This is a genomic window from Gordonia sp. IEGM753, assembly GCF_050321825.1.
Lineage (GTDB): Bacteria > Pseudomonadota > Gammaproteobacteria > Pseudomonadales > Pseudomonadaceae > Aquipseudomonas.
The window spans coordinates 293292-347934 of record NZ_JBNQGB010000002.1 but is presented as its reverse complement, the minus strand read 5'-3'; the positions used below and the strand labels follow the sequence as shown (position 1 = coordinate 347934).

General features: G+C 57.9%; 57 protein-coding genes, 1 tRNA gene and 1 pseudogene (2 of these 59 only partly in view). 26 read left to right on the top strand and 33 right to left on the bottom strand.

All coding sequences use genetic code 11. The features are described from left to right. From ACQR3R_RS14535 to recX, 9 genes are all read left to right on the top strand, one after another. Positions 1-448 carry the end of a hypothetical protein gene (locus ACQR3R_RS14535; RefSeq protein ID WP_428272989.1) on the top strand. 1274 nt of this gene lie to the left of the window's left edge, so the window shows 448 of its 1722 coding nt (coding positions 1275-1722); its start codon lies off the left edge, out of view; its stop codon occupies positions 446-448. Beyond that, positions 448-831, top strand: a complete 384-nt coding sequence (locus tag ACQR3R_RS14530; RefSeq protein ID WP_428272988.1) for a phage tail protein — start codon at positions 448-450, stop codon at positions 829-831. Before ACQR3R_RS14535 ends, ACQR3R_RS14530 begins: the two co-directional genes overlap by 1 nt. Beyond that, positions 824-1036, top strand: coding sequence for a tail protein X (locus tag ACQR3R_RS14525; RefSeq protein WP_428272987.1), 213 nt, complete (start codon positions 824-826; stop codon positions 1034-1036). The genes ACQR3R_RS14530 and ACQR3R_RS14525 overlap by 8 nt, the downstream gene beginning before the upstream one ends. 9 nt (positions 1037-1045) lie before the next feature. Further along, positions 1046-2062 (top strand): hypothetical protein, encoded by a 1017-nt coding sequence (locus ACQR3R_RS14520; protein ID WP_428272986.1) that lies wholly within the window; start codon positions 1046-1048, stop codon positions 2060-2062. A 58-nt stretch (positions 2063-2120) separates the two neighbouring features. Next, entirely contained in the window at positions 2121-2684 is a 564-nt protein-coding gene (locus ACQR3R_RS14515) for a glycoside hydrolase family 19 protein (protein WP_428272985.1), read from the top strand. After that, positions 2666-3214: a lysis system i-spanin subunit Rz gene (locus ACQR3R_RS14510; protein ID WP_428272984.1), complete on the top strand. Its 549-nt coding sequence runs from the start codon at positions 2666-2668 to the stop codon at positions 3212-3214. Before ACQR3R_RS14515 ends, ACQR3R_RS14510 begins: the two co-directional genes overlap by 19 nt. Before the next feature lie 68 nt (positions 3215-3282). Continuing rightward, positions 3283-3783 carry a nicotinamide-nucleotide amidohydrolase family protein gene (locus ACQR3R_RS14505; RefSeq protein WP_428272983.1) on the top strand — a complete coding sequence of 167 codons (501 nt, stop codon included), beginning with the start codon at positions 3283-3285 and terminating at the stop codon, positions 3781-3783. An 83-nt stretch (positions 3784-3866) separates the two neighbouring features. Then, positions 3867-4919, top strand: coding sequence for a recombinase RecA (gene recA, locus ACQR3R_RS14500; RefSeq protein WP_162439102.1), 1053 nt, complete (start codon positions 3867-3869; stop codon positions 4917-4919). A gap of 8 nt (positions 4920-4927) precedes the next feature. Continuing rightward, positions 4928-5395 (top strand): recombination regulator RecX, encoded by a 468-nt coding sequence (recX, locus tag ACQR3R_RS14495; protein WP_428272982.1) that lies wholly within the window; start codon positions 4928-4930, stop codon positions 5393-5395. Positions 5396-5440: 45 nt separating this feature from the next. On the opposite strand, the gene ACQR3R_RS14490 is transcribed toward recX, so the two are convergent. Further along, entirely contained in the window at positions 5441-6559 is a 1119-nt protein-coding gene (locus ACQR3R_RS14490; protein WP_428272981.1) for a TIGR00730 family Rossman fold protein, read from the bottom strand. 366 nt (positions 6560-6925) lie between these two features. Here ACQR3R_RS14490 and ACQR3R_RS14485 point away from each other — a divergent pair, with 366 nt between their 5' ends. Beyond that, entirely contained in the window at positions 6926-7120 is a 195-nt protein-coding gene (locus tag ACQR3R_RS14485; RefSeq protein ID WP_428272980.1) for a hypothetical protein, read from the top strand. On the opposite strand, the gene ACQR3R_RS14480 is transcribed toward ACQR3R_RS14485, so the two are convergent. Next, the gene (locus tag ACQR3R_RS14480; protein WP_428272979.1) at positions 7121-7546 is read right to left on the bottom strand and encodes a PA3611 family quorum-sensing-regulated virulence factor; all 426 of its coding nucleotides are present in this window, start codon (positions 7544-7546) and stop codon (positions 7121-7123) included. A gap of 190 nt (positions 7547-7736) precedes the next feature. Between ACQR3R_RS14480 and ACQR3R_RS14475 the strand changes: the two genes are divergently transcribed. The 3 genes from ACQR3R_RS14475 (at position 7737) to ACQR3R_RS14465 (ending at position 9779) form a co-directional block, all read left to right on the top strand. Next, entirely contained in the window at positions 7737-8495 is a 759-nt protein-coding gene (locus ACQR3R_RS14475) for a DTW domain-containing protein (protein WP_428272978.1), read from the top strand. Between the two features lie 194 nt (positions 8496-8689). Beyond that, positions 8690-9340 (top strand): response regulator transcription factor ErdR, encoded by a 651-nt coding sequence (gene erdR, locus ACQR3R_RS14470; protein WP_428272977.1) that lies wholly within the window; start codon positions 8690-8692, stop codon positions 9338-9340. A 76-nt stretch (positions 9341-9416) separates the two neighbouring features. Next, positions 9417-9779: a diacylglycerol kinase gene (locus ACQR3R_RS14465; protein WP_007947182.1), complete on the top strand. Its 363-nt coding sequence runs from the start codon at positions 9417-9419 to the stop codon at positions 9777-9779. On the opposite strand, the gene ACQR3R_RS14460 is transcribed toward ACQR3R_RS14465, so the two are convergent. Beyond that, positions 9776-10702, bottom strand: coding sequence for a LysR family transcriptional regulator (locus tag ACQR3R_RS14460; protein ID WP_428272976.1), 927 nt, complete (start codon positions 10700-10702; stop codon positions 9776-9778). The two genes, ACQR3R_RS14465 and ACQR3R_RS14460, sit on opposite strands and share 4 nt — an antisense overlap. 138 nt (positions 10703-10840) lie before the next feature. Here ACQR3R_RS14460 and fpr point away from each other — a divergent pair, with 138 nt between their 5' ends. Next, complete coding sequence (gene fpr / locus ACQR3R_RS14455; RefSeq protein ID WP_008054100.1) at positions 10841-11620, top strand: ferredoxin-NADP reductase; 780 nt, start codon at positions 10841-10843, stop codon at positions 11618-11620. A 131-nt stretch (positions 11621-11751) separates the two neighbouring features. Here the strand turns inward: fpr and tsaA are convergent, their stop codons facing one another. From tsaA to rimO, 6 genes are all read right to left on the bottom strand, one after another. After that, complete coding sequence (gene tsaA / locus ACQR3R_RS14450) at positions 11752-12450, bottom strand: tRNA (N6-threonylcarbamoyladenosine(37)-N6)-methyltransferase TrmO (protein WP_428272975.1); 699 nt, start codon at positions 12448-12450, stop codon at positions 11752-11754. A gap of 150 nt (positions 12451-12600) precedes the next feature. Continuing rightward, positions 12601-13371 carry an SDR family oxidoreductase gene (locus ACQR3R_RS14445; protein WP_428272974.1) on the bottom strand — a complete coding sequence of 257 codons (771 nt, stop codon included), beginning with the start codon at positions 13369-13371 and terminating at the stop codon, positions 12601-12603. Positions 13372-13581: 210 nt separating this feature from the next. Continuing rightward, positions 13582-14052, bottom strand: a complete 471-nt coding sequence (locus ACQR3R_RS14440) for a DUF1456 family protein (protein ID WP_428272973.1) — start codon at positions 14050-14052, stop codon at positions 13582-13584. A 76-nt stretch (positions 14053-14128) separates the two neighbouring features. Further along, positions 14129-14839: a S4 domain-containing protein gene (locus ACQR3R_RS14435; RefSeq protein ID WP_428272972.1), complete on the bottom strand. Its 711-nt coding sequence runs from the start codon at positions 14837-14839 to the stop codon at positions 14129-14131. 190 nt (positions 14840-15029) lie between these two features. Continuing rightward, positions 15030-15503, bottom strand: a complete 474-nt coding sequence (locus ACQR3R_RS14430; RefSeq protein ID WP_428272971.1) for a GNAT family N-acetyltransferase — start codon at positions 15501-15503, stop codon at positions 15030-15032. A 113-nt stretch (positions 15504-15616) separates the two neighbouring features. Beyond that, positions 15617-16954 carry a 30S ribosomal protein S12 methylthiotransferase RimO gene (gene rimO, locus ACQR3R_RS14425; RefSeq protein WP_428272970.1) on the bottom strand — a complete coding sequence of 446 codons (1338 nt, stop codon included), beginning with the start codon at positions 16952-16954 and terminating at the stop codon, positions 15617-15619. Between the two features lie 327 nt (positions 16955-17281). Between rimO and ACQR3R_RS14420 the strand changes: the two genes are divergently transcribed. Next, entirely contained in the window at positions 17282-19183 is a 1902-nt protein-coding gene (locus ACQR3R_RS14420; RefSeq protein ID WP_428272969.1) for a KUP/HAK/KT family potassium transporter, read from the top strand. A 65-nt stretch (positions 19184-19248) separates the two neighbouring features. Here the strand turns inward: ACQR3R_RS14420 and ACQR3R_RS14415 are convergent, their stop codons facing one another. The 3 genes from ACQR3R_RS14415 to ACQR3R_RS14405 form a co-directional block, all read right to left on the bottom strand. Continuing rightward, on the bottom strand, positions 19249-20547 hold the full coding sequence (locus tag ACQR3R_RS14415) for an AcvB/VirJ family lysyl-phosphatidylglycerol hydrolase (RefSeq protein WP_428272968.1): 1299 nt from the start codon (positions 20545-20547) through the stop codon (positions 19249-19251). Beyond that, positions 20547-23189, bottom strand: a complete 2643-nt coding sequence (gene mprF, locus ACQR3R_RS14410; protein ID WP_428272967.1) for a bifunctional lysylphosphatidylglycerol flippase/synthetase MprF — start codon at positions 23187-23189, stop codon at positions 20547-20549. The genes ACQR3R_RS14415 and mprF overlap by 1 nt, the downstream gene beginning before the upstream one ends. Positions 23190-23467: 278 nt before the next feature. After that, positions 23468-23544, bottom strand: a tRNA-Met gene (locus ACQR3R_RS14405). A gap of 301 nt (positions 23545-23845) precedes the next feature. On the opposite strand from ACQR3R_RS14405, the gene dinB reads away from it, so the two are divergent. Next, complete coding sequence (gene dinB, locus ACQR3R_RS14400) at positions 23846-24907, top strand: DNA polymerase IV (RefSeq protein WP_428272966.1); 1062 nt, start codon at positions 23846-23848, stop codon at positions 24905-24907. Between the two features lie 54 nt (positions 24908-24961). On the opposite strand, the gene ACQR3R_RS14395 is transcribed toward dinB, so the two are convergent. The 4 genes and pseudogenes from ACQR3R_RS14395 to ACQR3R_RS14380 all read right to left on the bottom strand — a co-directional run bounded on the left by ACQR3R_RS14395 (position 24962) and on the right by ACQR3R_RS14380 (position 29747). Beyond that, the gene (locus ACQR3R_RS14395; protein WP_428272965.1) at positions 24962-25915 is read right to left on the bottom strand and encodes a hypothetical protein; all 954 of its coding nucleotides are present in this window, start codon (positions 25913-25915) and stop codon (positions 24962-24964) included. Positions 25916-25932: 17 nt separating this feature from the next. Further along, positions 25933-27648 carry a proline--tRNA ligase gene (locus tag ACQR3R_RS14390; RefSeq protein WP_428272964.1) on the bottom strand — a complete coding sequence of 572 codons (1716 nt, stop codon included), beginning with the start codon at positions 27646-27648 and terminating at the stop codon, positions 25933-25935. A 141-nt stretch (positions 27649-27789) separates the two neighbouring features. Then, a pseudogene (locus ACQR3R_RS14385) lies at positions 27790-29301 on the bottom strand (AmpG family muropeptide MFS transporter); the annotation flags it as partial. 92 nt (positions 29302-29393) lie between these two features. Further along, on the bottom strand, positions 29394-29747 hold the full coding sequence (locus ACQR3R_RS14380) for an MGMT family protein (protein ID WP_428272963.1): 354 nt from the start codon (positions 29745-29747) through the stop codon (positions 29394-29396). Between the two features lie 164 nt (positions 29748-29911). Between ACQR3R_RS14380 and ACQR3R_RS14375 the strand changes: the two genes are divergently transcribed. After that, positions 29912-30919, top strand: coding sequence for a DUF481 domain-containing protein (locus ACQR3R_RS14375; RefSeq protein ID WP_428272962.1), 1008 nt, complete (start codon positions 29912-29914; stop codon positions 30917-30919). Between the two features lie 120 nt (positions 30920-31039). On the opposite strand, the gene ACQR3R_RS14370 is transcribed toward ACQR3R_RS14375, so the two are convergent. Then, positions 31040-31249, bottom strand: a complete 210-nt coding sequence (locus tag ACQR3R_RS14370) for a cold-shock protein (protein ID WP_002554837.1) — start codon at positions 31247-31249, stop codon at positions 31040-31042. 354 nt (positions 31250-31603) lie between these two features. Between ACQR3R_RS14370 and dcd the strand changes: the two genes are divergently transcribed. Both dcd and ACQR3R_RS14360 read left to right on the top strand, forming a co-directional pair. Then, positions 31604-32170: a dCTP deaminase gene (gene dcd, locus ACQR3R_RS14365; protein ID WP_074874089.1), complete on the top strand. Its 567-nt coding sequence runs from the start codon at positions 31604-31606 to the stop codon at positions 32168-32170. Positions 32171-32276: 106 nt separating this feature from the next. Then, positions 32277-32486 (top strand): hypothetical protein, encoded by a 210-nt coding sequence (locus ACQR3R_RS14360; RefSeq protein WP_428272961.1) that lies wholly within the window; start codon positions 32277-32279, stop codon positions 32484-32486. 42 nt (positions 32487-32528) lie between these two features. On the opposite strand, the gene pdeM is transcribed toward ACQR3R_RS14360, so the two are convergent. The 11 genes from pdeM to ACQR3R_RS14305 form a co-directional block, all read right to left on the bottom strand. Further along, positions 32529-33185, bottom strand: coding sequence for a ligase-associated DNA damage response endonuclease PdeM (gene pdeM / locus ACQR3R_RS14355; RefSeq protein WP_428272960.1), 657 nt, complete (start codon positions 33183-33185; stop codon positions 32529-32531). Beyond that, entirely contained in the window at positions 33185-35671 is a 2487-nt protein-coding gene (locus ACQR3R_RS14350; protein WP_428272959.1) for a ligase-associated DNA damage response DEXH box helicase, read from the bottom strand. The genes pdeM and ACQR3R_RS14350 overlap by 1 nt, the downstream gene beginning before the upstream one ends. Positions 35672-35757: 86 nt before the next feature. Continuing rightward, the gene (locus tag ACQR3R_RS14345) at positions 35758-36522 is read right to left on the bottom strand and encodes an ATP-binding cassette domain-containing protein (RefSeq protein ID WP_428272958.1); all 765 of its coding nucleotides are present in this window, start codon (positions 36520-36522) and stop codon (positions 35758-35760) included. A 13-nt stretch (positions 36523-36535) separates the two neighbouring features. Further along, entirely contained in the window at positions 36536-37654 is a 1119-nt protein-coding gene (locus ACQR3R_RS14340; protein WP_428272957.1) for a succinylglutamate desuccinylase/aspartoacylase family protein, read from the bottom strand. A gap of 27 nt (positions 37655-37681) precedes the next feature. Continuing rightward, positions 37682-38392 (bottom strand): histidine ABC transporter permease HisM, encoded by a 711-nt coding sequence (locus ACQR3R_RS14335; RefSeq protein WP_428272956.1) that lies wholly within the window; start codon positions 38390-38392, stop codon positions 37682-37684. Beyond that, positions 38389-39117, bottom strand: coding sequence for an ABC transporter permease subunit (locus ACQR3R_RS14330; RefSeq protein ID WP_428272955.1), 729 nt, complete (start codon positions 39115-39117; stop codon positions 38389-38391). The genes ACQR3R_RS14335 and ACQR3R_RS14330 overlap by 4 nt, the downstream gene beginning before the upstream one ends. A 56-nt stretch (positions 39118-39173) precedes the next feature. Next, positions 39174-39956, bottom strand: coding sequence for a transporter substrate-binding domain-containing protein (locus tag ACQR3R_RS14325; RefSeq protein WP_428272954.1), 783 nt, complete (start codon positions 39954-39956; stop codon positions 39174-39176). Positions 39957-40172: 216 nt separating this feature from the next. After that, positions 40173-41861, bottom strand: coding sequence for an ATP-dependent DNA ligase (locus ACQR3R_RS14320; protein WP_428272953.1), 1689 nt, complete (start codon positions 41859-41861; stop codon positions 40173-40175). After that, positions 41858-42892 carry a ligase-associated DNA damage response exonuclease gene (locus ACQR3R_RS14315; protein ID WP_428272952.1) on the bottom strand — a complete coding sequence of 345 codons (1035 nt, stop codon included), beginning with the start codon at positions 42890-42892 and terminating at the stop codon, positions 41858-41860. The genes ACQR3R_RS14320 and ACQR3R_RS14315 overlap by 4 nt, the downstream gene beginning before the upstream one ends. 195 nt (positions 42893-43087) lie before the next feature. Further along, on the bottom strand, positions 43088-45538 hold the full coding sequence (locus ACQR3R_RS14310; protein ID WP_428272951.1) for a penicillin acylase family protein: 2451 nt from the start codon (positions 45536-45538) through the stop codon (positions 43088-43090). Between the two features lie 137 nt (positions 45539-45675). Continuing rightward, positions 45676-46320, bottom strand: a complete 645-nt coding sequence (locus ACQR3R_RS14305; protein WP_428272950.1) for a glutathione S-transferase N-terminal domain-containing protein — start codon at positions 46318-46320, stop codon at positions 45676-45678. A 146-nt stretch (positions 46321-46466) separates the two neighbouring features. Between ACQR3R_RS14305 and ACQR3R_RS14300 the strand changes: the two genes are divergently transcribed. Beyond that, positions 46467-47024 carry an isochorismatase family protein gene (locus ACQR3R_RS14300; protein ID WP_428272949.1) on the top strand — a complete coding sequence of 186 codons (558 nt, stop codon included), beginning with the start codon at positions 46467-46469 and terminating at the stop codon, positions 47022-47024. A 103-nt stretch (positions 47025-47127) separates the two neighbouring features. Here the strand turns inward: ACQR3R_RS14300 and ACQR3R_RS14295 are convergent, their stop codons facing one another. Genes ACQR3R_RS14295 through ACQR3R_RS14280 form a run of 4 tightly spaced genes read right to left on the bottom strand, consistent with a single transcriptional unit; the run spans position 47128 to position 48862 of the window. Continuing rightward, positions 47128-47343, bottom strand: a complete 216-nt coding sequence (locus tag ACQR3R_RS14295; protein ID WP_428272948.1) for an SEC-C metal-binding domain-containing protein — start codon at positions 47341-47343, stop codon at positions 47128-47130. A gap of 5 nt (positions 47344-47348) precedes the next feature. After that, positions 47349-47834: an LEA type 2 family protein gene (locus ACQR3R_RS14290; RefSeq protein ID WP_428272947.1), complete on the bottom strand. Its 486-nt coding sequence runs from the start codon at positions 47832-47834 to the stop codon at positions 47349-47351. A 49-nt stretch (positions 47835-47883) separates the two neighbouring features. After that, positions 47884-48360 carry a YchJ family protein gene (locus tag ACQR3R_RS14285; protein ID WP_428272946.1) on the bottom strand — a complete coding sequence of 159 codons (477 nt, stop codon included), beginning with the start codon at positions 48358-48360 and terminating at the stop codon, positions 47884-47886. Between the two features lie 4 nt (positions 48361-48364). Beyond that, positions 48365-48862 (bottom strand): DUF6231 family protein, encoded by a 498-nt coding sequence (locus tag ACQR3R_RS14280; RefSeq protein WP_428272945.1) that lies wholly within the window; start codon positions 48860-48862, stop codon positions 48365-48367. A gap of 189 nt (positions 48863-49051) precedes the next feature. Between ACQR3R_RS14280 and ACQR3R_RS14275 the strand changes: the two genes are divergently transcribed. The 4 genes from ACQR3R_RS14275 to ACQR3R_RS14260 all read left to right on the top strand — a co-directional run bounded on the left by ACQR3R_RS14275 (position 49052) and on the right by ACQR3R_RS14260 (position 51730). Next, positions 49052-49747: a PA1041 family peptidoglycan-binding anchor lipoprotein gene (locus tag ACQR3R_RS14275; protein WP_428272944.1), complete on the top strand. Its 696-nt coding sequence runs from the start codon at positions 49052-49054 to the stop codon at positions 49745-49747. A gap of 90 nt (positions 49748-49837) precedes the next feature. Beyond that, entirely contained in the window at positions 49838-50563 is a 726-nt protein-coding gene (locus ACQR3R_RS14270) for a PA1041 family peptidoglycan-binding anchor lipoprotein (RefSeq protein WP_428272943.1), read from the top strand. 137 nt (positions 50564-50700) lie between these two features. Next, a complete protein-coding gene (locus ACQR3R_RS14265; RefSeq protein ID WP_428272942.1) occupies positions 50701-50979 on the top strand; it encodes a DUF1145 domain-containing protein in 279 nt (92 codons plus the stop codon). After that, on the top strand, positions 50972-51730 hold the full coding sequence (locus ACQR3R_RS14260; protein ID WP_428272941.1) for a hypothetical protein: 759 nt from the start codon (positions 50972-50974) through the stop codon (positions 51728-51730). The genes ACQR3R_RS14265 and ACQR3R_RS14260 overlap by 8 nt, the downstream gene beginning before the upstream one ends. 61 nt (positions 51731-51791) lie before the next feature. Here the strand turns inward: ACQR3R_RS14260 and ACQR3R_RS14255 are convergent, their stop codons facing one another. Continuing rightward, a complete protein-coding gene (locus tag ACQR3R_RS14255; RefSeq protein ID WP_428272940.1) occupies positions 51792-52256 on the bottom strand; it encodes a CopD family protein in 465 nt (154 codons plus the stop codon). Between the two features lie 99 nt (positions 52257-52355). On the opposite strand from ACQR3R_RS14255, the gene dinG reads away from it, so the two are divergent. Together dinG and ACQR3R_RS14245 are read left to right on the top strand one after the other, a co-directional pair. Further along, the gene (dinG, locus tag ACQR3R_RS14250) at positions 52356-54500 is read left to right on the top strand and encodes an ATP-dependent DNA helicase DinG (RefSeq protein WP_428272939.1); all 2145 of its coding nucleotides are present in this window, start codon (positions 52356-52358) and stop codon (positions 54498-54500) included. A gap of 95 nt (positions 54501-54595) precedes the next feature. Further along, a protein-coding gene (locus tag ACQR3R_RS14245; protein WP_428272938.1) for a beta-galactosidase crosses the window boundary here: on the top strand, positions 54596-54643 show its 5' end (the start). The gene runs 2367 nt beyond the window's last position; only the first 48 of its 2415 coding nucleotides appear in the window; it begins with the start codon at positions 54596-54598; its stop codon lies off the right edge, out of view.

Sequence of the window (54643 nt, the reverse complement as noted above, 5' to 3'; positions counted from 1 at the left end):
CGCGGCCGGCGCTGCAGGTTCGGGCGTTGGTGGACTGGCCGGCGGTTATGCCGGCGCAGCAACCGGTGCATTGATCGGTAGTGTCATACCCATCGTGGGCACTGCGGTTGGCGGTTTGATCGGCGGCCTTGTGGGCAGCTACTTCGGTAGCAGCGTTGGAGAGGAGGCGGGCGAATCCCTCTACAACTCAGCCGATCGACTCAGTTCGCCTGAACAGGTCAGCAAAGACCTGATCAACAACCCGGCCAGCAACCTGACGAGCAATCAGGTGAACAGTCAGCAGGGTTCGCTCACGGCGAATATCTATATCAACGGCCAGGACCAAGCCAGCGCCAGTCAGTTGGCAAACCTGGTGGTGCAGCAGATCGCCGGGCAATTCGGCCTGATGAATATGTCAAATCCTCTCGCCGTGCGCAGCGACGCGGCCCTGACCGATGGAGGTTCGTAATGCGTCAGCAGATGGCGTTGGGCAGTTTTATTTTCGGTGTTTCAAGAAACTTCGCGTATCTCTCTCTGGTGCACACGTCCGACGGCGGCTGGAAAAGCATTGACATCCTCACCAGTAAACCCAAGGCCAGCCAGACCGGCCAAGGCCTGCAAGTACTGAAGATAACCGGTAAGTCGATGTACGCGACCGCGATGGATCGGCTCGATGAACTGCGAGCGTTGCAGGCCTTGCGCATCCCGTTGCCTCTGGTCGACGGCATTGGTCGTAACTGGGGCCTGTGGCAAATCACCCATGTCTCAGAAACCCAGACATCCATCATCGATGACGGCACGGCGATGGTGGTCGATTGGTTTATCGACTTGACGGAGTTCACCAATGCGTAGGGTTCGAAGTATTGCCGGTGATTCGGTGAATCTGTTGCTCTACCGCGAACTTGAGCGGTGTGGCGATGCCGCCGAAGAGGCGCTGTGGCGGCTCAATCCACTGCTCGCCGAGCATGCTCCGGTGTTGCCGGCGGGCGTGTGGGTTGTGCTGCCGGAGCTGGATTCAAAACCCATTGCATCCACACCTGTTTCTGCGTGGGATTAAGGAGGCTGCATGTCACTGGGTTTCACTCCCGTGGTGGAGATTTATGGCGCGAACGCAGCGCTGCTTAACGAACGCTTGCTCTCCTGGACGCACATTGATGCGGCAGGGATCGAGTCCGATCAACTGGCGCTTACGATCAACCTTGACGGCCTCGAAGGCTTGCCCAGCCTGGGTGGAAAAATCGGCCTGCGGGTCGGCTACCGCGAATCGGGGTTGGTGGATAAAGGTCAGTTCATCATTACCCGGCTCACGCCTACATTGTTTCCCCTGCGCCTGACGCTGGTGGCCATGGCAGCACCCTTCAGCGCGGCGGACCAGACCGGATTCAAGCAGCGTCGTTCGGTCAGCCATGGCCCGACGACGCTGGGTGCGTTGTTTCGCGAATTGACCTCCAGGCATGGCTTTTCCCCTCGTGTCGCCCCGGAACTGTCGCTGAAAAAAATCGCCCACATCGATCAGTCGAATGAAACGGACATGGGATTTCTGACCCGGCTGGCGTGGATCCATGATGCTGTCGCCAAGCCTGTCAACGAACTGTACGTGTTGGCGCGAAAGGGCCAGGCGAAATCGTTGTCGGGCAAAGTGCTGCCGACCATCAAGCTATCAGTGACGACAAACAATCGTCCCGGCGACAACGCCTTCACGTCCGCCATCCTGGATGAAACGGCGCGGGCTAAATACCAGGGTTGCAGGACCACCTGGTGGGACGCGGCGGCCGGCAAAGTACGCGAAGAGGAAAGCGGCATCGCGCCGTTCAAGACTCTGCGCCAACGCTACTCGAGCGCTGACGATGCCAAGGCTGCCACTGAAGGCGAAACGCGCCGCATGATGCGCGAAGCGCTCAAAGTGAAAATCGAATGCCCTGGCAATCCAGGATTGGTCGCGGAAGGGATCGTGCTACTGGACCCCAGCTGGCCAGACTTCATGCGTGGTCGCTGGTCGATCGACAAGGTTACCGCCAGCGGCGACCGGCTAAAAAGCTATCGCTGCCTTATCGAAGCGACTTGCCTGGACGCGCGGTCATAGCACCCAAGAATTCAATCTGAAACCCTCCGCCCTGGATAGTGCGAGAGCAAGGAATGCGATGACGATTACGCAACCACAACTGCAAAAGATCATGCCCGGCGCCCGCAACCAAGCGGGCGTTTTCATTTCTGCGCTCAATGGCGCCATGAACCGTTACAACATCGACACCCCCAAACGCATCGCCGCTTTCCTTGCGCAAGTCGGTCATGAATCAGGCCAGTTGCAGTACGTGCGTGAGCTTGGCAGCGAACAGTATTTGAGCAAGTACGATACCGGCGAGATGGCGGTCCGTTTAGGCAATACGCCCGCGCTGGACGGTGATGGCCAGCAGTATCGTGGTCGCGGCCTGATCCAGATCACCGGCCGTTTCAACTACCAGCAATGCAGCCTCGGCTTATTTGGCGACGAGCGTTTGCTGGAGTCGCCGCAACTGCTGGAGCTGCCGCAGTGGGCAGCGCAATCGGCCGCTTGGTTCTGGGCGCACAACGGCCTCAATGAACTGGCTGACCGCGACCGCTTCAACAGCATCACTCGTCGCATCAATGGCGGGCTGAATGGGCTTCAGGATCGTTTGCAGCTTTGGGCGCGGGCGAGGGCGGTGTTATGCCAGCCTTCGGTTTGATTGCGCAGTCTTACCGGGTGATTGGCGTTTTTGTGTTGCTGGCCGTGTTGGCCGGGGCCTCGGCGGCGCTGGCCTGGCGTGTTCAGGATTGGCGCTATGGGCGGCAATTGGCGGAGCAAAGCGGTTTGCAGGCGCAAGCGCTGAACCAGCTGACGCAGGCCGCCGCCAACCGGCAACAAGCCGAACTGTCCCGACGCCAGGCACTTGAACAGCGGCTTTCTGCCATTGAGCAAACCCATTACCGAGCGCTTAGCGATGCCCAACGTGATCAAGGTCGCCTGCGCGATCGTCTTGCCACTGCTGATCTGCGCCTGTCAGTCCTCCTCGATACCCGCGACACTGGCGCAGGCTGCGAAGTGCCTGCCACCACCGGCACCAGCGGCCTGGATCATGGCACCCGTCGAGCCCGACTTGACCCAGCGCATGCTGAACGAATTATCGCCATCACCGACGACGGCGACCGCGCACTGATTGCCTTGCAGGCCTGCCAGGCCTATATCAAAGCGCTGGAGCCCTCACATCTTGATTGATCCTGCGTCTTGCAAGCGCTATCCGCTCGTGTACGGTAGTTCTCATTCCGCACGATCAGGAGATGGCTGTGAAAGAACTCACTCAACTGGCCGCTGAACTGGGCCGACGCCTTCAGGTTCTCAACGCTCACGTCACTGCCGCAGAATCTTGTACAGGTGGCGGCATCTGCGAGGCGATCACCCGCATTCCGGGCAGTTCGGCCTGGTTCGAGGCCGGTTATGTCACTTACTCCAACCGTCAGAAAACCCAGCAATTGAATGTCCCGGACGAGTTGTTTGCGACGGTCGGTGCAGTCAGCCGCGAGGTGGTCGAGGCCATGGTCCGGGGCGCCCAGGAGAAAAGCCTGGCGCGTTTTGCCGTGGCGGTCAGCGGTGTCGCGGGACCTGACGGCGGCTCTCCCAGCAAACCTGTGGGTACGGTATGGCTGGCCTGGGGCGTTGGCGAGCGGGTGATCAGCGAGGAGCAACACTTCGCCGGTAACCGCGATGAAGTCCGCCGACAAACGGTGAAGGCCGCGCTAGAGGGCCTGCTGAGGCATGCCGCTGGAGAAATCTCAAATCAGGGGTAGGCGATCCTGAAACGCTGTGGAATAATACTGGCTACTTATACAGGTGTTGGCCGTCAGGCCTTATTGATTACGTGAGGACTTTAATGGACGACAACAAGAAGAAAGCCTTGGCTGCGGCCCTGGGTCAGATCGAACGTCAATTCGGCAAGGGTGCCGTAATGCGTATGGGCGATCAGGACCGTCAGGCGATCCCGGCTATTTCCACTGGCTCTCTGGGTCTGGACATCGCGCTCGGCATTGGCGGCTTGCCAAAAGGCCGTATCGTTGAAATCTACGGTCCTGAATCCTCCGGTAAAACCACGCTGACCTTGTCGGTAATCGCCCAGGCTCAAAAAGCCGGCGCCACTTGCGCATTCGTCGATGCCGAACACGCCCTCGACCCTGAATACGCCGGTAAGCTGGGCGTTAACGTCGATGACCTGCTGGTTTCGCAGCCGGACACTGGCGAGCAAGCCCTGGAAATCACCGACATGCTGGTGCGTTCCAACGCGGTTGACGTGATCATCGTCGACTCCGTAGCCGCTCTGGTACCAAAGGCTGAAATCGAAGGCGAGATGGGTGACATGCACGTGGGCCTTCAGGCTCGCTTGATGTCCCAGGCGCTGCGTAAAATCACCGGTAACATCAAGAACGCCAACTGCCTGGTTATCTTCATCAACCAGATCCGTATGAAAATCGGCGTGATGTTCGGCAGCCCGGAAACCACCACCGGTGGTAACGCGCTGAAGTTCTACGCTTCGGTTCGTCTGGACATCCGTCGTACTGGCGCGGTGAAAGAAGGTGATGAAGTCGTCGGTAGCGAAACCCGCGTCAAGGTTGTGAAGAACAAGGTTGCTTCGCCGTTCCGTCAGGCCGAGTTCCAGATTCTTTACGGCAAAGGCATCTATCTCAACGGTGAGATGATCGACCTGGGTGTTCTGCACGGTTTCGTCGAGAAGTCCGGCGCCTGGTATGCCTACAACGGCACCAAGATCGGTCAGGGTAAAGCCAACTCGGCCAAGTACCTGGCAGACAACCCGGACATCGCCGCAACGCTTGAGAAGCAGCTTCGCGACAAACTGCTGACGCCTGCTCCTGACGTCAAAGCATCGCCGGTCAAAGAGACTGCCGATGACCTGGCCGATGCTGATATCTGACTGATCCGATGACCGCAGTACTCGATACACTCGTCGCGGTGCGGCGAACTGCAATGGACCTGCTCGCACGACGCGAGCACGGTCGAGTCGAGCTGACGCGTAAGCTGCGTCAGCGTGGCGCACTTCCAGAGATGATCGATACAGCTCTCGACCGGTTGACGGACGAAGGGCTGCTCTCGGAATCCCGCTACCTGGAAAGTTTTGTTTCCTACCGCGCCCGTTCCGGTTATGGCCCCTTGCGTATTCGTGAGGAGTTGAGCCAACGCGGCTTGCAGCGTGCGGACATCGAACTCGCGATACGTGAGAGCGGTATGAACTGGCAGGAGCAACTGGAAGATACTTGGCGAAAGAAGTTCTCCGGGCATTTACCTATAGATGCTCGGGAACGTGCCAAGCAAGGCAGGTTTCTGAGTTATCGCGGATATTCCATGGAGATGATCAGCCGCTTGTTCAGTGGTAGAGGCATGGACGATTAAATAAAAACGGCTCGCTATTTTGATAGCGGGCCGTTTTTTTTTGCTTCACGTAACCTTCGAAGGCTCCCGCGTGCGCTGCTGTGATTGAGGTTTGGAGTGCGCCCAGTTTTCGGGCAGGTTGATGTAGTCCACCAGTTCCCTTAACCGCCCGTGATCCCGAGCGTTGAAGGTGAAGGCCAGTCGCGCCAGGTGACTGAACTGAGCTTCATCGTGTTCCTCGCCACTGTAGGCATGCTGATGGAATTGATCGCTCAGACACAAGTCGGCGAATGCCTCTTGCATGTGTTCCAACGCCCTATCACTCAGTTTATGGTTCATGCGGATCACGAACTGGTGCTTGAGCCAGCGGCTGGAGTGGAAGTTGCTGTAGAACTGGTTGATCTGCTCCACCGCTTCTTCGGCGTTGTAGACCAGGCGCACCAATTTCATATCGGTCGGCAGGATGTAGCGATTTTCCTCCAGTTGATGATGAATGAAGTCCAGCGCGCCTTGCCAGAACTTGCCGCCAGGTGCGTCCAGCAGCACGACGGGCACCAACGGACTTTTACCCGTTTGAATCAGCGTCAGTACTTCCAGTGCTTCATCCAGCGTACCGAAGCCCCCGGGGCACAAAACCAGCGCATCAGCCTCTTTGACGAAAAACAGTTTACGGGTGAAGAAAAAGTGGAAGGGCAGCAGATTGGTAGTGCCCTGAACGGTGGGGTTTGCATGCTGCTCGAAGGGCAGCGTGATATTGAATCCCAGGCTATGTTCCAGCCCCGCGCCTTCATGGGCAGCCGCCATGATGCCGCCGCCGGCCCCGGTGATTACCATCAGGTTCGAGCGCGCCAGCGCAGCTCCAAGCTCTCGAGCCATGGCGTATAACGGGTGCTCGACAGGTGTGCGCGCTGAGCCGAAAACGGTGACCTTGCGACGCCCCTTGAATTGCTCGAGAACGCGGAACGCGTGCTCCAGTTCTCGCAACGCTTGCAGGGTTATCTTGGCATTCCAGCGATTGTGATCCTCCTGCGCCATGCGCAAGACGGTAAGGATCATGTCGCGATAGATGGGAATATTCGGGCTGTTGGGGGAAACCAGGTTGAGTTGTTCTTCAACCTTGCTGGTGAGATCGTGGCCGCTTTCTTCAAAATGACGGCTCAACAGGTCATTCGGTTGGTAAGGCATTCAATTTCTCCTTCCATACAGGCTTTGTTTTTTCCTTTGCTGAAAAAACATTCACAACGAAAAATGCATAACGGGCAGCCCCCTATCTGCCCTGAATGGTGAAGGTGAATAGTCTAAATCTAGACCCGCGCGGTGAATTGCGCTGACCTGATCATTGCGCCGCAAAGTCTTTCCTGGCAACTGCTTATTAACTATTTGCAAGGTGATTTCACCGCTCGTCCGAACCTCTGCCGAGTGCTCACCGCTCTGATTTACTTAAGCAAAGGCGTCACGCAAATGTTTTGCGTAAACGGCAAGGCGCACGGGATACGCAGCTCAAAGGATTTATCGCGCAATCAGGGGCGAAGGGCAGGGAGGCGGGAGTTTATGGCCAGAGTCATTCTGGAGATCGATGCACAACTGTATCGATTGCTGAAGTCAGCGGCCGAGACCAATCATTTGAGTCTCGAAGAGGAGTGCTGCCGCCGTCTACAGGGGGGCGAGCGCCGCTCGCGTTATCTGCAAGCACTGGTTGCAGAATTGCGCGCCGAGGATGAACAACGGCGCGCTAATTCAGCGTGATTACTTTTTCTTCGCAGGTGCTGCTTTAGGGCAATCTGAATCCTGGAAGCTTGCGGAGCCGACCGAGCGGTTAGTTTTCACTTCGGTGAAGTCGTAACGCATGATCGCGCCCTTGGCCATCAGATCGCGGAATCCTTTATTCCGGCAAACCGAAGCGCCGAGCTGGAAATACACCGCTTTTGGGTCTGCCCGCATTTTGTCGGCGTGGGTGCTTTGCACACTCAGGTGGTTGATCAACACATTGCCTTCGACGGTGTAGCCCTGATCGAGAATGTCCTCGTTGATCGCACGTGGCGTGCCGACGCTACTTTGCGCAGCGACGTTTCGCAGCTCTCTGTTGAGGTTCTGCTCACTCAAAGAAGCAGCCTGAGCGCTGAAGGACGACGCCAGCAAAACGGCAACGGTGGGAACGATAAGGCGCAGCATGAAACTCTCCTGGTTCAGTGACTGGTGGTTCGACCCGTCACATGACTGTGCGTTCAGTGGCGGCGAATTATAGGGGAGCGAGCCCGGACGGTACAGGCTTGCGCCGGAGGCTCTGGTAAACTGTCAGCACTTTTGTTCTGCCGAGTGTTTTTTCAGTGTCGATTTTCCTTTCTCCCCGACGTCGCCCGCAATGAGCCCTACACCTTCGCGTTTTGCGCCGAATGCCGTTGCACGCTTGCGTGATGAACGAGAGGAAGCAGGCATCAAGCCGATTCAGGCGCGTGGCTGGAGAGCCCCGCGTTGTCATGCTTGCCGTGTGATCGAAAGTCACTGCCTGTGCGCTTGGCGCCCGCAAGTCGAAACGCGTTCCGGGGTTTGCTTGATCATGACCAATAAAGAGGTGTTCAAGCCCAGCAATACCGGCTGGTTGATCGCCGATGTGGTGCGCGACAATCACGCATTCATCTGGTCACGGACAGAAACCGACCCACAATTGCTGGCGTTGCTGGCCGACCCGCAATGGCAGCCGTACCTGGTGTTTCCAGGTGAATACGTTGAGCCTCAACGGGTGACAAATACCGTCGAACCCTCCAGCAGTAAGCGCCCTCTGTTCATTTTGCTGGATGCGACCTGGACCGAAGCCAGGAAGATTTTCCGCAAAAGCCCGTATTTTGATGCGCTGCCAATTCTCAGCCTGCTTCCGGACAAACTTTCACGGTACCGCTTGCGCCGCTCGACTCGCAGCGAGCATTTATGTACCGCCGAAGTTGCGGCGCTGTGCCTCGATTTGGCGGGTGATGTTGAAGCCGCGTCGGCGCTGGACGCCTATTTTGATGTGTTCAGCCAGCATTACCTGGATGCCAAACATCAGTTGGAAATGAACGTTGCGACGCCGGCACACGCCGAATTGATGCCATTTGTACACAGAGGCACCGCGATCACCTGCTGATTGTTACCCATACTGCAAAGAACTGTGCTGGCCAAGCACCTTGACCACCCCGGTTTCGCTGGGCATGCTTGGCGCCGATTAGGGCGCGGCCGGAGTTTGAAACGTCGTTTTATGGTATTGGCGTTGAACGTGCCCTGTTGGTGCAGCTCCGTGGCTGTACCTTGAGTTGCTTGAAAAACAGGATCATTTGAAAAATGGCCACATACGAAATCCTGATTGCCGATGACCACCCACTTTTCCGTAGCGCATTGCACCAGGCATTGACTCTTGGCCTTGGCCCGGATGTCCGTTTGGTAGAAGTGGCGAGCATTGCCGAGCTCGAAACCCGCCTCGACGAAAAAGCTGATTGGGACTTGGTCCTGCTGGATTTGAACATGCCAGGGGCTTACGGGTTTTCTGGACTGGTGTTGCTGCGCGGTCAATACCCGCAGATTCCCGTGGTCATGGTGTCGGCACAGGAAGAAGCATCGATCATGGTGAAGTCCCGTGAGTTCGGGGCCAGTGGCTTCATTCCCAAGTCCAGCGACTTGGGCGTTATTCAAAAAGCGGTGCGTGCGGTGTTGGATGGCGACGTGTTCTGGCCGCCTCAGGCCTTTGAAGCCGTCAGCGTTTCTGCCGAAGCCAAAGCTGCCAGTGAAGGTCTTGCGAGCCTTACTCCACAGCAATTTCGAGTGTTGACGATGGTGTGCGAGGGCTTGTTGAACAAGCAGATCGCTTATGAGCTAAGCGTGTCCGAAGCGACCATCAAGGCGCATGTGACGGCGATTTTTCGTAAGCTGAATGTGCGGACCCGAACTCAGGCTGCGCTGCTCTTGCAACAACTTGAGTCAATTTCCAGCCATTAAAGGCTGGCATCTTCACGCTTTTTTGACTTTCGTTGATCTAGCTTTCCCATTCCTTTTTTGGTCAGTTGCCCACTCTATGTCACCTTTCAAAGGCCAGACCGGCCTGAAACGCATTCTGAATGCCTCTGGATACTCGCTCGATGGCCTGCGTGCAGCCTTTACCGGCGAAGCGGCTTTCCGGCAACTTGTGTTGCTGAATGTCATCCTGATCCCGATTTCGTTCTTCCTGAACGTCAGCCGGGTCGAGCAGGCATTACTGATCGCAGTCTGTTTGCTGGCGTTGATTGTCGAGTTGCTCAATTCGGCAGTGGAGGCGGCCATTGACCGTATTTCCCTGGAATTGCACCCGCTGTCCAAGAATGCCAAAGACATGGGCAGCGCTGCCCAGTTTGTTGCCTTGACCATGATCGCGCTGGTATGGGCGGTTATCCTGCTCTAAGCGATGGTTGGCAACACGATCTCGTCGCTGCGCTGAACCCCTGCGGTAAACGCGCGGCACAGGTCGAGAAATTCGCGCATCGCTGACGTTTGATATTTCTGTTTGTGCCAGATGAAGTAAAACTGCCTGGCCAGGTCCAGATCCGGTGTTTCTACCGGCACCAGGCTGCCGCGTCGGAACGCATCGCGCAGTGCCAAACGCGAAATACAGCCAATCCCCAAACCTGACTCCACGGCTCGCTTGATGGCTTCTGTGTGTTCAAGCTCCAGTCGGATATTCAGAGCGCTGCGGTGGTGACGCATAGCCTGGTCAAAGGTCAGCCGCGTACCAGAGCCTTGTTCGCGCAGAATCCATGCTTCCTGGCTCAACTCCTCCATGGTCGCCACGCCACGTTTGGCCAGCGGATGTTGCGGCGCGCAAAACACCACCAGCTCATCCTCGACCCAACTCTGCACCTCAATGTCGGGGTGGCTGCAATCGCCTTCAATCAGACCTAGATCAATTTCATAGTGTGCAACCTGTTGCACGATGTTGGCAGTGTTCTGCACATGCAGCTTCACCTGGCTCTCGGGATGGCGCTGCATGAAGCTGCCGATCAGCAATGTTGCCAGGTAATTACCGATGGTCAGGGTTGCGCCAACGGCCAGTGAACCGAAACCGGACTTGCCGTTCAGCAGGTCTTCGATTTCCTTGGACTGGTCGAGCAGCGCCACGGCTTGTGGCAGCAGCTGTTTGCCGAGGGCATTGAGGCTCAGCCGTTTGCCCGCGCGGTCGAACAGCTGACAGCTGGACTGGCGCTCTAGCTCGGTGATTGAAGTGCTCGCCGCCGATTGTGAGAGGTTGAGCAGGCCGGCAGCCCGCGAGACGCTTTCCTGCTGGGCGACGGCGACGAATACTTGAAGTTGACGGAGAGTAAATCGCATATCTATATAACCGATAACCCTTATCTTAATAATCCATTTAACAGATATTGTCGCTGGCATTAGAATGCGATGCAATTGCGCGCCGTCAGTTTGTTTTTACAGAGCCTGCGCAGACAAATCTCCAGGAGTCCCACGTACATGAGCAACATGAACCACGAGCGTGTCCTCAGTGTTCACCACTGGAACGACACCCTGTTCAGCTTCAAGTGCACCCGCGATCCGGGCCTGCGCTTCGAGAACGGTCAGTTCGTGATGATCGGCCTGCAACAGCCCAACGGCCGCCCGCTTATGCGTGCTTACTCGATTGCCAGCCCGAACTGGGAAGAGCATCTCGAGTTCTTCAGCATTAAAGTGCCTGATGGTCCGCTGACTTCCCAGTTGCAGCATCTGAAGGAAGGCGACGAGATCATTATCAGCAAGAAGCCCACCGGCACGCTGGTACTGGACGACTTGAAGCCTGGCAAACACTTGTACCTGCTCAGCACCGGCACCGGTCTGGCGCCGTTCATGAGCGTCATCCAGGACCCGGAAACCTACGAGCGTTTCGAAAAAGTGATCCTGTGCCACGGCGTACGTTACGTCAACGAAGTCGCTTACCGTGAGTTCATCACCGAGCACCTGCCGCAGAACGAATTTTTCGGCGATGCGCTGCGTGACAAGTTGATCTACTACCCGACTGTCACCCGCGAACCGTTCGAGAACGAGGGCCGCCTGACCGATCTGATGCGCAGCGGCAAGCTGTTCAGCGACATCGGCCTGCCGCCGATCAATCCGCAGGATGACCGCGCCATGCTGTGCGGCAGTCCGAGCATGCTCGACGAAACCAGCGAAGTGTTGAACAGTTTCGGCTTGAAAGTTTCGCCGCGTATGCGTGAGCCGGGTGATTACCTGATCGAACGCGCATTCGTCGAGAAATAAGAACTCCGCTCAACTGCTTTGCTTTACCTGTGGGAGCAAGCCTGCTCGCGATGGGGGTGTATCAGTCGACTTCAAAGTTGACTGTCACACCCTCTTCGCGTGCAGGCTGCTCCCACAGTTGTTTGCGGCGTTCAGTCCTTTGCTGGAATCACTTCCAGGACGCGGATCAGGTCTGGCGTAGGGTAATGCCAGCGCACATCCACGTCCCAAAGCTGCGCGCCATATTCCCTTTGCGGTGTAGGAATCTGGTACGCCGGACGTGGGTCTTGTGCCAGGCATTGTTCGATCAACTCAACGAGAGGCTCTTTGAGGCGCTGAGCATGGCCATGAGCCTGCTGCAGTGCTGAGTCCGCCCACTGCACGGGAATCAGCTGTGGCGCTGCGCTGGCGATGTCGTTGGAGGCTCTGTCGATGATGTCGGCGTAAGGTACGTAAGGTTTTATATCGAGAATTGGCGTGCCATCCAGCAGATCGATGCCGGATATCCATAGGCGATTGGCTTCGACCTTGTCCAGCTTGACCACGGATTGACCAATACCGTTGGGACGGTGCGTGGCGCGGGTCGCAAACACGCCCATGGTTGTGTTGCCGCCGAGACGAGGAGGGCGCACCTTCAGTCGCGGTTTTTCTTCCAGCGCTTTATGAAACATGAACAGCAGCCAGACGTGGCTGACCTGCTCCAGCCCTTGCACCGCATCGCCTTGATCGAAAGGCGCCACCAACTCCAATACGCCACGCGCGGCTGGAGCCAGTTGCGGTTGGCGCGGGATGGCAAACTTCTCCTTGAAGCAGGAGCGCACGAAGCCGATGGGAGAAACGCTGTAGGTCATGGTCTGGGGTCGAGGCGGGTGAGGGTGGGCATGATAACCCGAGCGGTCTCGAGATCGGTGGCGCCTGCAAACCCATCATCGCGAGCAGGCAGCCACTTTGTAATCGCTCCCTACGCGAGTGAGCCTGCTCTCGATGGCCACGCCGAGGATCTAGAGACTAAACCCACCGTCCAGCGGAATAATATTGCCCGTCATGTATGCACCGGCCGTACTCGCCAGGCTGATCGCCAGTGCTGCCATTTCTTCTTCTCGCCCCCAGCGTTTCATGGGGATCAGCGCCGTATCATCCGCCAGCGCCTGTTCATCATCACCAATGTGTTGGGTCATCTTGCTGGGGAAACGGCCGGGCGCGATCACATTGACGTTGATGTGCTGGCTCACCAGTTCACGAGCGAGAATTCGCGACAGCTGATGCAGCGCGGCTTTACTCGGGCCGTAGGCATACGCTTGCTCGCCAAACGATGAAATTCCTGCCACCGAGCCGATGTTGATGATCCGTGCCGGATTCGCTGCTGAACCCGCCTTCTTCAACAAAGGTAAAAATTGCTGAATGCAATTGAATACTGACGTCACGTTGAGCCGCATGACCTTTTCCCAGCTCTTTACCGGGTAGCTTTCCAGCGGTGCACCCCATGTGGTGCCAGCGTTGTTCACCAGAATATCCAGGTGGCTGATGTGTTGGCTTAGTTGTGTGGCCAGTTGCTGCACGCCTTCTTCAGTCGCCAGATTCGCCGCGATTGCGTGGCAACGACCGAATGCGCCCAGTTCATCCGCGGTTTGCTGGCAGGCTTCGGCATCCCGGGCGCAGACGTAAACGGTGGCACCAGCCTCGACGTAGGCCTTGGCGATCATTTTGCCGATACCACGGGTGCCGCCGGTCACCAGAGCGGTGCGGCCTTGTAGGGAAAAATAAGGGTGCATGGCGAGTCCTGAGAGCTGAGGGTTAATACACCCTAGTCGTCAGCCGCAAGAAGCGGAGCCACTATTTTTGCGAGGAATGGGTGGCCATTCGGCCCAGCTGCAGGGGTGGCTTGCCAGCGAAGGTCGTTAACGATAACGCGTGTCGACGGATTCAACACCGCGTTATTCAGGCCTTCGCTGGCAAGCCAGCGCCTGCAAGACATCAGGTGCTTACTGCGGGCGAACTCGAAGGGTGAGCCCTTTTAGGAAGTTGCGCAGCAACTGGTCGCCGCAGGTGCGGTAGTTGGTGTGGCCGAACTTGCGGAACAATGCGCTCAGTTCTGGCTTGGACACCGGGAATTCGGCGGCTTTGAGAATGGCATGCATGTCGTCTTCTTTCAGTTCGAAGGCCACGCGCAGCTTTTTCAGGATGATGTTGTTGGTCACTGGGGTTTCAATCGGCTGCGGCGGACGGCTTTCATCCTTGCCGCGCTTGAAGATCACCAGGCCATCAAGGAAGTGCGCCATGACTTCGTCCGGGCAGCGTACAAAACCTTCCTCGTCCTCTTCTTTCTTGTCCAGGTAGGTCAGCAGGTCTTCGAGGCTGACGTCCATGCCGCCGAGTTTGATGATCTCGATGACTTTCTTGTCGCTGATGTCCAGCATGTAGCGCACGCTGCGCAGTACGTCGTTATGAATCATGGTGTGCAATCCTGATATTCAGCAGTGGGCGCCGCAGAGAACAGCAGCGCCAAAATGTAGGGCGGCGTGAAAGGTCTTAGAACTTTTCTTTGCCGGACAGGTAGCGCCATTGCCCCAACGGTACTTTACCGATGGACACGCCGCCGATGCGGATGCGGCGGATGGCGACGACCTTCAGACCAACGGCCTGGCAGAACAGGGCAATGACGCCCGGTTGTGGATTTTTCATCGCAAACCGCAGGCGGTTTTCGTTTTGCCAGCTGGCTTTGACCGCCGGCAACTCCTTGCCCTTATAGGTCAGGCCATGATTCAGGCGGTTCAAGCCGTGCGCGACCATGTCACCTTCAACTTCGACCACATACTCCTGCTCGATCTTGGCTGAGTCAGCCGTCAGCTTGCGCAAGATTTTCCAGTCCTGAGTAAACACCAGCAGACCGCTGGCATTGGCTTGCAGGTCGGTGCTGGCGGTCAGCCGCAGGAAGTGGCCCTTGAGCGGGCGCTTGCTGAAGCGATGTTCTTCGCTCAGGGTTTCGGCGCTGATGCTTGCCATGGCCGTTTCTGCATCCATGCCCGCCGCAACGTTGAACAGGATGGTTACGGGTTCAGGGGCCGTCGCCTTGGCCTCTGGGTCGAGCTCGACTTTTTGAGTGCCGACTTTGAACTGCGGCTCGTCGATGACTTCGCCGTCTACGGTGACCCAGCCGCCCTCAATGAACAACTCAGCCTCCCGACGGGAACAGCCGACGAGTTCGATGAGGCGTTTGGAGAGACGAATCGGGTCAGTCATGACAGGGCCGTAACAAAAAGGGGGTGGGCATTGTACCTGCCTGGCGCCGGTTAATCCCGGCTCCATTTACGCTGGATGGCTTTTTGTGGGCGCGGGCTTGCTCGCGAAAGCGGTAGAACAGTCAATTTATCGGGCGAATGACACACCGCATTCGCGAGCGAGCCCGCTCCCACAGGTGTTCTGGGTTGTGTCAGCCATGCCGCGAATGCTGCTGATTTTCCCGCAGTCGCATGTGCAACAACGGGTAAGGTTGGCCCATGCCATCGACTTCTGAACGACCGATCACTTCAAAGCCCTGTTTGAAGTAGAAGCCCAGCGCCTGCGGGTTCTGCTCATTGACGTCCAGCTCGTTAGCGTTCAGGTGCTCCATTGCATAGCGCAACAGTTGCTTGCCTAGGCCCTGGCCGCGATGCGCGGGGTCTATAAAGAGCATTTCTATTTTGCCGGCTGCGACGCCTGCAAACCCGGTGATGCGTTGACGCGCGTCTTTGGTGCAAATCAGCATCACTGCATCGAGGTAGCGGGTCAGTACCAGGTTTTTCAGCAGTTCTATGTAGCTGTCTGGCAGAAAGTCGTGCGTGGCGCGCACCGAGGCCTCCCAGACTTGGGTGAGTTGCGGGTAATCGCTTTGTTTGGGTGTATGAATGACCGAATGATGGCGCATGGCCGAATGCCCCTTTTGCGGTGGATTGTGCGAGTCCTTTCTCCCACAAAACGATAGACCTAAAAAAGCCCCGCATCTCGTAAAGAGGGCGGGGCTTTTTGTATTTTTTGCGTTTAGATCTGTTCAGCCCACAGGTCGTATTCGTCGGCGTCAGTCACTTTGCACCAGACTTTGTCGCCTGGTTTCAGGTTGCTGCCGTTATCGATGAACACGTTACCGTCGATTTCCGGGGCATCGAAGAAGCAACGACCCACCGCGCCTTGCTCGTCGACTTCATCGACCAGCACTTCGATTTCACGACCGACGCGCATTTGCAGGCGAGCCGAGCTGATGGCTTGCTGGTGCGCCATGAAACGGTCCCAGCGGTCTTGCTTGACGTCGTCCGGCACGATGGCCGCGTCCAGCAGGTTGGCCGGGGCGCCTTCGACGGGCGAGTACTGGAAGCAACCGACACGGTCGAGTTGGGCTTCGGTCAGCCAGTCCAGCAGGTATTGGAATTCTTCCTCGGTTTCGCCCGGGAAGCCGACGATGAAGGTCGAACGGATGATCAGATCCGGGCAGATTTCGCGCCAGTTCTTGATGCGTGCCAGGGTCTTGTCTTCGAAGGCCGGGCGTTTCATGGCTTTCAGGATTTTAGGGCTGGCGTGCTGGAACGGGATGTCGAGGTACGGCAGGATTTTACCGGCAGCCATCAGCGGAATCAGCTCGTCGACGTGCGGGTACGGGTAGACGTAATGCAAGCGAACCCAGACGCCGAGGGTGCTCAGGGCTTCACAGAGCTCGGTCATGCGGGTTTTCACCGGCGCGCCGTTCCAGAAACCGGTGCGGTATTTTACGTCGACACCGTAGGCGCTGGTGTCTTGCGAGATCACCAGCAGCTCTTTGACGCCGGCCTTGACCAGGCGCTGGGCTTCGTCGAGCACATCGCCAACCGGACGGCTGACCAGTTTGCCGCGCATCGAGGGGATGATGCAGAAGCTGCAGCTGTGATTGCAGCCTTCGGAAATCTTCAGGTAGGCGTAGTGGCGCGGGGTCAGTTTGATCCCTTGCGGCGGCACCAGATCGATCAGCGGGTTGTGATCCTGGCGCGGCGGCACGGCGTCGTGCACGGCGTTAACCACTTGTTCGTATTGTTGCGGGCCGGTCACCGCCAGCACGCTTGGGTGCACGTTGCGAATCGCACCTTCCTCGACACCCATGCAGCCGGTCACGATGACCTTGCCGTTTTCCTTGATGGCTTCGCCAATCACTTCAAGCGATTCAGCCTTGGCCGAGTCGATGAAGCCGCAGGTGTTGACCACCACCACGTCGGCGTCCTGATAGGTCGATACGACGTCGTAGCCTTCCATGCGCAGCTGGGTAAGGATGCGCTCGGAGTCGACCAGTGCTTTGGGGCAACCCAGGGATACGAAGCCAACCTTTGGATTGGCCTGCACAGGAGTGGTGGACATGTCTAACCTCGGTATTTGTGACGCCTCCAGCCGAAGACGGCAAGGCGACTGACGGGCGTTTTGCACCCTGACTCGTGAGTGATTCGCGAGACGGGACGCTTTGCCTCTGATCAAAAAGTGCGCAATTCTAGCGATGGAAGGCTCACTTGACCAGCTTTATGCAGGGAAATACGACGAGTGCTGCGCTATGCTTCGCGGCGTTACGCTTTACCGAATTTTTACAGTCAACAAAACGTCTGTAACGCGAAGTAAAACGGCGCATGCTGCGTGGCAAAGCATAGTGCTTCTTTTTTAAAGATGTCCGGGTCTGGGTAGTAGGAGTGGTGGATGGGTCAGGCAAGTAGTCAGGCTGCGAGCGCCGAGCATTCGGCGGCAAAGCCGATCGGCATGCTGGTGGCGGCGGTCGGGGTGGTTTATGGCGATATCGGCACAAGCCCGCTGTACACCCTCAAAGAAGTGTTCACCGGTGGCTATGGCGTCCCCGTCAACCACGATGGGGTATTGGGGATTCTGGCACTGATCTTCTGGTCGCTGATCTGGGTGGTGTCGTTCAAGTACATGATGTTTGTGCTGCGGGCTGATAACCAGGGCGAAGGCGGGATCATGGCCTTGACGGCACTGGCTCGCAGAGCCGCGTCCGGGCATCCGAAATTGCGTAGCTTCCTGGTGGTGTGTGGGCTGATCGGTGCGGCGCTGTTCTACGGCGACAGCATGATCACGCCGGCCATTTCCGTGCTCTCCGCTATCGAAGGCCTGGGGCTGGCATTCGATGGCATCGACCATTGGGTTGTACCGTTATCGCTGGTCGTCCTTGTTGCGCTGTTCCTTATTCAGCGCCATGGCACCGCGCGTATCGGCATCTTGTTCGGCCCGATCATGGTCACCTGGTTTTTGGTGCTGGGTGCGTTGGGCGTTTACGGCATCCTGCAACACCCTGAGGTGCTGCACGCCATGAACCCGGTGTGGGGCGTACGCTTCTTCATCTCGCATCCGGGTATGGGCGTTGCGATCCTCGGCGCGGTTGTGCTGGCATTGACCGGTGCCGAAGCGCTGTATGCCGACATGGGCCACTTCGGTCGCAAGCCGATTGCTCGCGCCTGGTTCATCCTGGTGCTGCCAGCGCTGGTGCTGAATTACTTCGGGCAGGGCGCGCTGTTGCTGGGCGATCCGGAAGCCGCACGCAACCCGTTCTATCTGCTGGCTCCTAGCTGGGCGCTGATTCCTTTGGTCGGTTTGTCGACATTGGCCACGGTCATCGCGTCGCAGGCCGTTATTTCCGGTGCTTTCTCGCTGACGCGTCAGGCGATTCAGTTGGGCTACATTCCGCGCATGCACATTCAGCACACCTCCAGTGCAGAACAAGGCCAGATCTACATAGGCGCAGTGAACTGGTCGCTGATGGTCGGTGTGATTTTGCTGGTGCTGGGCTTTGAATCCTCCGGCGCTCTGGCTTCGGCTTACGGCGTAGCGGTGACGGGCACGATGTTGATGACCACCGTTCTGGTGTCAGCCGTCATGCTGCTGTTGTGGAAATGGCCTCCGATTTTCGCGGTGCCGTTGTCGATCGGTTTCCTGTTGGTAGATGGTTTGTACTTCGCCGCCAACGTGCCAAAAATCGTTCAGGGCGGCGCGTTCCCGGTCATTGCCGGTATCGTGCTGTTTATCCTGATGACCACCTGGAAGCGAGGCAAGCAACTGCTGGTCGAACGTCTGGATGAGGGCGGGTTGCCGCTGCCGATCTTCATCAGCAGTATTCGAGTACAGCCACCGCATCGGGTGCAGGGCACTGCCGTGTTCCTGACGGCGCGACCGGACGCCGTACCACACGCGCTGTTGCACAACTTGCTGCACAACCAAGTCCTGCATGAGCAAGTGGTGCTGCTGACAGTGGTTTATGAAGACATCCCGCGGGTGCCGGCCAATCGGCGTTTCGAAGTTGATTCGTATGGAGAAGGCTTCTTCCGGGTGATTCTGCACTTCGGCTTCGTTGACGAGCCAGACGTGCCTCAAGCGCTGAAGCTGTGCCACCTCGATGATCTGGATTTCAGCCCGATGCGCACTACGTATTTCCTCAGCCGCGAGACAGTCATTGCCTCCAAGCTCGAAGGCATGGCTCGCTGGCGTGAGGGGCTGTTTGCCTTCATGTTGCAGAATGCCAACGGCAACCTGCGCTTCTTCAACCTGCCGCTGAACCGGGTGATCGAGCTGGGTACTCAGGTCGAGATGTAAGGCCCAACAAAAAGCCCCCGGTGCCGTGAAGGCAGCGGGGGCTTTTTTGTGGGTGGCGTCTCAGCTTATTCCGCGGCTGTCGCCTCATCCTTTGGCTGGCGCTTGACGATGATGTCTACCAAACGCTGTGCGAGGGCAGGGTAGTTCTCGTCGAAGTGGTGGCCGCCAGGCAACTTTATGGCTTCGCCCACGGCGGTTTTGTCGGTGCAGCCGCTCTCGTCGACTTCTTCTTCACCATAGATGCACACCACTTTTTCGGGTGGCAGCTTGGCCATTTCCGGGCCGGTGGCAGCTTCTTTGCCGGCGTTGCCGAGCCAGCCTTCGACTTCGATTTCGAAGCTGCCGGTACGAGCAAAGGCCAGCAGAATGATGGCGTCTACCCGTTGCTGCTCCGACTCTGCGAGGCGGTTGTAGATGGCTGGCAATACGTCGGCACCAAATGAGTAGCCAGTCAGGATGAAGCGCTTGGTGCCCCACTTCTGACGGTAGTGCTGCATCAGCTCGGCCAGGTCCAGAGCACTTTGCTCAGGACTTTTGTGCTGCCAGTAATAACGCAACGTGTCGATGCCAACCACCGGGTAGCCGATCTTTGCCATTTCGCCGGCCACGTCGCGGTCCAGGTCGCGCCAGCCGCCATCACCGGAAAGAAACAGAGTGACGGTGTCCTTGGCTTGACCAGCAGGCACTTCAACCACCGGGATTTGCAGGCCACCGGCGGCCTTGTCGCCACCCACGAGGATTTTGCGAAGTTCGTTGTTCAGCACCTGCGGCAGATTGATGTCGTAGTCGCTGATGCTGGTTTCGGCATTCGGCTGGTCGCGCACAAAACCTGCGCTGGCGTCGTCCGGGTTGTCGTTCCATGCCACCAGCCAGTGACCGTGAGCGGCACTTTTTGGCAGCAGATCCGTGCAGCCGGGTTTTTCCAGGGCCAGGTCTACCGAAACGGCTTGGGCCTTGTCGTCCTTCTGCTCGGACAACCAGCGCCAAGCCAGCACGGCGCCAGGGCCGATACCGCTGACCAGGGTCGGCGGGCCGTTGAGTTCTCGCATGGCCGTTTGCAAGGCGCGACGTTGCAACAGGCATTCTTTAGGCAAGATCACCTGAACGATCTGCGCCGCGCCAGAGCGGCTCAGGGTCATCAGCTGTTGGTCGCTGAGCTTCTGGTCGTCATTGACCGCCACAAGCACCTGAGCGCGCGGCTTGTTACCGGGAATGACGCGAGTCATCACGGTGCCATCGGCCGGCTTCAAGAGTTCGAGGGTCGGTTCTGGTGCCGGGCGTTTCAGGTACCAGTAACCGCCACCGAGAATCAGGGCCAGCACTACCAGAGTGGCCAGTACGTACCGCAAGGAGCGTTGAATCATCAGCGTTTCACCAATCCAGTCAAGCCGCCCGCAATCAGGGCAGCAGTATCGGCCAGGGCAACCAGCGGATCGAGTCCGGCGGGCACGGCCATATAACGGGGTTCCCAGTCAGGCTGGAATTTGTCTTTGAAGCGGCGCAAGCCTTGGAAGTTGTAGAGTTGCTCACCACGGCGGAAAACCATCGAGCCCAAGCGCTGTGTCAGTGGTGCGCCACGACGGGGTTGCAATCCCGACAGCGGCACCATGCCCAGGCTGAAGCGCGCGTATCCATGATTTTTATAATGTTGAATCAGGCCGACCATCATATATTCCATGGTCAGTTTGGGGGCATCCGGGTGCGAGCGCATCAGGTCGAGGCTGGCCAGGTCATGGCCATAGGTTTCGAGCAAGTTGGCGAACGCAACCGGACGTCCTTCGAAGCGAATCACGGCAACACGGAAGTGCTTGAGGTAGTCATCGCTGAAGCGGCCGAGTGAGAAACCTTTCTCGCGCACATTCTTGCCGGTCAGCCACGCATCGGAAATGACTTTCAGCTCATCCATCGGCGCTTGTCCAGGCTCATGGATCTCCAGCGACAGACCGTCACGGGTGCCTCGGTTCCAGGTGTAGCGCAGGTCTTTCATCTCTTTGCCTTTGGCTTCGAGATCAAAGCGATGCAGATCGACCCTGGCTTCTTCGCCAAGTTTGATCGCGGTCAGGCCGATGTCCATGTAGTACGGCAGGTTCTCTGCGCGAACCTGATAGAACACGGGGCGAGCGTGATGGATGTCGCACAGGTCGCGGAATTGCCAAATCATTTCGGCGCGTTGCTGGGTCGGGCCGATGGGGTCGTACAGCGCCACCAGGCTGCGGCCACGGCGCGCGTACATCAAGAACGCCTCATCATTAGGGTGAAACAGCAACGCCTTGTCACCGGTCAATGCCAGGCCACCATCCGGTTGGGAGGAGGCCATGAGAATTTTTACTGCACGCTCCAGCTCATCGGGCGTAGGCAAGTGAATGACCGGGCGTGCGGTCCGCAGCAGCCAGGTCAGTGAAACCACCACCAGCAATACCGCCGCACCGAGCAACGAGCGCAAACCGCGTGGGGCATCCGCATCGAGTGTGAATTGCCACCACAGTTGATGGCTGTACGGAACGTCTTGATAGGCGAACAGCAGCAGCCAGATGGATGCTCCGAGAACGCAAAGGCTGGCCACCAGGTACAGCGGCGAGAAAGGCAGTTCCGTCAGGCGGCTGGCGCGATAGAACGAGCGGCGGAAAACCCCCAGCAGGCTCGCGGTCAGCGTCATCAGAGAGGCTTCTTCCCAATCGAAACCCTTGAGCAACGAGAGCAGGGCGCCGACCAGCAGCAGAATGGTGGTCAGCATCCACGCGGCCGACAGGCGCCTGCGCAGGCCCTGGGCCAACAGCAGGCAAAGTACGCCAATCAGGCTGGCACCGAAGTGCGAGGCGTCTACCAGTCGATGGGGAATGAGAAAGCCGATGTGTTCCAGGCGGGTATCGATTTCCGGTGTCGCGCCGGAGAACAGCAGCACCACACCGGAGAGGAATACCAACACCGCCAGAATCGGCGCGGCCAGGCCGGAAGCGACTCTCAGCGACTGGCGCGATTGAAACAGGCGCTGGCCTTCGTTGATCAGCAAGAATACGCAGGCCACCAGTAAAGGCAGGACCACGTAGATCAAACGGTACAGCAACAACGCAGCCGCTAACGGTGCAGCACCGAGTTGGTCGGCGAATGCGGCGAGGAGGATCGCCTCGAACACTCCGACACCGCCGGGAACATGGCTGAGCACCCCCGCCGCCAGCGCCAGCAGGTACACCAGCAGGAATGCGCCGAACGGTGGTGCTTCAGGCAACAACAGATAAAGCACGGTCGCCGCGGCGGCGACGTCCAGAGCGGTGATGATCAGTTGCAAAAAGGTCAGACGGCGGCCCGGCAGGCGTAATGTGCGGCGCCCAACCCGAACCAGCAAGTTATCCGCGTACGGTTGTTCCGGCAGGCGGCGGCGGTAAATGCCGATAGCCAATACGCTGAAGAGCAACAATACGGCGCCGGCAATGGTGGCCAATAAAGTTTCGGACAAACCCAATGCAGCGGATGCGGCTGGCAAGTTGCTGAGGGTTGCCAGTGCGGCCAGCGGTGGCAACGCGCAGCCAAGCGAGAGGCTGGCGAACAGCGTCATGTGAGCGACTTCCGAAGCCCCAAGACCATGACGCGCATATAGACGGTAGCGAACCGAGCCACCCGACAGCATCGAGAGGCCAATCGCATTGCCGATTGCGAAGGCGGTGAAGCCACCGAGGGCCAGAACTCTCGGTGCCAATGTGACGCCTGCGTAGCGGCTGGCCGACCATTCGTAACCGAGCAGAATGATGAAGCCGACCACTGTTGCACCCAGCGCGCCCATCAGTGCTGGTTTCGGCACATCCAGGATAGAGTCGTGCAGCGCGTACAGGTCGAGCTCGCTCAATAGATGACGGCAGGCAATCAGCGCGATAGCGAACAACAGCAGGGTAACCGCCAGGCCAATGGGCTGACGGTACTTGCTGATCAGATCAAGCAAGCGAAGACGCTCGGCTTTGATCGGATGTGCCGCAGTGACGGTGTCTTGTGAATCAGACGAGTTGGCGCGCATCAATCACCTCTTGGATTGTGCGCGACAGGATGGAGGTATCCAGCCAAGTTACCAATCCCTGTAGAAAAAAATAATCGCGAATATTAACGCTTCTCGCCGGGTAGGGGCGACCGCATGTCATGAGCCCTGAAGGGTGTTGCCTGGAACTCAGCATAGTCTGAACTGAGCAGCCTGGTGAACCCAATAGGTTCACCACAGATTGACAGATCATTGTTGCGAAAGGACTTTTTCTTCAGATACAAAAAAGGCCACTCTTTCGAGCAGCCTTTTTTGATGTTTGGTTGCGGGAGCCGGATTTGAACCGACGACCTTCGGGTTATGAGCCCGACGAGCTACCAGACTGCTCCATCCCGCGTCTGTGTGTCGGCATTCTACAGAGGATCGCAGGTGTGTCAACCTTCATTTTAAGGAAAACCCTTTCCTGTTCAATCGCTTAGGGTCGAAACAACCAGGGCGGCTGGCCTGAGACGCTTGTGTGGCAAGGCTTTCAGCTCTATTGGGATGCTTGTGTCGATTGATAAAATGAATTCATGCTCGACTTTTCCTACGCTCTTGGAAGAACATTCAGACTACTGGTGCTATATACAGGTGTCAGTGAGACAATGCCGTCCTGACCCGCAAACACTCGATTTCACCGCCATGAACACTGCTTTTATATGACGCAGCGAAAAATCATCCACGTCGATTGCGACTGTTTCTACGCTGCCATCGAGATGCGGGACGACCCGCGCCTGGCTGGTAAGCCGTTGGCGGTAGGGGGTTCTGCGGATCGTCGCGGGGTGATTGCCACCTGTAATTATGAAGCTCGGGCTTATGGGGTGCGCTCGGCGATGTCTTCCGGGCATGCGCTAAAACTGTGCCCGGACCTGACCATCGTCAAACCGCGCATGGATGCTTATAGAGAAGCGTCCAAAGAAATTCAGACGATTTTTCGCGATTACACCGAGTTGATCGAGCCGCTGTCTCTCGACGAGGCTTACCTTGATGTGTCGGACTGCGCGCATTTTGGCGGTAGCGCGACGCGTATTGCCCAGGACATTCGCCGGCGAGTCTCTAATCAGCTGCACATCACTGTTTCGGCTGGCGTGGCGCCGAACAAGTTTCTGGCAAAGATCGCCAGTGACTGGAAGAAGCCGAATGGTTTGTTCGTGATCACACCGGATCAGGTCGAGGACTTTGTCAGCGGTTTGCCCGTCAGCAAGCTGCATGGCGTAGGCAAAGTGACGGCCGATAAGCTGGGCAGGCTCGGCATTGTCGATTGCTCGCACTTGCGCGAGTGGGACAAGTTGGCCCTGGTGCGCGAATTTGGCAGCTTCGGTGAGCGACTCTGGAGCCTTGCGCGTGGGATTGATGATCGGTTGGTGCATAACGACAGCCGTCGGCAGTCGATCAGTGTCGAAAACACCTACGACGTTGATCTGCCAGACTTGGTGAGCTGCCTGGACAAATTGCCTGAGCTGCTCGAGACACTGAGTAATCGCATGGCGAGAATCGACAGCAGCTATCGGCCCGGCAAGCCGTTCGTCAAAGTGAAATTCCACGACTTCACCCAAACCACGCTGGAACAGGCCGGAGCGGGGCGGGACTTGGGGAGTTATCAGTTGTTGCTGACCCAGGCGTTCAATCGCGGTGGTAAACCGGTACGGTTGCTGGGTGTCGGCGTTCGGCTGGAGGACTTGCGAGGAGGGTTTGAGCAGATGGAGTTGTTCGAGCGGTAGTTCAGTAATGAATGGAGCGGCCTCATCGCGAGCGAACTCGCGATGCTTTAAGCCTTAGTTTGGTCCTGGATCCGCTACCAGTCGCCCGGCGTCCTTAGTCAGTGACTTGAGGAATTCGGTCTGCAGTTCCGGGTCATTACGAGTCAGTTCAATCAAGCTCTGTTCCAGCTCGCTTGCTTCTTCTTCCATGCCCAGTTCCGATAGACGCTTGACCCGGTGCACCCACTGGCTCACTTCGTCGTCTTCGAGGTCTTCGTAAATCAGTTCGTGAGCTTCAAGCAGCTTGCCGCGTAGCTGGCTGCTGATGGCCAGGGAAGAATCGGTGTGCACATCATCCTGGGTATCTTCGACACTGATCTGCAGCTTGCTCAGATGATTGATGTCATGTTCAGAGAACGGGCTGTCCAGCAGGTTCAGGCGCAAGATACCGTTTTTGTCGGTACTCATTTCGAACGTCTGATTGCCGGCCTTGACCTCAACCGGGCGCTCGCTCCACGGCAGGCTTGAGTATTCCATGCGCTTGTCGCGCTGGATTTCGTCGATGCCCGCCAGGTTCTGCTGCGCACGACCGTGCGATTGCACGTTCATGAACGGGTTGATCCCCGCAAAACCATAGCTAAGCCAGTCTTTGGTCACGCTGTCTGGCAAGTTGCCGAGCGCAAACACGTTAACCACGTTGGCCCCGACGCCCGCCACAATCGCGACCGCACCCAGCGGAATCTCGTAAGCCTCCCGCCAGGGTTGGTAAGGCGTATAGCGATCATAGTGGCGCGTGACTTCGAATTCGGTAACTTCGAATGTCTTCTGCTCGAGGATCTTCACCCGGCGTTGCGGCAATTCCAAAACCTTGGGTTCGCCGACATCGATTTGCAGGCTGTGATCGAGCAACTTGCGCTCGACACGTTCCTCGTGCTCGCTGCGTTGCGACATTTGATTGGCGCAGCCGCTGACCAGCAGGGTGCTGCACAGGGCAGCACCACCGAGGCCTAAGGTGTTTCGCTTGAACATGACTTCTCTATCTGGTGTCAGCGGCGGATACGGGCCTGGAGGAACGACAGCACGTCAGCCACCGGCAGCGCTTGCGCTTCGGGTTCGGTGCGGCTCTTGTATTCCAGGTTACCTTCGGCGAGGCCGCGGTCACTGACCACGATCCGGTGAGGAATGCCGATCAGTTCCATGTCCGCAAACTTGATGCCTGGGCTGGTTTTCTTGTCGCGATCGTCCAGCAGCACTTCGAAACCGGCCGCAGTCAATTCTGCGTACAACGTGTCGGTGGCTTCGCGAACCTGCTCGGTTTCGTAACGCAGTGGCACCAGCGCAACCTGGAATGGCGCGAGGGTGTCGCTCCAGATAATCCCGTTGGCGTCGTTGCCCTGCTCGATGGCTGCAGCCACCACGCGGGAAACGCCGATACCGTAGCAGCCCATTTCCAGGGTTACCGGCTTACCGTTCTCGCCCAGCACTTCGCACTTCATCGCTTTGCTGTACTTGTTGCCCAGCTGGAAGATGTGCCCGACTTCGATACCGCGTTTGATTTCAAGCGTGCCTTTGCCATCCGGGCTCGGGTCGCCGGCCACCACGTTTCGCAAATCGGCAACGGTCGGAACCGGCAGGTCACGTTCCCAGTTCACGCCGAAGTAGTGTTTGTCGTCGATGTTGGCACCGATGCCAAAGTCGCTCATCAACTCGACGGAACGGTCGATGATGATCGGCAGTGGCAAGTTCAGCGGGCCAAGCGAACCTGCGCCGGCACCGATGGCGTCGCGCAGTTCGGCGTCACTGGCCATGACCAATGGGCTGGCAACGCCAGGCTGCTGGGAAGCCTTGATTTCGTTGAGCTCATGGTCGCCACGGATGACCAGCGCGATCAGTTTGCCTGCTTCTTCAGCGTGCACGATCAGCGTCTTGATGGTCTTTTCAATCGGCAGATTGAATTTCTCCACAAGGGCGGCAATGGTCTTGGTTTCTGGTGTGTCCACCAGGCGCAGCTCTTCACTTGGCGCAGGACGCGATGCTTCGCGTGGCACGGCTTCGGCTTTTTCGATGTTCGCTGCATAGTCGGAACCGTTGCTGAAGACGATATCGTCTTCGCCGGATTCGGCCAATACGTGGAACTCGTGGGAGCCAGCGCCACCGATCGAGCCGTTGTCCGCTTCAACCGCGCGGAACTTCAGGCCCAGACGAGTGAATACATTGGTGTAAGCCTGGTGCATGCGGTCGTAAGTGATCTGCAGCGAAGGCTGGTCAGCATGGAACGAGTAAGCGTCCTTCATGATGAACTCGCGACCGCGCATCAAACCGAAGCGTGGACGGATTTCGTCACGGAACTTGGTCTGAATTTGATACAGGTTGATCGGCAGCTGTTTGTAGCTGCTCAACTCGTTACGCATCAGGTCGGTAATCACTTCTTCATGAGTCGGGCCGGCGCAGAAATCGCGACCGTGACGATCCTTGAAGCGCAGCAATTCCGGGCCGTACTCTTCCCAGCGGCCCGATTCCTGCCATAGCTCAGCCGGTTGGGTGCTCGGCATCAACACTTCAAGAGAGCCGGCCGCGTTCATTTCTTCACGAACGATGGCTTCGACCTTGCGCATAACCCGCAAGCCCATGGGCAGCCAGGTGTACAGGCCCGAGGCGAGTTTACGGATCATGCCGGCGCGCAGCATCAGCTGATGGCTGATAACGACCGCGTCGGAAGGCGTTTCTTTCTGTGTGGCGAGCAAAAATTGACTGGTGCGCATGGTTGGCCGTTGTCGGTTGCTGATGACGAGAAATGACGGAGCATTGTACGGGCGAGATCCGCTGGCGTACAGGCGTGCGGTCAGTGGTGTGGCAGGAGGGCGCTAACTGCGTGCCCTCCGGGAGTTTCCTGTCTGAAGAAGCTACGATTCTTCGACGATTTGCGTGGGGGTCGGTTCCGGTGTTGGCTTCGGACCTGCACGCTTGCTCTCCTGGAACCAGTGCAAGGCGATCAGCAGCAGGGTCGGAACACCCAGCAGAGCGGTGATCAGGAAGAAGTTGTGGTAACCGTATTTTTCCACCATCACACCCGAATAGCCGCCGATGAGGCGGGGCAACAAGAGCATGATCGAGCTGAGCAGCGCGTATTGCGTCGCGGAAAACTTGAGGTTGGTCAGGCTCGACAGATAAGCCACGAACGCCGAGGTTGCCAGTCCTGAACTGAAGTTGTCCAGTGAAATGGTGACGATCAGCATCTGCAGATTCGCCCCCATGTCGGCGAGCATCAGAAACAGCAGGTTGGTCGCAGCCGAGGCGACGCCGCCGATGAACAGGATCGGTAAAATGCCGAAGCGCACGATCAGCAGGCCACCCATGCCGGCGCCCACGAGGGTCATGATCAGGCCGAAAATTTTGCTGACGCTGGCGATTTGGTCTTTGGTGAAGCCTTGGTCGATATAGAACACGTTGGCCATTACGCCCATGACCGTGTCCGACATTCGATACGTTGCAATCAACCCGAGCAACAGGAAGGCTTGCCAGCGGTAACGCAAAATGAAGTCGTTGATGGGGGTGAGGACCGGCGCGAGCCCGCGACGTCCTACGGCCGACAAACAGATAACGGTCAGCGTGGTGTACAGAATCGCGCGCAGGAACGCGCGGTCTTCCAGCAGCAGGTCGAGCATGCTCACGCCTTCGAACAGCACGCTGGCGAAGTCGGTGTTGTAGAGCTGAGTGAACATGGCGGGTACCGACACCAGCAGCACGATCAGTACGAACACTGACATCAGCTGATGCACAAAACTGTAGCGTCCGGCCTGGAGTTGCGTGCGCAAGGGCACTGGCGGTTCACGCATGAAGAGGGTGGTCAGCAATGCCGGAATCATCAGGGCGCCGAACAGTGCGTAGGTGCCGGCCCAGGCCGAATGCTGATAGTTGAACCCGGTGGAGCCGAAGCCTTCGGCAAAGAACAGCGCGCCGGCAGTGGCCAGCAGTGCCGCGATTCGATAGCCGGACATATAGCTGGCAGCGAGTGCAGCCTGGCGACTGTCTTCAGCAATTTCCAGGCGATAGGCGTCGACGGCAATGTCTTGCGTTGCGGAAGCGAAGGCAACGACTACGGCGATGGCGATCAGCCAGGACAAATGCTTTTGCGGGTCGCAAAAACCCATCCCGATCAGGCCGAGAATGACCAGCGATTGGGAAAGCACGAGCCAGGATCGGCGGCGACCGAGTTTGCCCAGTATTGGCAGGCGCCATTGATCGAGTAGCGGTGACCAAACCCATTTAAAGGCGTAGGCCAGACCGATAAGGCTTGCATAGCCGATCGTTTCGCGAGCGACACCGGCCTCGCGTAGCCAGACCGATAGCGTCGAAAATACCAGCATGTAGGGCAAGCCGGCGGCGAAACCAAGCAACAACAACACGAGCGTCGAGGGGCTGGCATAGGCGGCGAGCGCGGCGCGCCAGGTTTTACGGGGCATGGGCTGGAGTCTGCCTCAAGAATTACGGAAACAAAGCGCGCACTCTAACCGCTGTGCTCTACCGGGCGCCAGCCATGGCGCTGAATATCAACACGATTATTCAGGACACTGATCCCTTCTTCGCGCAATCTCGCACGTTGTTCATCACCTGAAACGCTACCCACGGGCAGGCTGATTCGTCCTCCGGCGCCCAGCACGCGATGCCATGGCAACTTGGTGTCTGCGGGCAATTGGCTCAGCGTTCGCCCGACATAGCGCGCGGCGCGGCCCAGCCCTGCGAGTTCGGCAAGTTGGCCATAGCTCACCACCTTACCTTCGGGTACTTGTGCCAGCGTCAGATAGAGCGCCGTGCGTCGGATTTGCGCCGGGCTTTCTGTTTCGGTGGTCGGGTCTGTCACGTCCGCAGTTCCTGAATGAGTGGGGCATCATCGCCCATAGAGTAAGTCCAGGATCGTCAGTTGAGAAATGAACTCAATAGAAATAGTCGGGTCAGTCGTTGCTAGGGTCTTATTCCTACGGATAAAACCGACTTTTTTTCGCAAACTTGAGCCCGTATTTGCTTATGGTTTCCAGAACCTTGCTGTGCCTTGCTGTCTTCAGTGCCTCCACTCCCGCATTTGCCGACACCGTCTGGTTGAAAAACGGTGACAAATTGAGCGGCAAAATATCCGTATTCGATGGCGGTAAGTTGGTAATCCAGACTGCGTACGCCGGTGCAATTCCGATCGACTGGAAGCAGGTGAAAACACTGGAAAGTGATCAGGAGCTATTGGTTAAACAGGACGCCTATACCGGCGAAAAGGCCAAGTCATTGCACGCGGCAGAGGACGGTAAGGTCACGCTGGCGAATGGTGAGGCGCCCAAAACGGTAGAGTTGGCCAGTATTCAGCAGATTCTCAAACCTAAGCCTGTGGTTGAGGATCTGGTATGGAAAGGCAATGTTGACATGGCGCTCGACTATCAGCGCGCCGAGAAGGACACCGATGACTATGACATCGACTTCAAGACCACTGCCCGTCATGGTAAATGGCGTCACACGGCAGAAGGCGAATATAACCGCGAGTTTCAAGATGACGTTGTAACCACCAACAACTGGCGTGCCGAGTATTCGCTTGATCGCTTCCTGACGGAAAAATGGTTCTGGCAGGGGCGGGCGGTCTACAAGCGTGATCATGTCGAGGACCTTTCTCGTCAGCGCACGGTTGGTACCGGCCCGGGCTACCAGTTCTGGGATGACGAATTGGGTGCATTCTCCCTGGGCTCGCTGGTCAACCGTACTGATTATGAATACTCGGACGGCGGCAAAGAGAACTTCTATTCCCTGGCAATGAAGTGGGACTACAACCGTTATTTGATCGGCAAGAAGGTAGAGCTGTTTACCAATGGCGAGGTCGGCAAGCCGTTGTCGGGCGTAGCGGATTACGCGCTGGATGCTGAAATTGGCTTGCGCTACAAGGTCACCGATTGGGCATCGCTGAACCTGAAAGCGGAGAGGGACATCATCAGCGGAAGTGACGAAGCGGACCTTACCAAGACTCGATACACGGCAGGGTTTGGCGTGGCTTGGTAACACGCATAAAAAAATCGCAGCCATTGGCTGCGATTTTTTTTGCCTGAAATGCTGTAAAACACTCAGGCACAAAAAAGCCCCACTTTTAAGGGCGGGGCTTTTTACTAAAGCAAGTACAAGTTAGATAACTTGAACTTCTTCAGCTTGCATGCCTTTCTGACCGCGGGTAGCGATGAAAGAAACCTGTTGGCCTTCTTTCAGGCTTTTGAAGCCGTCGGATTGGATAGCTTTGAAGTGAACGAACAGGTCGTCACCGGATTGTGGAGTGATGAAGCCGAAGCCTTTTTCATCGTTGAACCACTTAACGGTACCGGTTTGGCGATTAGACATGGTGTAACTCCTTGAACAAAGATAACTGCGACACAGGAAGAACCCTGGCCGAGACTGAGTGCAAAGAGCAGGAAAAATTCTTGTAGATGGTTGGATCGAAATTCAACATATCGTGTAGAGATTCTCAGTGACACAAGCAGCACAGTGGCGCCACCTTAACCCTTTTTCCGGAACGTGCCAATGCTTCTTGCGAAGGTTTCTCTGATTTCATGACTGACGGTGCTGCATATTGCCGTCAAGGCCCGGAATTTACGGGGGATCGGCGAGAATTGTGCCTCGGACTTTGAACCCGGCGGCGCGCCCCGGTAAGATGCCGGACAGAATTTTTCCACCTCGCTATTCAGGACACCCGCCATGAGCATCAAATCGGACAAGTGGATTCGCCGCATGGCGCAAGAGCACGGCATGATCGAACCCTTCGTCGAGCGCCAGATGCGCGGCGAAGGCGCCGACCGGGTGATTTCCTACGGTGTGTCGAGCTACGGCTACGACGTGCGCTGCGCCGACGAATTCAAAGTGTTCACCAACATCAACTCGGCGACCGTTGATCCGAAGAACTTCGACGAGAAGAGCTTTGTCGACGTCAAGAGCGACGTCTGCATCATCCCGCCTAACTCCTTTGCCCTGGCGCGCACCGTCGAGTTCTTCCGTATCCCTCGTAACGTGCTCACCATTTGCCTGGGTAAAAGCACTTACGCCCGTTGCGGCATTATCGTCAACGTGACGCCGCTTGAGCCTGAGTGGGAAGGTCATGTGACCCTGGAGTTCTCCAACACCACCACACTGCCGGCGAAAATCTACGCCAACGAAGGCGTCGCGCAGATGTTGTTCTTCGAATCCGACGAAGAGTGCGAAGTCTCCTATAAGGATCGTGGTGGCAAGTATCAGGGCCAACGCGGCGTGACGTTGCCGCGCACCTGATTCAACCATCTGCCGGATGGTGGGAATTCTTCAGCATCTAGACACTCTATTGGGTGTACTGCCCGGTTAGCGCACAGCGACCCGGGCCATTGCTCAGGAGTGCTCTATGAAGATCGATCCGCGAATAAGTGCCGAACTGGCCAGGCTTGAGCCCAATCAGGTTGGCGTTTTGGCCTGGTCCTTGTTGGCGCATCCGCCAATCAATATGGCGGGCGGCATCCCCGGTCAGCCTGATCCAGACACCCCAAATGAGCAACCTGAGGAGCCTGGCGTGCCAACCTTGCCGGATGAGCCGCCTCCCGCTCCGGTTGCCTGACAACACAAATAAATGGCCAGTCAATGGATGTCCGCACGGGTATCAATTGACTGGCCATATTTCGTTGTCGCCGATTACGAAAATCCGACAGCTGTCATCCTTCTCGACCTGATACCCACCGGTAAATGCTCCGAAGGCAGGCAGCAAGCTGACGTCTGTGCCGAGCCTGAAGCATGTCAGCCGTAGGCGTTGACGGCCGCGACCGTACAAGCGATAAACCGGGTGCACATGCCCCGCCAGCACATGCCGGTTCGGGTGGGGATGCGGCTCGTGTTGCAATGCAAACGGTCCTATCAGTAACGGCTCTGGTACCACGCGAATGTTCAGCGAGGCGGGCGGATCGCCGGCCCTTTTGTCATGATTGCCGCGGATCAGCGTCATCGGCAGGTCGGCATGGCGTGCTCTCCATGTCGCCAACGCGCTCAGCGTCGGCGCCGCGTGGGAACCCGGACCGTGAAGAAAGTCCCCCAGGAAAATCAGCTGACGGCAGGGCAGAGCCGTCAACAAACCATCCAGTACACCGATATTGCTTGAGGTAGTGCCCTGCGGCACAGGCTGGCCGAGGCTTCGATACGCGGCAGCCTTGCCGAAGTGCACGTCGGCAATCAGTAGCGCTTGTTGTGCAGGCCAATACAGCGCTTTTTCAGGTAATAACCAAAGTTCTTCGCCCGCCAACCTCACTGGAAAAGCCGTGTTCATCAGGCTTTACCGCGTTCGGCGGTTTTTTCCAGGTCGCTGACCATGCGCCTGATCCGGTCGGCCAGTTTTTCCGAACTCATGCTTTCGCGAAAGCGTTCTACCAGCAGCGGAAACCCAAGCGGTGTAGGACGTTTGATAGAGTGCACATCGAGCCTTAACCGGCTGATGTGGTCCAGTGTCTGTTCCAGGCGACGAATATCCAGTTCCTCCCGTAAGACTTCCTCCCCAGCCTGGGCCAAGAGCAAATTCCCCGCATCGTACTGTTTGAACACTTCGAAGAATAATCCGCTGGATGCTTGAACCTGACGTGTACTTTTAGGTGCGCCGGGGTAACCGGCGAACACCAGTCCTGCAATTCGGGCTATTTCACGGAAACGCCGCAGTGCCAATTCACCGGCATTCAGACTGGCAAGAACGTCCTCCAGCAAATGCTTGGCGTTGAACAAATCAGCCGTCAACAGATTTGCCCAGTCCACATAGGTGGCGCTGAGTAATTCCAGCCCATAATCATTGACTGCGATCGAAAACGTCACAGGCTGCTGCTGACTGACGCGCCAGGCCAGCAGACTTGCCAAGCCTTGGTGTACCTGGCGACCGGCGAAGGGGTAGAGGAACAAATGCCAGCCTTCACGGGATTTCAGGGTTTCGGCCAGCAGGGTTGTCGACGTCGGCAGGCCGGACCACTGCTGCTGCACGGCCAATAGCGGGCGCAGCGCTTGCATTTCTGGCCCGACAAATTCGTCATGCGCTGCGGCACTGAAGCGTGCGACGACAGCATTAGCCAACTCGCTGGACAACGGCATTCGCCCGCCATTCCAGCGTGGCACTGCGGCTTTTTTAACGGTGCTGCGTTTGACGTAGGCCGTCATGTTTTCCACCCGGACCAATTCCAGCAACCGCCCGGCGAATAGAAAACCGTCTCCGGGCTTGAGACGCGCGATGAAACCTTCTTCAACGCTGCCCAGTTGTTTGCCACCACCACCCTTGCTCCAGAACTTCAACTGAATGCTCGCATCACTGACGATGGTGCCGATACTCATGCGATGACGTCGCGCCAGTCGTGCGTCGGGTACGCGCCATACCCCGTGCTCGTCCGGCTCCACTCGGCGGTAATCCGGGTAGGCTGTCAGAGAAAGTCCGCCATAGCGTACGAAAGCGAGCGCCCATGCCCAATCAGCGGGTGTGAGGTCACGATAGGCCCAGGCCTGGCGGACTTCTTCGTACAACTCTTCGGGAACAAAGCCACCGCCCAATGCCATGCTGACCAGATGCTGAACCAGTACATCCAATGGTTTATGCGGTGATTCACGGGGTTCTATCCGTCGTTGGGCGACGGCGTCCTGGGCTGCTGCCGCCTCGATCAACTCCAGGCTGTGTGTCGGTACCAGTGTCACCCGTGATATCCGTCCCGGCGCGTGGCCGGAGCGGCCTGCGCGCTGCATCAGCCGCGCCACGCCTTTCGCTGAACCGATTTGCAGTACGCGTTCCACTGGCAGGAAGTCCACACCCAGGTCCAGGCTCGACGTGCAGACCACGGCTTTTAACTGTCCGTCCTTTAGCGCTCGCTCGACCCAATCGCGGGTTTCTCGGGACAGTGAGCTATGGTGCAGGGCGATCAGGCCGGCCCAGTCGGGACGTGCCTCCAATAGGGCCTGATACCAGATTTCCGATTGTGCACGGGTGTTGGTGAATACCAGGCTGCTGGGGCTGGAATCGAGCTCCGCCACCACTTGCGGCAACATCTTCAAGCCGATATGCCCGGCCCATGGGAAACGTTCGATGGCTTGCGGCAACAGGGTGTCGACTCGCAACTCTTTGCTGGTGTGCCCCTGAACGCTGATGCTCGCACCATGTGGGATCAACACCTGTTCGGCGTGGGATTGATTACCCAGCGTTGCGGACACGCCCCAAACGATCAACTCGGGGTGCCAGCGACGCAGTCGGGCGAGCGCCAGTTGCAGCTGCACGCCGCGTTTGTTGCCTATCAGCTCATGCCATTCATCGACCACCACCATGCGCAACGTCGAGAGCGCGGTTTGCGCATCGGCACGGGCCAGCATCAGGGTCAGGCTTTCCGGAGTGGTGATCAGCGCCGTGGGCAAGCGGCGGCTCTGTCGGGCGCGTTCACTGCTGCTGGTGTCGCCGGTGCGCAGGCCTACGCTCCATGGAATCTGCAAGTCGCTCAGCGGTGTTTCCAGTGCCCGCGCCGTATCCGCCGCCAGCGCACGCATGGGCGTTATCCACAGGACTGTCAGCGGCTCGGCCACGGGTTTGCGCTGTCGGGGCTTCGGTTCGGATGGCGCACAACGTGCGAAGCGATTCAGTGCCGCAAACCACACCGCGTAGGTTTTGCCGGCGCCGGTGCTGGCGTGCAGCAAGCCGGACTGCCCACGTTTAACGGCAGTCCATACGTGTTTCTGAAAGGCGAATGGCTTCCAGCCGCGCCCGGTGAACCACTGTTTTGCGAAGTCGGTGGAGGTTCCCATGCCGGCCGTGTGCGCTCTGAAAGTCCTCTTTCAGTGACCACGGCGCAACATGACAAGTTTAATTGCGTTGGTGTATGTGGGAGCGATTACTTGAGGTTACCGCTGAGAAACTGCTTCAGCCGCTCGCTCGTGGGATTGCCCAGCACGTCTTCCGGTGCGCCCTGTTCTTCCACCAGGCCCTGATGCAGGAACAACACCTGGCTCGATACCTTGCGCGCGAAACTCATTTCGTGAGTCACCATGATCATCGTGCGGCCTTCTTCGGCCAGTCCCTGAATCACTCGCAGCACTTCGCCCACCAGCTCCGGGTCCAGTGCCGACGTCGGTTCGTCGAACAGCATCACTTCCGGCTCCATCGCCAAGGCGCGGGCGATGGCGACACGTTGTTGCTGGCCTCCGGACAGGAACGCCGGGTATTGATCGGCCACACGTGAGGCCAGGCCGACTTTGTCCAGATAGCGGCGCGCCCGGTCTTCGGCTTCTTTTTTGTCGCAGCCCAACACCCGGCGCGGGGCCATGGTGATGTTTTCCAGCACGGTCATGTGGCTCCACAGGTTGAAATGCTGAAACACCATGGCCAGCCGGGTGCGGATGCGTTGCAGCTCATCGGCGTCGGCCACGTGCATGCCGTGGCGATCCTTGATCATGCGGATCGGCTGGCCATCGAGGGTCATTGCACCGTCGTTGGGTTGTTCGAGAAAGTTGATACAGCGCAGAAAAGTACTTTTACCCGAGCCGCTGGCGCCAATCAGGCTGATGACGTCGCCCGTGTTGGCCTTGAGTGAAACGCCTTTAAGCACGTGATGATCGCCGTAACTTTTATGCAGGCCTTCAATGGTCAATTTGTACATGGGGCATGCATCCTCAAGGCGAAAGTAGGTAACCGCTGCGGTAGGCTTCAGCGCCCGCGACATGGGCGATCACCATGCCGGCAGTGGCCATGCGTCGCAGCGAACGGGCGTACATCAGCCCGGCGCTAGTGCAATGAACAGGTGTGACGCGGTCGAGGATCGGGTCAATGATTTCAGCGATCAACTGCCCGGCTTCCAGGTATTCCCCCGGCAGCGCGGTGAACACCAGCAGACCGCCGACGGGCGTAACGACGGGCTCCACACCGGCCAAAGGTGTGGCGGGGTAAGGCAGCGGCGGCAAGGGTGCGGGTTCACCGGCGATGGCGCCAAATTGAATCAGGTAGTCGATCAAGGCCTGGCAATCGAGGCTCGCGAGCGGGTGATTGACATCGCCTTGGCCGCGCAATTCGACCGTGACCGAAAAACTGCCCAGCGGAATGTCGAACTGCTCGCCAAAGCGTTCCTTGAGCTGCCACCACAACAAGGTGAAACACTCATCGAAAGACTGGCCGCCGGAATCGGTGGCCAGCAGGCTGGCTTCCGAGCCGATGTAGCGGGCCAGCGGTTCGACCAGATGCCATGCCTGCGGTGTGGTGTAAAGGTGCGCCACGGCTTCGAAATCGCAATGCAGGTCCAGCACCATATCGGCATCGCAGGCCAGCCGTTGCAGGGTCAGGCGTTGGGATTGCAACTGAGTGCTGGCGGTCTGCCGGGCCAGCGCATTGCGTAAGCTCTCGCGAATCAGTTCCAGGTTGCCTTGCTGATCGTCACCCAAGCGGCCTTCGATGTCGTTGCCGACCGCATCGCTCAAGTCGACGAACCAGCGGTTGAAGTTCTGACCGCTTTCCAGTTCGTAGCGACCCAAAGGCACATCCATCAGCACTTGTTCCAGGCCTACCGGATTGGCCACGGGCACCAGCACGATTTCACTGCGCAGGCGTCCAGAGCCTTCCAGTTCTGCCAGGCGTTGCTTGAGGTGCCAGGCCACCAACATGCCGGGCATTTCATCGGCGTGCAGCGATGACTGGATGTAGATTTTGCCTTTGGCCGTCGACGGGCCGAAGTGAAAACTGTGAATCTGTCGTGCGGTCCCCGGCAGCGGGGCCAGCAAATCATGTATCTGGTGGCGCATTTGCTTTTGTTCCTGAAATCGGAAGTGCTAGTGGGTCGGCCCGAGGAAGGCCAGCCATCGGCGTTCGGCGAGGCGAAACAGGCCGACCAGCGCAAAGGTAATGGTCAGGTAGATCAATGCGGCGATGCCGAATGACTGAAAGGTCAGGAACGTCGCCGAGTTGGCGTCCCGAGCAACTTTGAGAATGTCGGGAATGGTCGCGGTGAACGCTACGGTGGTCGAGTGCAGCATCAGAATCACTTCGTTGCTGTAATAAGGCAGCGAGCGACGCAGGGCAGAAGGCATGATCACGTAGGCATACAGCTTCCAGCCTGTCAGGCCATAGGCTTTGGCGGCTTCGACTTCACCGTGGTTCATGCTGCGAATCGCCCCGGCGAAAATCTCCGTGGTGTAGGCGCAGGTGTTCAGGGCGAAGGCCAGAATGGTGCAGTTCATCGCATCGCGAAAGAATGCGTCCAATACCGGTTGGGCGCGCACGGCGGCCAGGCTGTAAATGCCGGTGTAGCAAATCAGCAACTGGATATACAGCGGTGTGCCACGAAACAGGTACGTGTAGAACTGCACCGGCCAGCGCACATAGGCCTTGGGCGAAACCCGGGCGATGGACAGCGGGATCGACACCAGAAAACCGATGCAGATCGAGGCACTGAGCAACCACATGGTCATGGCCAGGCCAGTGATGTGATAGCCGTCGGTATAAAGGAATGGTTTCCAGTATTCCTGCAGGAGTTCAATCATCGCGCGGCCTCCCGGGAACCAGCGGCGTAGCGACGTTCAAGCCAGCGCAAAACGAAGTTGGAGGCGCTGGTGATCAGCAGGTAGATCAACGCTGCCAGCACCAGGAAGTAGAAGAGCTGATAGGTGCTTTTACCCGCGTCCTGCGCTGCCTTGACCAAATCGGCCAAGCCGATGATCGATACCAGCGCGGTGGCCTTGAGCATCACCATCCAGTTGTTGCCGATGCCCGGCAGGGCGAATCGCATCATTTGCGGGAACACCACGAATCGAAAACGCTGACCGCGTTTGAGTCCATAAGCCGTGGCCGCTTCAACCTGACCCCTGGGCACCGCGAGAATGGCGCCACGGAACGTCTCGGTGAAATACGCGCCGTAAATGAAGCCCAGCGTGATAACCCCGGCGCTGAACGGGTTGATCTCGATGTATTCCCATTCCATCAAATCGGTAAACGAGGTCAACCAGGTTTGCAGGCTGTAGAAAATCAGCAGCATCAGCACCAGGTCCGGCACCCCGCGAATCAGCGTGGTGTAGAGCTGGGCCGGCACCCGCAGCAGTTTGACTTTTGAGAGCTTGGCACTGGCGCCCAGCAGACCGAGTAATACGGCCACCAAGAGCGACAACACCGATAATTTGATGGTCATCCAGGTGCCTTGCATCAGCAACGGGCCAAAGCCCTTGAGGCTGAAGGCAGCGAGCCCCAGGTTTTGTAATAGGTTTTCGAACATAAATCAGCAACCTGATCGGATAAAAAAAGCGCCCATCGCGAGATGGGCGCCGGGCATCATTTGCCGCTGTACAGATTCAGATCGCCAAAGTGTTTCTTTTGAATAGTGGCGTAGGTGCCATCGTCGTGTAACGCTTTGATACCTTTATCAAGAAGTGCCTTGAGGTCTTTGTTACCTTTCGAGATACCGACAGCCGTTTTGGCTGGCAGCAGAGGATCGTCAACGGGTTTGCTGACTTCGTAGTCAGCACCTTGTGGCGACTTCAAAAAGCCCAGTTCGGCTTGCAGCATGTCCTGAATCGAGGCGTCCAGACGACCCGAAGTCAAGTCAGCGTAGACCTGATCCTGGTTGGCGTAGGCCTGAGTGGTCACACCTGCCTTGTCCAGCACGGCTTTAGCGTAGGCTTCCTGAATGGTGCCTTGCTCGTAACCGACTTTTTTACCCTTCAGCGAAGCGGTTTCGGCCGTGATGCCGGAGCCTTTCTTGAACACGAAGGAGGTTGGGCCAGAGAACAGCTCGTTGGAGAAGTCGATGACTTTTTCGCGGGCCGGGGTGACGGTCATCGAAGAGATTACACCGTCGAATTTATTGGCCTTCAGGCCCGGAATCATGCCGTCGAAATCACTTTCGACCCATTTGCACTTGACCTTCAGCTCGGCACAGATCGCGTTCCCCAGATCGATGTCGAAGCCTACCAGGCTACCGTCGGCCGCTTTGGACTCGAAAGGAGCATAGGAAGGGTCAACACCAAAACGCAGCTCTTTATATTCCTTGGCCAGCGCGGAGCCGGCAGCCATGCACAACGCCAGTGCAGAAAGGGTCAGCAATGCTTTTTTCATTATTCAATCCCTAAAAACCAATATGAGCGCTTATGGCGCAGAATTATTGTTACTGGAAAGCGTAAGACCCAATGAAGGTAGCAATTTCCGAACCAGAGTGCCGAACAAGCGTTTTAAAAGTGATTCGAAAATAGCTGGGTCGGATTTATGCACGAAAACGGGCGCAGGAAAACCCTTGCACCACATTGGACCCGTAATCAGAAAGTACGCTGAGCATCAGCCGAGCAAATCCTGGAGCGTTGCCAGGTTATCCGCCTCTTCAACCGACTTGTCCTGGCGCCAGCGCAGCATCCGTGGAAACCGCACGGCAATGCCACTTTTATGACGCTTGGACAAGGCAATGCCTTCGAACCCTAGCTCGAATACCAGGCTTGGTTTCACACTGCTAACCGGTCCGAATTTTTCGACGGTAGTCTTTCGCACAATACTGTCGACCTTGCGCATTTCTTCGTCAGTCAGCCCCGAGTAGGCCTTGGCGAAAGGCACCAGATTGCGCTCGCTGGCATCGGGCGGACCGTCCCAGACAGCGAAGGTATAGTCGCTGTAGAGGCTGGCGCGGCGACCATGACCGCGCTGCGCATAAATCAACACCGCGTCGACGCTGAACGGGTCGACCTTCCATTTCCACCACACGCCCATGTCCTTGGTTCGGCCAACGCCATACAACGCGTCCCGGGCCTTGAGCATCATGCCTTCGACTCCAAGGCTGCGAGAGGCTTCCCGTTGCCTGGCAAGGTCGAACCAGTCTTCACCGGTCAATATCGGTGACGGCAACAACACCGGGCTGGCGCTGGCGGTGATCACTTGCTCAAGTTGCGCGCGACGCTTCGCCTGAGGCTGGTTGCGCCAGTCCTCACCGGCCCATTCCAGAAGGTCGTAACCCAGCACAACCACTGGCACCTCTTCGAGAATTTTCTTGCCCAGGGTTTTACGGCCGATGCGCTGCTGCAACAGCGCGAAGGGTTGCACGGCTGGTGCAGCGGGCGACTGCGGATTGAACGCATCTTCGGTGTTGGGCCCGGCAGATTTCCAGGCGACGATTTCTCCGTCGATGACCGTGCCATCAGGCAAGCAGTGCGTCAGGCTTTCGAGTTCCGGGAAGCGCTCGGTGACCAACTCTTCTCCCCGAGACCAGATCCACAGCCGACCTTCGCGCTTCACCACTTGGGCGCGTATGCCGTCCCACTTCCACTCGACCTGCCAGTGACTGGCGGGGCCAAGCAGTGTTTCAAATTGTTCAATTGGCTGTGACAGCCCATGGGCAAGAAAAAACGGGTAAGGCTGCCCGCCGCGTTGTGCATGTTCATCGCACGATTCGGCGGCAATCAGCTTCAGGTAACTGGCTGCAGTGGGGCGATTCGACAGGTCGGTGTAACCCACCAACCGTTGCGCCACACGTTTGCTGTCCAATTGAGCCATGGAGGCCAGCGCTCGGGTCACCAGCAATTTGGAAACCCCGACGCGAAAGCTGCCGGTTATCAATTTGATGCACAGCATCAGGCTGTGGCGATCGAGTTGGGACCACAGATGGGGCAATCGTTGGGCCAGTACCTCAGGCGTTTCACCACGCAGCGGCAGTAGATTTTGTTCGATCCACACCGCGAGGCCATCGGTGGAGGTATGCAGAGCCTCGGGCAAGACCAGCGAAATGGTTTCTGCCAAATCACCAACCGACTGGTAACTCTCCTCGAACAGCCACGGCGACAGACCGGAAAACGCCACCGCCAATTCGCGCAACACGCGCACCGGAACCAGTTGGCGAGGTCGTCCACCGGATAAAAAGTACACCGCCCACGCGGCATCTTCCGGTGCGGCGTGAGCGAAGTAGCGTTGCATCGCCGCCAATTTGGCGTTGCTGGAAGTGGTCGCGTCGAGTTCGGCGTACAGCTCGGCGAATGCCTTCATGGCAGTACCTCGGCACTGTCGGGTTCGACGCTGACGGCGTCCTCTTCATCGTCTCCGTATTCGGTACTGAAGCCCTGTGCATCAAGGCCTTGCTCGCGCAGATGACGCACCAGAACGCCCACCGAGCCGTGCGTGACCATTACCCTTTGCGCACCGGTTTGCTCGATCGCCCACAGTAAACCGGGCCAGTCGGCGTGGTCGGACAATACGAAGCCGCGATCTACGCCTCGCCGCCTGCGTGTTCCGCGTAAACGCATCCAGCCGCTGGCGAAACTGTCGCTGTAGTCGCCAAAGCGGCGCATCCAGGTACTCCCGCCGGCGGATGGCGGGGCAATAACCAGCGCTTTGCGCATTATTGGATCGCTCTTTTTTATGTCGCCGGCATAAAGAGTCGGTGGCAAGTAAATACCGGCCTCGCGATAGACCCGGTTCAGCGGTTCCACTGCGCCATGGGCGAGGATAGGGCCGAGACTGGCATCGATACCGTGCAGAATCCTTTGAGCCTTGCCGAACGAATAGCAAAACAGCACGCTGGTTTTATCCACGGCCGCGTTGTCTTGCCACCACTGATTGATCTCGGCAAACACTTGCGCCTGCGGCTGCCAACGGTAAATCGGCAAGCCGAACGTAGATTCAGTAATGAATGTGTGGCAGCGCACGGGTTCAAACGGTGCGCAGGTGCCGTCCGGTTCAATCTTGTAATCCCCCGAGGCCACCCAGACTTCGCCGCCGTATTCCAGGCGCACCTGCGCCGACCCCAATACGTGTCCTGCGGGGTGAAAACTCAGGGTCACGCCGTGATGCAACAAGCGCTCGCCATATGGCAACGTCTGCAGGTTGATGTCTTGGCCCAGGCGCGCACGCAGGATGCCTTCACCGGGCGCAGCCGCCAGATAGTGCTGGTTGCCGGTGCGGGCATGATCGCCGTGGGCGTGGGTGATGACTGAACGTTCGACCGGCCGCCACGGGTCAATATAAAAATCGCCGGCGGGGCAATACAGACCTTCGGGACGCGCGATAACAAGGTCCATGTTGCTACCAATATGGGTGGGCTTGTTACTTAGGAGGTGGGCGCGAAGTCAGAAGTTCTATCGGGTTTTTCGGCACATGAAAGACCAATGTGGGAACGAGACTGTTCGCGAATGCGGTGTGTCAGTCACCAAAACGGTATCGGACACGGCTTCTTCGCGAGCAGGCTCGCTCACACATTTGATCTATGACGATCCTTATTTACCCGGCGTGAGCGTCAACCGCTTGCTCCCGTAGACCTTGTCAAAGTTCTGCGGCTGCATTGGCAAACTCATGTATTGCCCCTTGAGCCACGGATCAATGCCATTGAGGTAATTCGGGCTGGCAGGGTTGCCGGACTGGCCTGTACCGTTCTGGCCCATCAGCGGTTCGGCCTGGCCGAAGTCGACGATAAACCGCGTGGCCGGGGCCAGCGTGGTGTTGAAGTCCTGACCCCAGGCGAACGCCGCCGTATTGAGCGTGGTGTGATCGCCGCCCGCTGCGAACGGGCCGCGCACTGTCTGGCCGCTGGCATTCTTCCATTCATAGCGGTGCAGTTTGCCCCACTGCCAGGCTTTGTGATCGCCGCCCAATTGGCTGTCGCCCGCGGTCATTGCAGCGGCCAGGCTACGGGCGAGAATCATCGGCTTGTCTTCTTTTTGCGGTGTGCGCACGTCATCCCAGAATGGGCTGTCCTCGCGCCCCAACAGGTGATCGGCCTGCGCTGCGTAAGACAACTTGCCGTTGGCGACAAATGCCTTCCACGTCGGACTACTGTCCGGGCCGAGTTCGTCGAGGAAGATCTGCTTCATGCTTTCCTGAAGAAACAGTTCGTAAATCGCCGCATCGGCGGAGGTCGCGCTGAGTTTGCCGTCGAACGCCATCAAACGCGTGTAGGCCTCTCGGGCCTTGTCACGATCAGCGACAGGAAGTGCCTGAATGGCCTGTTTGAGCGGCTGAGACATGCCCGGCGCTTCGAACATCTTTTTCAGCTTGGCAGCGAAGGTCGTGGTTTGATCGTATTGCATGGCGATCACGCTGCGCGTGTCGTGTTTGCCGGTGCCTGCCAGTTCGGCCAAGCGCTCACCGCGCTCCGGTGCCGACCAGGAATTGGACAGCTGCATGCCGTAACCGTGTGGAATAACGCGCTGGTTGGCGGTGCCGAGCCAGCCTTGGGCCGGGTCTTGATCGTAGGGGTGCAGCATCGGGTCGGCGTAACCGTCCCAATCGTAACGACCTTCCCAGCCAGGCGATGGCAGCAAGCCTTCGCCTTCGCGGCGATTGGGGTAGCGACCCGTGACTTGCCAGCCGATATTGGTGGCGTCGGCGAACACCAGGTTCAGGGCTATAGCGCGGATTTCGCGGCTGGCGTCCGAGGCTTTCTCGACGGTCTGTGCCCGCGACAGGTCGAAAAAGGCGTCCAGCGTCTTATCGTCGGTGAAGTTTGGCGTTTGCAGTGCCACGCCAAAACCATTGGCCATCGTCATGCCTTGCGCGCTGTTAAGCAGCGGACCATGTCGGGTCTCGTACACCGCTTCGCGAAGCGGCCGCTGGCCTTTGACGAAATAAGTTTCGTTGCGCACGATCACTGGCTGCCACTTGCCGCCGGCTTCGTAAGTCAGGCCATTGCCCTGGCGTTTGATTTTTTCCAGGAACAGATCCTGGTTGTCGCCCATGACTGAGGTCATGCTCCACGCCACTTTGCCGTTGAAACCGCCCAAAACCATGGGCAGGCCGGCGATGGTCACGCCGGAGGCTTGATACTTCGGTGCACGGATCTGTACGTAACTGAACAGTGAAGGCACGCCTAGCGGACCATGGCTGTCGCTGGCCAGCAGGCTTTTGCCGCTGCGGCTGCGTTGCGGAGCGATGGCCCAATTGTTCGAAGAGGTCGCCCCCAGCAAATTCATATCGGACAGTTGTAGCGTGGCTTTGCTGATCTCTGCCAGACCCGGGATCTGCCCATTGAGCTTGATACCCTGCAGTTTATCGGCCTCGGCCACCGGCAGTTTTTCATCGGGAGCAGAAGGCGTCAGCCACGCGAGTTTGTCGGTGGTGACAGTCTGGGCCAGCATCAGCGAAGAAATTTCTTCTGGCAGGTTCGCCGACTGGCTGAAATTCAGCAGGCAGAAAATCAGCGCCGAATCTTCCGGTTGCCAGTATTCAGGCTTGTAACCGGTGGCGGCGAGGTCCGCGGGGAGTTTGTCGCGGTAGCGGAACAGGTAGGCATTGACGCCACGCGCATAGACTTCAAAGAAACGCTTGAGGCGTGGCGAAGAGGCCTTGTACAGCTCGCTGGCGCTTTTCTTCAGATTGACGGCGCGCATGTACCGGTCGGCATCCAGCAGGTCCGGGCCGGACATTTCTGCCAAACGGCCCTGGGCCAGAAGACGCAAGGTGACCATTTGGGTGATGCGGTCGCTGGCGTGCACATAGCCGAGCGCGAACAGTGCGTCATGGAAGTTGTTGCTTTCGATCAGCGGCATGCCCATGGCGTTGCGGCGCACGGAGACGTTTTGCGCCAAACCCTTGAGTGGCTGCACGCCAACGGTCGGTGGGAGGGTGTCCTGGGTGTTCCAGGTCTGACAACCGGTCAGGCTCAAAACACCGGCCACTGCTGCGGCAACGCCGAACCGGGGAAGAAAATGTGAAAGGGCTGGCGAGGCCATGGCAAAGCTCCTGCGGGGGTAGCGTCAGTAAAGGCGCTACGTTAGAGAGCAGGAGGTGGCCGCGCAAGCGGGGTTTGGGGTTATTTCTTGCCGGCCATCGCTCCCGCGCACTGCGTGGGAGCGAACTTCGAAAGAAATCAGGATTTCGGCGGGTTGACCTTGGCGGCCAGCGCATAGGCCTTGACGGTGGCGGGTCGATCCTTGATGTGGTTGAACCAGCGCAGCACGTTAGGGAAGTCTTCCAGCTTCTGGCTCTGCCATTTATGGGAAACGATCCAAGGGTAAATCGCCATGTCGGCGATGCTGTATTCGCTGCCGGCAACGAAGTCATTTTCCGCCAACTGCTTGTCCAGAACCCCGTAAAGGCGTGCGGTTTCATCGATATAACGCTTGATCGCGTAGGGGATTTTTTCCGGAGCAAACTGGCTGAAATGGTGGTTTTGCCCAGCCATCGGCCCTAAGCCACCCATTTGCCAGAACAGCCACTGCAGCGCCAGCTGACGACCGCGCAAGTCTTTGGGCAGGAACTGACCGGTTTTTTCGGCCAGGTAAAGCAGGATCGCCCCGGATTCAAACAGTGACAGCGGCGCACCGCCATCGGCCGGTTCGTGGTCGACGATGGCCGGGATTTTGTTGTTCGGGGAGATTTTCAGGAATTCGGGCTTGAACTGATCGTTCTGGCTGATGTTGATCGGGTGTACGTCGTACGGCAGGCCGGCCTCTTCCAGGAAAATCGAAATTTTATGGCCGTTGGGTGTGGTCCAGTAATACAGGTCGATCATGGAGTACTCCAAATCTAGAAACATCTTTAGGGTCGGACAGCAACCGCGGGCATTAGGTCGTCCTGTTTGCGTTCGATGGCTTGCCTGTAAGAAGAGGTGATGCTGAAGTGTGCGAAATTCAATGACCCCGCGTGAGAAAAGTCAGCATGGAGCTTAAGACAAACGCTGCACTGATCATTATCGACCAACAAAAAGGCATCTTGCATCCCAAGCTTGGTCGTCGAAATAACCCTCAGGCCGAGCTGCGCATCGTCGATCTGTTGCAGCATTGGCGCAAAACCGGGCGGCCGGTGATTCACGTGCAGCATTTGTCCCGGTCTGAGGCGTCGGTGTTTTGGCCGCAACAACCCGGGGTGGAGTTTCAGGAGCGCTTTAAGCCATTACCCGCCGAGCAACTGATTCAAAAGCAGGTGCCGGATGCGTTTTGTGCAACGGGTTTGGAAGCGTTTTTGCGCGAGGCGGGTATTGATCAGTTGTTCATCGTCGGGGTGGCGACTAACAATTCGGTGGAGTCTACGGCGCGCACGGCAGGCAATCTCGGGTTTGATACCTGGGTGGCAGAGGATGCGTGCTTCACCTTCGACAAGGCCGATTATTTCGGCAACGCACATTCAGCTGAAGAGGTGCATGCAATGTCGCTGGGGAACTTGCATGGCGAATATGCCACGGTGGTGAGTAGCGTGCAGATCTTGAAGCAAGGGTGATTTCAAGGCCTCTTCGCGAGCACGCTCGACCCAGGAAAACCTGTGGGAGCGGGCTTGCTCGCGAAGACAATTCAACAGGCGAAGCTGAACATCGCCCGAAGCATCAAGCGCCGTGGCACTTCTTGAATTTCTTGCCGTTGCCGCATGGGCAAGGGTCGTTGCGGCCGACATCTTTCAGCGCGTTGCGCACGGGCTCTTGATGAGCGTGACCGCAATTTGGGCCGTGGACATGGCCGTGGTCGTGGTCGTGATCATGCTGTTCTTGATGGTCATGATCGTGGGCGCAGTCAGGGCCATGGACGTGAGGTTGCTGGGTCATTCGGTTTACTCCGGAATTAAATCGGCGGGGATTATCACGCCATTACGCTCCAGGTGCACGTAGTGCGCGATGAATATACCGGTTTCCAGTTCACCTTCCAGACGATAGGGAACGGGCCGGTCGGGGTGTTTCAGCAGTTTCACCAGATCACGGACCTGCGGCCACAGGTTGGTGCGGATGGGCACTTTGAAATAAGCGCTGCGTTTGGGGCCCACGGTAAACCAGTGTTCGTGCTCGCCCTCGGTCAACAGCATGTCGCCCAAGTGGATGCGGTATTCGAGGGCGCGCACCGTCAGGTCGCTGTCGTTGGGGTTGTCGACGCGAAAATGCAGCAGGAATTTCTGCTCCAGCAGTTTCGCCCGAACCACTTCGACCTTGACCAGATGCACCTGCGGGTCGGGCTCGTCATCGCCGAACCACGACGCACAGCCGCCGAGCCCTAAAAACAGGAACAGGGTGAGGACGTGTGCTGCGCGTCGCTGGGTGGTCATGGTGATGTTTCTCCCTTGAGCCCCAGTCTAGTCCTAAAAAATCGCAGCCTCAGTTACCGAAATAACCGGCGCAGCATTTCTTGAACTTTTGACCGCTGGCGCAAGGGCAGGCGTCGTTGCGTCCGGCCTTGAGTTGTACCGTGGGGTCGATGAAGTACCAATGCCCGCTGTTTTGCACGAACGATGAACGCTCGCGGTGGCTGTGTTCGCCGGTGCCGTCATGCCAGCGTGCGGTGAATGTTACGAACGCGTGTTCCGGCTGACCGCCAAAGACTTCGGAGCTTTCCACCTCAAGGCCCAGCCAGGTGCTTTGCGCGCTCCAGTTACTGATGGACTGGCGATCAAGACCGTTCTGTTGCGCCGGCAGGGTAGTCGCCACCAGATAATCGACCAGACCCAGCACATAGGCGCTGTAGCGCGAGCGCATCAGCGCTGTGGCGCAAGGCGCTGGCTGGCCGGCATGGTAGTGACCGCAGCAGGCATCCAGCAGATTGCCGCTGCCACAGGGGCAAATAGATGTACTCATTGCGTTACCACCAATATTTCCCGAAGTTTTCCGGATTGGCCCAAAACCTTGAATTGAGCCAGTCGGGTACTTGTTTGTAGTCAAGCAGATCGTAGGTAAACAGGGTCAGCACTTGATCGTCGCGCTGGAACCGTTCGCTCGCTTGCAGGGCCAGTGAAAAGAAATCGGTTTCTTGCCAGCCGCTGGCCGGCAAATCTGCCAGCACCGCGATACGACTCGCGTTGAGGTTACGAATGCCGCCCAGCAAGTTCAGGCCGTCACGCTTGGGCAAATGTTCGAGGCAATCCACAACCAGCGCCAGATCGAATCGACGTGCCGCCAATTCAGCAGGCAGCGCTCCAGGTGCTGCCAACGAGATGCTGGTGTCCGGGTGGGCGAGTTTGAATGCCTCAAGCGCCGGAAACTCACTGGCCCCGATCAGCAATAGACGCGATGGGGCGTACAGCTCAAGCAAAGCGGCCAATGCCTGTTGCGGTGTGCGCGAAGAAATACCTGCAATCATCGAAGATCCTCAGTCAGAGCGCCAAGACTAGCCTGCTCAAACGTCCGGGCCTAGAGGCGGTTTGCCGCAAAAGTGGCGATTGACCATGAACACTGGATAAAACTGCAATGGCCTATTGCTGGCGGAGATTAAAACTCCGGTCTTTACTCCCTGAATCGGTTCTAAGCCGATCCCTCAGGAGAAAACTAGATGAGCATAGTTCGGACAGCATTACCCTTGGTTCTGCTAACCAGTGTGTTAACTGGTTGCGCAGGTTTGCAAAAAACCGACTGGCCGACCTGTGCGGCGGTCGGTGGTGTAGTGGGTGCAGGTCTCGGCGCGACCGAAAGCTCGGCGTGGGCCGGGTACGGTGCGTTGGTAGTGGGCGGTACGGCCGCAGCCTATTGCTGGGTTCACGGCGATGGCGACGAAGATGGCGATGGTGTGCCGGATAGCCGCGACAAGTGCCCGCACACACCTAAGGGTGTGCAGGTAGACGCCGATGGTTGCCCTCCACCAGTGCCTGCGGCAGTGGTCGAAGAGGCCGTTGTGGTCAAGGAAGAAACCATCGTTATTCGCGATGTTCACTTCCAGTTCGACAAAGCCACGCTCACGCCTTCCGACAAAGAAGTACTCGACAAGATTGCCACTCGCCTGAAGCAGGAGTCTTCCACGGCGCAACTGACTGTCACCGGTCATACCGACAGTGTGGGCAGCGATGCCTACAATCAGAAGCTATCGGATAAACGTGCACATTCGGTGGTGGAATACCTGATCAAGGATGGCGTACCGCGTAGCAGCTTCGTGTCTGTGACTGGCGCAGGTGAGAGCCAGCCGGTAGCGGATAACAAAACCGCAGAAGGACGCGCGATGAACCGTCGTACAGAAATCAAAATCAACCGCTAAACCCCATACGCTCCGCGGCTTGTGCAGTCGCGGATGCGGGTCTTTACTCCTGTGTAACCGGTATGGGCCGGTGACACAGGAGCTTTCACAATGAGCATTATCGCAAGGACCGTCTTACCGGTTCTGTTGCTTGGCAGCCTGTTGACCGGTTGCGCTACCCACAGCGATGGCACTGCCCCCTTGAATCAGCGTACCTGGCCAATCTGCAGCGTTATCGGCGGCTTGGTCGGTGGCGGCCTGGGCGCTATCGAAAGTGGTGGTTGGGCGGCTGGCGGCGCGGCGTTGGGGATATTGACCGGTGGCTTGATCTGTTATGCCCAAGATGGCGATGAGGATGGCGATGGCGTTTTCGACCGTCGTGATCGCTGTCCAGATACGCCTCCCAATACGCCTGTCGACCATCGAGGTTGCCCACTGCCGCAATACCCGGCCAGCGTGAAACCTGCCGAACCTGAACCTGCCCAAACCGAAGTCATCACGCTGAGCGATGCCGGCAACGTATTGTTTGCCTTCGACAAGTCCGACCTGACCCCCGCCGCTCGCAGTCAGCTGGATGGGTTGATGGCCAAGCTGCAGAACGCCGACGTGGTCAGCATCAAGGTCATTGGCCATACCGACAGCAAAGGCTCGGATGCGTACAACCAGGCGTTGTCGGAACGCCGCGCCAGCAGCGTGGCGGCGTACCTCTTGAGCCAGGGCCTTGCTGCGAACAAATTGACCAGTGAAGGCAAGGGCGAAAGTCAGCCAGTGGCCGATAACGAGACGGAAGAGGGGCGTGCGCAAAACCGTCGCGTGGAACTGCACATCAATCGCTGAGCCCTGTGATAGAGCCGTCGGACGATATTAATCGTCGCTCCGACGGCCATTCAGAAGAATTTTTTGTTCCCCTCTGGCTTATCCCGCGTGGAAGCCGTTACTGTGCGCCCAAAGAATAATTATCCACGGGGGCGCATATGAAGGTGTTTTGGGGGCTGGGAAAGCTGCTGACCCTGTCGTTTTGGGCGGTGGTGCTGGTTAATGTGCTTGTGCCGTTTATTCATCCACTGAACCTGTTGGTCACTCTGGCCGGCGGCGTGCTGGCGATTATTCATCTTCTGGAAGTGGTGCTTTGCAACCGCAGCCTCCAGGGTCGCGCCCATCCTTGGCGTGATCGCCTGAAGATTCTTTTTTTCGGCGTTTTCCACCTGCAAACCATCCCGGCCCCGACCGTACCGAAGGCGTCCCATGCGTAAACTCTGTCTGCTTGCTGCATTTATCAGCCCATTGGCCTGCGCTCAAGTCGTGAGTGTCGAAACCAACTCCCTCATGCGTTTGCCCAATACTGCCAGCACATTGCAGCTGGAACGGCTGGAAGTCGCCGACTACGGCACCTTGCTGATTCCCTCGAACGTCACCGAAGTCACCGTTGGTGAGTTGCACCTTGGCCGCGAAGCGCGCATCGCCATTGTGCCGGGTGAGCAGCCGCTGCAATTGAAGGTCAGTCGTGCGCAATTGTCGCAAGGCAGTCAGATTACTGCACGTGGCGCGCCGGGTACGTACCTGAAAGCTGCGCGCTCGGGGCGTAATCTGAACGTGCAAATCAAGGCGCTGAACGCGCCGTTGTTGTTGGTCGATGCTCGCGGAGGCGCGGGTGCGCCAGGATTTTTCGGCCTTGATGGCGCTAACGGCCAAGCGCCTGGATGCACGTGGGGCCAGGCCGGACGCGGTGCCGACGGCAGTAATGGCAGCGATGGCCAACCGGGAGCGCCCGGTGCCATCGTCAGACTGGAAGTGCCGCGCGATTATCCGGTCGAACAGATAAAAGTGCAGGTTGCCGGCGGTGTCGGCGGCGCCGCGGGACCGGGTGGCAAACCCGGCGCTGGTGGGAAAGCCAAAGGTTGTTTCGTGTATGAAACCGATGGCGGCAAGAACGGCCGTCCCGGTGCTGACGGCCAGCCAGGCCCTGCCGGAGCTGACGGTGCGGTGACTGTCCAGCGCTTGTAAGCTGCTTTTGATACGCGCACCGTTCGATCAATTGCCTTCGCGGGCTTGCCCGCGAAGCTTATTAAAACATCGGCCGTGCTGCGGCAATCGCCACCAATACCAGCCCGACAATCAGATTGATCCCCACCAATCGCCGAATCTTCCCGAGCACAGCCGCACCCGCCGGCCAATCCTGCGCGGTCACGGCTGTTCGCAACTCCGGTAGCAGCAGCGCCTGAATCCGGATGAACAGCGCTGTCATCACCACATACAACCCCATCATGACTTGCACATAACGTGGCGCCGCTTCAAAACCGCTGTATTGCAGGTGAATCATGCCCACGCCGCTGATCGGCAGCAGCACCACCGCAATCCAGACCCAGCGAAAAAATCCTTGGAACACCTCTACCCACAGTTTCAATCGGGCGGGGCCTTCCAGCGCCTTCATCGCCGCAGGCCGCAACACCATCCAGGCGAAAAACATGCCGCCGACCCATACCAGGGCCGAGAGGACATGCAGGCTGTAAACGATGCCAAAAGTTATCATTGAGGTACTCCGTTCTGCGCGGGATTAATTAGCGGGGTATGATAGCGGCCGATCCGAACCACTGAAAATTTATCCAGCGTTTTTTGCGCCCGACAATCCATGATCAGCACCGAACTCAAAACCACGATCCAGGGCGCCTACACGCGTTTTCTTGAAGCCAAGAGCCTCAAGCCGCGCTACGGCCAACGCCTGATGATCGCCGAGATTGCCAAAGTCCTTGGTGACATCGACACCGATGACGAAGGCCGGCGCAGTGGCGACCCCGCGATTGTTGCGGTGGAAGCCGGCACCGGTACCGGTAAAACCGTGGCCTACAGTCTGGCGGCGATCCCTACCGCGAAGGCGGCTGGCAAACGTCTGGTGATCGCCACGGCTACCGTGGCCTTGCAGGAACAGATCGTCTACAAGGATTTACCTGACCTGATGCGCAACAGCGGGCTGAACTTCAGCTTTGCACTGGCAAAAGGGCGCGGGCGCTACCTGTGTCTTTCAAAGCTCGATATGTTGTTGCAGGAAGGCCACGCGCAAACCGCGACTGCACAGTTGTTCGAAGAAGAAGGCTTCAAGATCGAGGTCGATGAGGCCAGTCAGAAGCTGTTCACCAGCATGATCGAAAAGCTTGCCGGCAATAAATGGGATGGCGACCGCGACAGTTGGTCCACCGCACTCGAAGATGTTGACTGGGCGCGCCTGACCACCGATCACAGTCAATGTACCAACCGTCATTGCCCCAACTTCGGCCAGTGCGCCTTCTACAAGGCCCGCGAAGGCATGGGCAAGGTCGACGTCATCGTCACCAACCACGACATGGTCCTGGCTGATCTGGCGTTGGGCGGCGGCGCCGTGCTGCCGGACCCACGCGATACCATTTACGTGTTCGACGAAGGTCATCACCTGCCGGACAAGGCCATCGGCCACTTCGCGCACTACACGCGCCTGCGCTCTACCGCCGACTGGCTGGAAACCACCGCCAAAAACCTCACCAAATTGTTGGCCCAGCATCCACTGCCGGGCGACCTGGGCAAGTTGATCGAGCAGGTGCCAGAGTTGGCGCGCGAGATAAAAACCCAGCAGCAGTTCATGTTCACCGCGTGTGAACAGGTTGCCGATTTCAAACCGGGTGAAGACGTCGAAGGTCGCGAACGTCCGCGTCATCGCTTCGTGGGCGGGGTCATTCCCGACCACATGCGTGAAATGGGCGTCGAGTTGAAAAAGGGTTTCGCCCGCCTCACGGACGTCTTCACAAGGCTTACCGAATTGCTCAAAGAGGGCATGGACGGCGAGGTCAATATCGGTATCGCCAGCAATCAGGCTGAAGAGTGGTATCCGCTGTTCGGCAGCCTGTTGTCACGCTCGCAGGGCAATTGGGAGTTGTGGACGGCGTTCACCGTTGAAGACCCGGAAGACAATCCGCCCATGGCTCGGTGGCTGACACTGGCTGAAAGCGGCTCGTTGTTCGACATTGAGGTCAATGCCAGCCCGATCCTGGCCGCTGAAATGCTGCGGCGCAATCTATGGAATGTGGCCTACGGCGCGCTCGTGACTTCCGCCACCCTGACTGCGCTGGGCACGTTCGACCGTTTCCGGATGCGTGCCGGTTTGCCCAAAAAAGCCGTGACCGCCGTGGTGCCTAGCCCGTTCCATCACGCCGACGCCGGTGTGCTGAGAGTGCCCGACCTGAAGGCCGATCCGCGTGATGCGCCGGCGCACACCGCCGCGATCATCCGCGATTTGCCGCAACTGGTTGAAGGTTCGCGTGGCACGTTGGTGCTGTTCTCTTCGCGCAAACAGATGCAGGACGTGTTCGATGGCCTCGACCGTGATTGGCGCAAGCAAGTGTTCATTCAAGGCAACCTGTCGAAACAGGAGACCCTTAACAAACACAAGGCCCGCGTCGATGGCGGGGATTCGAGTGTGCTGTTCGGCCTGGCGAGTTTCGCCGAAGGTGTCGACTTGCCTGGCGCTTACTGCGAGCACGTGGTAATCGCCAAAATCCCGTTCTCGGTGCCCGATGATCCAGTTGAAGCGGCCCTGGCTGAATGGATCGAGGCGCGCGGCGGCAATCCGTTCATGGAAATCTCGGTACCGGACGCTTCGCTGAAACTGGTTCAGGCCTGCGGTCGATTGCTGCGTACGGAAGAGGATCGCGGCACCATCACCCTGCTTGACCGGCGCCTGGTTACCCAGCGCTACGGCAAGGCGATCCTCAATGCACTGCCTCCATTTCGTCGTGAAATTTCCTGATACACCAGTGGGTAAATGTGCCCACTGCGTTGTCTATCTCTCTGCTATTGCTTTTCCACAGGCCATTGTTGGTCGCTAGGGAGAACCTCGTTCTTATGATCCGCCGTTCGCTGCCTGCCGTTTTTGCCCTGATGTTCTCAGCC

What these genes read in the sequence shown, in the direction of transcription:
- ACQR3R_RS14530 (WP_428272988.1), top strand. Translation starts at nt 448, where the DNA reads ATGCGTCAGCAGATGGCGTTGGGCAGTTTTATTTTCGGTGTTTCAAGA.
- ACQR3R_RS14525 (WP_428272987.1), top strand. Translation starts at nt 824, where the DNA reads ATGCGTAGGGTTCGAAGTATTGCCGGTGATTCGGTGAATCTGTTGCTC.
- ACQR3R_RS14520 (WP_428272986.1), top strand. Translation starts at nt 1,046, where the DNA reads ATGTCACTGGGTTTCACTCCCGTGGTGGAGATTTATGGCGCGAACGCA.
- ACQR3R_RS14515 (WP_428272985.1), top strand. Translation starts at nt 2,121, where the DNA reads ATGACGATTACGCAACCACAACTGCAAAAGATCATGCCCGGCGCCCGC.
- ACQR3R_RS14510 (WP_428272984.1), top strand. Translation starts at nt 2,666, where the DNA reads ATGCCAGCCTTCGGTTTGATTGCGCAGTCTTACCGGGTGATTGGCGTT.
- recA (WP_162439102.1), top strand. Translation starts at nt 3,867, where the DNA reads ATGGACGACAACAAGAAGAAAGCCTTGGCTGCGGCCCTGGGTCAGATC.
- recX (WP_428272982.1), top strand. Translation starts at nt 4,928, where the DNA reads ATGACCGCAGTACTCGATACACTCGTCGCGGTGCGGCGAACTGCAATG.
- ACQR3R_RS14490 (WP_428272981.1), bottom strand. Translation starts at nt 6,559, where the DNA reads ATGCCTTACCAACCGAATGACCTGTTGAGCCGTCATTTTGAAGAAAGC.
- ACQR3R_RS14485 (WP_428272980.1), top strand. Translation starts at nt 6,926, where the DNA reads ATGGCCAGAGTCATTCTGGAGATCGATGCACAACTGTATCGATTGCTG.
- ACQR3R_RS14480 (WP_428272979.1), bottom strand. Translation starts at nt 7,546, where the DNA reads ATGCTGCGCCTTATCGTTCCCACCGTTGCCGTTTTGCTGGCGTCGTCC.
- ACQR3R_RS14475 (WP_428272978.1), top strand. Translation starts at nt 7,737, where the DNA reads ATGAGCCCTACACCTTCGCGTTTTGCGCCGAATGCCGTTGCACGCTTG.
- erdR (WP_428272977.1), top strand. Translation starts at nt 8,690, where the DNA reads ATGGCCACATACGAAATCCTGATTGCCGATGACCACCCACTTTTCCGT.
- ACQR3R_RS14465 (WP_007947182.1), top strand. Translation starts at nt 9,417, where the DNA reads ATGTCACCTTTCAAAGGCCAGACCGGCCTGAAACGCATTCTGAATGCC.
- ACQR3R_RS14460 (WP_428272976.1), bottom strand. Translation starts at nt 10,702, where the DNA reads ATGCGATTTACTCTCCGTCAACTTCAAGTATTCGTCGCCGTCGCCCAG.
- fpr (WP_008054100.1), top strand. Translation starts at nt 10,841, where the DNA reads ATGAGCAACATGAACCACGAGCGTGTCCTCAGTGTTCACCACTGGAAC.
- tsaA (WP_428272975.1), bottom strand. Translation starts at nt 12,450, where the DNA reads ATGACCTACAGCGTTTCTCCCATCGGCTTCGTGCGCTCCTGCTTCAAG.
- ACQR3R_RS14445 (WP_428272974.1), bottom strand. Translation starts at nt 13,371, where the DNA reads ATGCACCCTTATTTTTCCCTACAAGGCCGCACCGCTCTGGTGACCGGC.
- ACQR3R_RS14440 (WP_428272973.1), bottom strand. Translation starts at nt 14,052, where the DNA reads ATGATTCATAACGACGTACTGCGCAGCGTGCGCTACATGCTGGACATC.
- ACQR3R_RS14435 (WP_428272972.1), bottom strand. Translation starts at nt 14,839, where the DNA reads ATGACTGACCCGATTCGTCTCTCCAAACGCCTCATCGAACTCGTCGGC.
- ACQR3R_RS14430 (WP_428272971.1), bottom strand. Translation starts at nt 15,503, where the DNA reads ATGCGCCATCATTCGGTCATTCATACACCCAAACAAAGCGATTACCCG.
- rimO (WP_428272970.1), bottom strand. Translation starts at nt 16,954, where the DNA reads ATGTCCACCACTCCTGTGCAGGCCAATCCAAAGGTTGGCTTCGTATCC.
- ACQR3R_RS14420 (WP_428272969.1), top strand. Translation starts at nt 17,282, where the DNA reads ATGGGTCAGGCAAGTAGTCAGGCTGCGAGCGCCGAGCATTCGGCGGCA.
- ACQR3R_RS14415 (WP_428272968.1), bottom strand. Translation starts at nt 20,547, where the DNA reads ATGATTCAACGCTCCTTGCGGTACGTACTGGCCACTCTGGTAGTGCTG.
- mprF (WP_428272967.1), bottom strand. Translation starts at nt 23,189, where the DNA reads ATGCGCGCCAACTCGTCTGATTCACAAGACACCGTCACTGCGGCACAT.
- dinB (WP_428272966.1), top strand. Translation starts at nt 23,846, where the DNA reads ATGACGCAGCGAAAAATCATCCACGTCGATTGCGACTGTTTCTACGCT.
- ACQR3R_RS14395 (WP_428272965.1), bottom strand. Translation starts at nt 25,915, where the DNA reads ATGTTCAAGCGAAACACCTTAGGCCTCGGTGGTGCTGCCCTGTGCAGC.
- ACQR3R_RS14390 (WP_428272964.1), bottom strand. Translation starts at nt 27,648, where the DNA reads ATGCGCACCAGTCAATTTTTGCTCGCCACACAGAAAGAAACGCCTTCC.
- ACQR3R_RS14375 (WP_428272962.1), top strand. Translation starts at nt 29,912, where the DNA reads ATGGTTTCCAGAACCTTGCTGTGCCTTGCTGTCTTCAGTGCCTCCACT.
- ACQR3R_RS14370 (WP_002554837.1), bottom strand. Translation starts at nt 31,249, where the DNA reads ATGTCTAATCGCCAAACCGGTACCGTTAAGTGGTTCAACGATGAAAAA.
- dcd (WP_074874089.1), top strand. Translation starts at nt 31,604, where the DNA reads ATGAGCATCAAATCGGACAAGTGGATTCGCCGCATGGCGCAAGAGCAC.
- ACQR3R_RS14360 (WP_428272961.1), top strand. Translation starts at nt 32,277, where the DNA reads ATGAAGATCGATCCGCGAATAAGTGCCGAACTGGCCAGGCTTGAGCCC.
- pdeM (WP_428272960.1), bottom strand. Translation starts at nt 33,185, where the DNA reads ATGAACACGGCTTTTCCAGTGAGGTTGGCGGGCGAAGAACTTTGGTTA.
- ACQR3R_RS14350 (WP_428272959.1), bottom strand. Translation starts at nt 35,671, where the DNA reads ATGGGAACCTCCACCGACTTCGCAAAACAGTGGTTCACCGGGCGCGGC.
- ACQR3R_RS14345 (WP_428272958.1), bottom strand. Translation starts at nt 36,522, where the DNA reads ATGTACAAATTGACCATTGAAGGCCTGCATAAAAGTTACGGCGATCAT.
- ACQR3R_RS14340 (WP_428272957.1), bottom strand. Translation starts at nt 37,654, where the DNA reads ATGCGCCACCAGATACATGATTTGCTGGCCCCGCTGCCGGGGACCGCA.
- ACQR3R_RS14335 (WP_428272956.1), bottom strand. Translation starts at nt 38,392, where the DNA reads ATGATTGAACTCCTGCAGGAATACTGGAAACCATTCCTTTATACCGAC.
- ACQR3R_RS14330 (WP_428272955.1), bottom strand. Translation starts at nt 39,117, where the DNA reads ATGTTCGAAAACCTATTACAAAACCTGGGGCTCGCTGCCTTCAGCCTC.
- ACQR3R_RS14325 (WP_428272954.1), bottom strand. Translation starts at nt 39,956, where the DNA reads ATGAAAAAAGCATTGCTGACCCTTTCTGCACTGGCGTTGTGCATGGCT.
- ACQR3R_RS14320 (WP_428272953.1), bottom strand. Translation starts at nt 41,861, where the DNA reads ATGAAGGCATTCGCCGAGCTGTACGCCGAACTCGACGCGACCACTTCC.
- ACQR3R_RS14315 (WP_428272952.1), bottom strand. Translation starts at nt 42,892, where the DNA reads ATGGACCTTGTTATCGCGCGTCCCGAAGGTCTGTATTGCCCCGCCGGC.
- ACQR3R_RS14310 (WP_428272951.1), bottom strand. Translation starts at nt 45,538, where the DNA reads ATGGCCTCGCCAGCCCTTTCACATTTTCTTCCCCGGTTCGGCGTTGCC.
- ACQR3R_RS14305 (WP_428272950.1), bottom strand. Translation starts at nt 46,320, where the DNA reads ATGATCGACCTGTATTACTGGACCACACCCAACGGCCATAAAATTTCG.
- ACQR3R_RS14300 (WP_428272949.1), top strand. Translation starts at nt 46,467, where the DNA reads ATGGAGCTTAAGACAAACGCTGCACTGATCATTATCGACCAACAAAAA.
- ACQR3R_RS14295 (WP_428272948.1), bottom strand. Translation starts at nt 47,343, where the DNA reads ATGACCCAGCAACCTCACGTCCATGGCCCTGACTGCGCCCACGATCAT.
- ACQR3R_RS14290 (WP_428272947.1), bottom strand. Translation starts at nt 47,834, where the DNA reads ATGACCACCCAGCGACGCGCAGCACACGTCCTCACCCTGTTCCTGTTT.
- ACQR3R_RS14285 (WP_428272946.1), bottom strand. Translation starts at nt 48,360, where the DNA reads ATGAGTACATCTATTTGCCCCTGTGGCAGCGGCAATCTGCTGGATGCC.
- ACQR3R_RS14280 (WP_428272945.1), bottom strand. Translation starts at nt 48,862, where the DNA reads ATGATTGCAGGTATTTCTTCGCGCACACCGCAACAGGCATTGGCCGCT.
- ACQR3R_RS14275 (WP_428272944.1), top strand. Translation starts at nt 49,052, where the DNA reads ATGAGCATAGTTCGGACAGCATTACCCTTGGTTCTGCTAACCAGTGTG.
- ACQR3R_RS14270 (WP_428272943.1), top strand. Translation starts at nt 49,838, where the DNA reads ATGAGCATTATCGCAAGGACCGTCTTACCGGTTCTGTTGCTTGGCAGC.
- ACQR3R_RS14265 (WP_428272942.1), top strand. Translation starts at nt 50,701, where the DNA reads ATGAAGGTGTTTTGGGGGCTGGGAAAGCTGCTGACCCTGTCGTTTTGG.
- ACQR3R_RS14260 (WP_428272941.1), top strand. Translation starts at nt 50,972, where the DNA reads ATGCGTAAACTCTGTCTGCTTGCTGCATTTATCAGCCCATTGGCCTGC.
- ACQR3R_RS14255 (WP_428272940.1), bottom strand. Translation starts at nt 52,256, where the DNA reads ATGATAACTTTTGGCATCGTTTACAGCCTGCATGTCCTCTCGGCCCTG.
- dinG (WP_428272939.1), top strand. Translation starts at nt 52,356, where the DNA reads ATGATCAGCACCGAACTCAAAACCACGATCCAGGGCGCCTACACGCGT.